The sequence below is a fragment of the Acinetobacter sp. SCLZS86 genome (assembly GCF_021560715.1).
Lineage (GTDB): Bacteria > Pseudomonadota > Gammaproteobacteria > Pseudomonadales > Moraxellaceae > Acinetobacter > Acinetobacter towneri_A.
This window is the reverse complement of record NZ_CP090864.1, coordinates 2,304,973-2,362,643: the sequence shown is the minus strand read 5'-3', so window position 1 is coordinate 2,362,643 and position 57,671 is coordinate 2,304,973. Positions and strand designations below refer to the sequence as shown.

The following is a 57,671-nucleotide window of genomic DNA, read 5'->3' as shown; positions in this document are numbered from 1 at the left end:
TTGAGAATAGGAGGAAGTTTCAAGTCATCCATAGTTGGGATTTTGGTTTCAATCCGACGGAGTACCATGCCCGGCTCATCACGTTGCTGGAATGCGCTGACACGAAAACGTGCTGTTTTTTCACGGTTGGTGATCGCAAAGTTACATTCACGGGTTTCAGCAAATTCCTTGCGCTGTTTTTCACTCATAATTGAGTTAAGCAGCTGACCGACAATTTCACCTGAGAGCTTACTTTTTGCCACAGGTACAATTTGTCCATGAATTTTCATGGAAGGTTCAACATCGGCTGTAATAAACAAGTCTGATGCTTGTTGCTGAATCATTAAATTCAATAAATCATTAAAGTCCATCGCGTATCTCGAATTTTAAACTTATAAGAATGATTCAGGTTGTTTTGCAACCGTTCGAGCCGTTTGTGGGCTAATCACACCGCGCGATACCAAGTTCTTCAAACTCTGGTCGAGGGTAGTCATACCGTAGTTGGCACCTGTCTGAATTGCCGAGTACATTTGAGCTACTTTATTTTCACGAATCAAGTTTCGCACCGCAGGAATACCAATCATGATTTCATGCGCTGCTACACGGCCACCGCCATTTTTCTTGAGCAGGGATTGTGAAATGACGGCTTGTAAAGATTCAGATAACATGGCGCGTACCATGTCTTTTTCTTCGGCAGGGAATACGTCAATTACACGGTCAATGGTTTTTGCTGCAGAGGTGGTATGTAGCGTACCAAATACTAAGTGACCTGTTTCCGCAGCCGTCAGTGCCAACCGAATGGTTTCTAAGTCACGCATCTCACCTACTAGAATAATGTCAGGGTCTTCACGCAGTGCCGAACGTAATGCTTCGTTAAAGCCATGCGTATCACGGTGTACTTCACGTTGGTTGACCAAACATTTTTTAGATTGGTGTACAAATTCGATTGGGTCTTCGACGGTCAGAATATGGTCGTAGCGATTGTCATTAATAAAGTCAATCATCGCGGCAAGTGTGGTCGATTTACCTGAACCCGTTGGGCCTGTCACCAAAACCAAACCGCGTGGATATTCACAAATATCTTTAAAGATTTGTCCCATGCCTAAATCTTCAAGGGTCAAAACTTTTGAAGGAATGGTACGGAATACTGCACCTGCACCGCGGTTTTGGTTAAATGCGTTCACACGGAAACGAGCCACGCCAGGCACTTCAAAAGAAAAGTCCGTTTCTAAATTTTCTTCATAATCACGACGTTGTTTATCATTCATAATGTCGTACACCAATTTGTGTACTTCTTTATGTTCTAATGCAGGTAAGTTAATACGACGAACTTCACCATCCACACGAATCAGTGGTGGCATACCCGCAGATAAGTGTAAATCCGAAGCGCCATTTTTAGCGGAGAACGCCAATAATTCTGTAATATCCATGAAAGTCCCCGAGATCAATTAAATCTTAATTATTTTGATAGAATAATACGGCTTTCCATCAGCTTAACCAACTGTTAGTTGCTGGACAAGCTAAAAAAAGATGAATGAAATGAGAAATGCATCAATGAATAATCTGCAGCTTATGCGCACTCAGGTTTTGCAACAAATTCAACAGGCATGCCATTTGGCGCAGCGCGAGCCATATACGGTGCAATTGTTGGCGGTGTCTAAGACTCATCCGAGTGAAGCCTTGCGTGAAATGTATGCGACAGGGCAGCGCGCTTTTGGCGAAAATTATTTGCAAGAAGCTTTGGATAAAATGCAGGCCTTGAGCGACTTAGAAATTGAATGGCACTTTATTGGGCATGTGCAACGCAATAAAACCAAGCATTTGGCAGAAAAGTTTGCATGGGTGCATGGGGTAGATCGTTTGATTATTGCAGAGCGTTTATCGAATCAGCGCGATGCTCAGCAAGCGCCACTGAATATTTGTTTGCAAGTGAATATTGATGCGCAAGACACGAAGGATGGTTGCCACCCAACTGAAGTTGCAGAATTAGTCCGACAGATCAGTCAACTACCGCATTTAAAACTACGCGGTTTGATGGTGATTCCTGCACCTAATCATCCTCAAGCTTTTCAAGATGCCAAACAATTGTTTGATGCAGTTAAGACACAACATGCACAGCCTGAAGATTGGGATACTTTGAGTATGGGCATGTCGGGCGATTTAAATGCTGCAATTGCAGCAGGTTCAACTATGGTACGGATTGGTACAGCATTGTTTGGCGCACGTGACTATTCCCAGGCTTAATTGCTAGATGAACAAAGAATCTGCCAAGATTTTGCAAAATTATCTTGTACGTTTTGGCTGACACGAAATGCGGAATTTTGCGGCTAGTGCTGAAGGCTGGTTTTTCTTATTATGAACTTATCGGGAAACAAGGAGTTTCCTAAATAAGAAGAATAAGAAATAGAACAACACGGAAGTGCTTGGTACGACAGGAGTTATACCAAAAACTGAATCTAGAAAGCCTCGACAGGATGTCGAGGCTTTTTTAGTTTTGTATGCTGTAAAGTTGTCAAAGTTTTGGCTTGTGTAGATTATTTTTAATGACCTTCACTATTTTTAGAAAGCGCCACTTCCGTCCAGTAAATAGGTGAAGTAGACATTCAAGATTTATTCTCTATCCAGATTCGAATACGTGCTATTAGTAAAAATAACAAAAAACAGAACTGAAAGAAGCCTGTGAAAATGATGGTCCAACCGCTATTTCCAGGTGTTTTTCTTGCATCCAACTCAATGACTAAAGTGCAGACGGTGAGAATGATTTCAAAAATTAAAACCGCTTTAAAAACCCAAGGTTTAGGGAAACGTATTAACCATGTGAGAAAAATAATACTTAAACTGGGCAATACAGCAAAGAGAATAATCGTTTTTATATCCATAAAATTAAGTACTTAAAGTGTGTGTGATTTTAAAATAAATTCAATACAACTTCATGGAAGCCTAAAATCTGAAATCTCACAGTCATCTCAATAATTCTTCAATCGACAAATAATCTTCAGATTTTAGGCAGTATTGGCTTTAACCCACCACATTGACTTCACTTGCCCCTGCACCCACTGGTTTGACTTGAATTTGCACAGGAATTCGTTCGTGCATTTCCTGAATATGCGAAATCAGCACCACTTTACGTCCCTGACTTTGCAGATGGTCTAAGGCATTCATCACCATGTGCAAGGAAGTCGGGTCGAGAGTGCCAAAGCCTTCATCAATAAATAGCGATTCCAGTTTCATTGAGCCAGATGCCATATTGGCAATTGCCAGTGCCAAAGCTAAAGAAACCAAAAAGGTTTCTCCACCTGATAAAGACAGGACAGGGCGAATTTCACTGTTCATATCTAAATCAATAATCGCTAAACCTAAACTGTCTGGAATACGATGCAATTGATAACGCGAACTCAGTGGTAGCAATTGCTGATTGGCGTATTCCACCAAAATATCCAAGTGATGTTCTTGGGCAATTTTCTTAAATTTTGTCCCTTCTTTATGCCCAATTAAATCGTAAATACGTCCCCAACGATATTCTTCAGCTTTGATATTTTCAATTTGAGTCTGGTAGGTAGCAAAAATCCCCTGATTGGTGCGATTCAGGCGTAACTGCGCCTCAATGTCATTATAGTCTTGCTGTTGTTTGGCTTTGTCTGTTTGCAGCGCTGCCAGTTGAGTAGTGACTTCGTCAAAACTCAGTTGCGGCTGTTGTTTTAAGTGCTTTTGATATTGTTCTTCTAACGTTTGCCAAGCCGTTTTGGCACTTTCCAAACTGTTTTGCTGTTGCTGTAGCATCTTGCGTATTTGCTGATGTTCAGCATAAGAAATCTTTAAACAGTCATCAATGACGCTGGCCTGAAAGTGCGTGTGTGCCACTTGCCACGTTGCAATGTGTTGCTGGCATTCAGTGTGTTGCTGCATGCGCTGTTGAATTTTACTGTCCAAACCATGTTTTTGTAGTTGTAAGTCTTTTAACAACTGCTCCGCTTGGTTAAGCACAGTTCGTTGTGTGCTAAGTGCAAGACTGAGTTGCTGTTGTTGCTGATCTAAAGCCTGCCGCCATTCTTGATAGGTCTGATATTCACATCCTGCATGAGTTCTTGTGAGTTGCTTGATTTGATCACGCAGCTCACTTCCTGCAGTTTTAATATGCTGCAGTTGTAGGGTTTTCTCGGCATGTTGCTGTTGTAAAAATAGCAACTTTTCTTGCACTTGCTGCTGTTGTTGAGTCAGTTGTTCTATCGTTTTGCTCAGTTGAACTTGCTGCTGCTGTAAGTGGTGACGTTGCTCTAACTGTTGCAAGGCATGTTGATAGTACTCAATTGGTTGATTGAGCCAAGCGTTTCTTTGCTCTGTATCCAAAAGTGACAAAATAGGCTGCAAACGCTGAGCGAGGTCTTGGCGTTGCTGAATGGCATATTTGAGTTGTTCTGCCTGCTGTGCAGCAATGCGCCATAGTTTTAGGGTGTCGTTTGCCTGTTGAATGCTCTGCTGCAAGTGTTGAGTGGACTGATGTGTTGTTGCCCAATGTTGTTGCACGTGTTCAATTTGCTTTGCAACAGGCAGCGCCGCATCCACATCTAGAGATAAGGATGCTGTAAGCTGTTGTACCAATGTCTGCTGCTGCTCAAGTTGCTGTTGCAGCTCAAGACTACGTTGTTGTTGTTGCTGATAAGTTGCATTGTATTGGCTGCAATCACGCTCCAATTGCTGTAACTGTTTTTGTGCATGCTCAAATTCAGTTTTGGCTTGCTGCAATTGCTGATCCTGCAATTGGTTTAAAGCATCACTGAGTAAGTTTTCATGTTGAATAAACGGATGTTCAAGGCTGCCACACACCATACACGCTTCATTCGGTTTTAATTGGGCGCGTAAATCCTGCACACTTTGATGCTGCAATAAACGCTGTTGTTCAAAAATCTGCTGTAATTGTTGCAAGGCTTGTTCAGCAATTTGCACTTGCTGCTGTTGGGTTTGAATTTGAGTTTGTGTCTGCTGTTGCAGACTTAAAGTTTCTTGCTGACGCAATTGTAACTGCTCAAATAAGGTGGTCTGTTGTTGCCATTGTTCAAGTGCTTGTTGCATGCGCTCTAAAACATGCATACTCTTTAAAGCATGTTGTAATTGCTGTTGCTCTGCCGTGAGTTGTTGCTCAAGTTGTTCAGGGTGTTGATATTGTTTTTCCCAAACTAAAAGTTGTTGTTGTATATGTTGTTGTTGCTCAATTAAAGCATCCAATGCAGATTGGAACAGCGTTGGGTTTTGGTGACGTAGTTGCTGTTCAAGCTGCAAATAATCTTGTAAACGTTGCATCGTAAGGGCTAAGTTTTCATCAAAATTTGCCCATGCAGCAGTCTGTTTGAATTGCTGCTGTAAGTGTTGCTGTTGTTGTTGCTCAGTGGCTAGTTGAGTCGTCAGTTGGTTCAAATTATTTTGTACGGGTTGAATTTGCTGCGCTACAAATAATTTTTGTGCGGCATCCAAAGCGGTATATTGCTGGAGTTTGCTGGAAATTTCATGTTGTATCTGTGCCGCAATTTCAAGTTGTGGTTTCAATTGCTCTACATGGTGCTGCCATGCCTCAAGTTCTTTCTCCGCTTGCTGTTGCTGACTCATCGCTTGCTGTTGTGCGTATTCAGCTTGTTGCAAGTTTGGTTCAAATTTCAAAAGCTGCTGATTCAGGTTTTTTAGCTCGGTATCCGCTTGCTGACGTAACACAAATTGCTCTCGGATGGTTTGAAATTCATCTAAATGTTTGAGCAATTGTTTTTGTGAAGCGAGCTTACGATCAGCATCGACTTGAACATCGTATATTTCTTTTTTTGCTTGAGTGCTGGCATAGAGTTCATGGCAATCTTTGTGCCATTTCACATCATTTTCATACAGTTTTTCGGTTTGGGTCAACAAAGCTAACTGCTGACTCAGCTCATGTTTTTGGCCTTCTAAACCTTTCAGTGTTTCCTCGCTGAGGAGCACCACATGCCCCATGACATTTTCAAGATCTGTCCGTTTTTGTTTAATTTCACTAAATTTAACGGCTGCACGTTTACTGACTTCGGTAAAAATTTGCGAATTGGTTAAATATTCAAGCAAATCTGCCCGTTCATGGTCTTTGGCTTTTAGAAATGCCCCGACTTCCGATTGTGCCAATAATACTGCTCGAGTGAACTGCTCAAAGCTAAGGCCAATTAACTGCTCTACAATTGGCGTAGCTTCAGAAATTCTTTGATTTAAAACCCGTTGCTCATCTAGACAGGTAATGGCACGTTCAACTTTTAAGTTGCCATCCACTTTGTTGTGCGCACGGCGAATTTGCCAACGTGCCGAATAGCGTTTTTGATCGAGCGCGATAAATTCAAGTTCTGCAAAGCCAGAAGTCGTACCACGACGTAAAATATGTTTAGAATCTTTTAAAGAAATTTCTTTACCTGCGGTATCGGTCAGACTGCCTGTAGCACCTCTTAAACGTGGAATTTCATCATAAAGTGCCAAACACATAGCATCCAGCAAAGTCGATTTACCTGCACCCGTTTTGCCCGTAATTGCAATTAAACCTGCCTGTGCTAATGGCTCATCTTCAAAATTGATGACATGCGTGCCTGCCAAAGATGCCAAATTATTTAAACTTAAACGTAAAATTTTCATGGCAAATCCTTAAGCTTTATTCTGATCAAGTTCTTGTTGGGCTTCGGCCAAAAGCTGTAAAAAATCTTGGCTCACTTCTGGGTCAGGTTGATAGCCCATTTTTTCCCATAAATCTAAAAATAATTTTTCAGGCGTAGGCGGCTCTAAATCAATTTTTGATTGTTGCACGTTCGAGTTTTCACTATTTTGAAAGCGTCGTGCAATGCGCAGTAAACGATAGCGGTTGGCAGGCAGTGCTTGTTCAATTTGTTGGCGTAAATCAATGGGTGGCGGGGCATCGCTGATATATTCAATTTCTAAAAAATGCCGTGCGCAAACTTCTGCAATTTCATCTTTTGGCAATTGATGAAGTTTAGTGATTAATTCAGAAAGTTCACAGCGAATCCGAAGCAGCTCTACCGTACGTGGAATAAGCAAGCTTTCATATTGGAAACGCTGTGCATCTGCCTGTAATGGATCAATCCTAACTTCAAGGACTTGGTGTTTATAATTCAGCTCGCTAAATGATAAGGGAATGGGTGAGCCGCTATAGCGAATGTGTGGCTGTCCGACCTGTTGCGGTTTGTGTAAGTGTCCGAGTGCGACATAGTCAATCACCTCATCAAACAGCGCAGTCGATAAGGCTTCTTCATTCCCCACTACAATTGGGCGTTCTGAGTCGGAAGTTTCGCCACCTTGCATGTGTGCATGTGACATTAAAATCAGGGCTTGATCGGGTTGTTTACGGGCTTTGGCTTCTGCAATCAGTTGTTGATGTAAGTAAGCAACCGCAGATTGATTGTCACTGCTATGTTCATTTAAACCTGTAATTTCTGCACTGCGTAAATAGGGCAGGGTCAGACACCATGCCACAATATTTTGCGCAGCGTCATAAATAGGCACTAGGAGTTTATCTAAATCTAATTTTTGCTCGGCTGTTTTACCAATCACGCCCACAGCTTTGGCGTTGAAGCGGTCTAAAAAGGGTTCAACTTGCTCAATGCGATACCCAGAGTCATGATTGCCTGCAATCATTAAGGTTTGCATGTGTGGAGCAAGCACATGCGCATCGGTAAGGAATTGGTAGAGTTGTTTTTGAGCGCTCGAAGCAGGATTAACTACATCAAAAATATCGCCTGCAATGAGCAGGGCATTCGGCTGTTTGCTTTTAATTTGAGTTAAGAGCCAATTCAAAAATTCAGTATGTTCATATTCACGTTCATGGTGATGGAAAAATTGTCCCAAATGCCAATCAGACGTATGTAAAAAATGAACAGCCATGTGTGTTCCAATCTTGATGTTGAATTATGCAATAACTTAACATAACTGAGCGCAACACTGCGGCAAAAAACCAGTTTTCTGCTTTTAAAGCGACAATTTAGGTCGCAGAAATTTTAAAGAGAAGAGAAAATAAAATCTGTCGCGATCTGTATAGAAAAATATAGAGAGTTAAAGTACTGATGCTAGAAAGGCTAAAAAAAGACCTTAAAAAATAAAGACCGACGATTCGAGTGATGATGAAATCGTCGGTCAAAGAAAAACTTGCGATACAGTAAAGCTTGGGCTGCTGCTCAAAGCATGACTGCATGCGATTTATTGCTTTAGTCAGGTCACCGAAAATATTGTGGATGCCATACACATTAACGGTTGTTGTGACCTTGTAGCCTATATAACGTCAGGCTTTTGTATTCGGTTGACAATTTCATGAAAAAAAAACCAATTTTTTTTATACTAGGCTGAATCTTTTGTCTGAGTCATCTTCATGGTATCGCTAAGCCGTTATTTTCTCTGGTTTTTCTTGTATTGCTTTGTGATGACCTGTATTTGTGGCGTATTGGCTGCATTGTTACCTGCGGGTATGGGCGGGATTTTAACTGCAGTGCCTTATTTGGTTGCCATGATTTTAGTGCTGTATAAGTTTTTAAAACAACAACGCCGCGCACCGAATGACAAGGAACGCAAGACATTTACTTTAGGATTTAGCCTGATTTTTTGGGGCTATAACTTGGCATTTTTATTATTAGGTTTGGCCATATTCTCTCGCCAAAACCCAAGCATTTGGCAAGATTTTTTACAGTATTTGCAACAGCCACAATTTATGAGTGTGGTGGTGATAATGTTCTTATTGATTGCAATCCCACTGTATTTGCTGACTTATTGGTTTTATGGCAAACAAGCACAGCGTATGGCAGTGAAAATGTTTGGCTGATAAAAGAAGTTGTTAATATCTGATTTTATTTAAATATACATGATCAGTTATGTGCTGATGATTTGCTCAGACTTGAACATTCAGTCTAAATCACGTATAGCTAAAACTATATTTTTCATCATGCTGAGATTGGAAGATGCATAAACCTTTGGTACTGGTAACAGGGGCAAGTGGTTTTATTGGTTCACAATTGTTGCCATTTTTATTGCAACAGGATTATCGGGTGGTGGGGTTAACCCGACAGCCTAATCGAGTATCCAAACATCCACAATTACGCTGGATTCAGCAGTTGGATGAACTCGACACCGACCAAATTGATTATGTGATTAATTTGGCGGGAGAAAGTATTGGGCAGGGCAGATGGACAGCAGCACGCAAACAAAAATTGCTTGATAGTCGAGTTCAGACCACACTGCACTTATATCAATATCTTGAAAAGCGCCGTATTTTCCCCAAGTGTATTATTTCAGGCTCGGCAGTGGGGTATTACGGAATTGACCCGCAGGAACAATGGTCAGCAGTATGTACCGAGCACAGTGCGGCACAAGATATTTTTATGTCGCAGTTGTGCCAACAATGGGAACAGGCTGCATTAAGCTTCAGTCAGCAAAAAACCAAAATTATGCGCTTGGGCGTGGTGTTTGGACGCGGTGGCGGCATTTTACCGCAAATGTTATTACCAATTCGTTTAAATGCTGTCGGGCGGATTGGGCATGGACGGCAGCCTGTGGCATGGGTGCATATACAAGATGTTTTACAGATCATTCACTGGTTAATGACGCAACCGGTAGACGCCAAAATTCTGAATGTAGTTGCACCTGAAAAAACCAGTCAGCAGGACTTTGCCGAAACTGCAGCTCGGCTTTTAAGACGTCGTCCATTTTTTGTGTTACGTGCTTTTGTCTTACGTTGGCTATTGGGTGAGCAATCACAATTGGTGCTAAATGGGCAATATGTCAAACCCCAAGCCTTAGAACACGCGGGTTATTGTTTTCAATATCCAAAACTTGAACAGGCGCTAGCGGCTTGTTTAGGTGCATCATCCTCTACTTGAATAGAGGATGATGCTGAGTGTTATGCACAGATTGAGGTGGGCTGTAATTGCTTTGGATCATAAGCAGCAGGATCCACAATTGTCTCTTGCCCAAGCATGAGTTGTCTTAATAACTGCGCTGAAGCAGTGCCCATACATAGGCCATTACGGAAGTGTCCGAAATTCACCCAAACATTATTCAAGTTTGGTACTTTGCCAATATACGGCACACCTGTAGGCGAGCCTGGACGTAAACCTGCCCATTGTTTCACAATGGGGAATTGTGCCAATTCAGGCACCATTTCAAAACAGGCCGTTAAAATATCTTGTTGGGTTTGCGGGTTTGGTGTGGTGTCAAAACCAACATGACGCATACTTGAACCGCAAAGCACATGCCCATCTTGACGTGGAATCAAGTACATGACCTTGTTCATGCACATGCTGGGTAACCATTGTGCTGGGGTTTTAAACAATACGATTTGCCCTTGCACAGGCTGTATAGGAATCTGTAAACCCAGTTGTGCCGCCCACTGTTGTGACCATGCGCCTGTTGTAAGCACGATATGATCGGCTTGATGTAAACGGCCATCGGCAGCTTGAATGGCTTGAATACGATTTTCAATGATCTGAAATTGTTGAATTGGACAGTGTTCAAAAAAACGCACGCGCGGATGTTGTTTCAAATACTGCGTGAGCGATTGTAATAAACGTGGATTGCGTACATTGGCAAGCTGTGAAAAATACAGAGCCTGTTTAAATTTGGGATGGATATGCGGGTTAATTTGTTCGAGCTGTTCCCGATTCAGATATTCGGCTTGCTGCATGGGTTCCTGATGACGCTCGGCATAATTTAAACCAATTTCAAAATCATCTTCGTCAAAAATCAGCATGCCTGTTTCATGGATTTCAAAATCAATGCCTGTGATGGGTTTGAGTTTTTCATTCCATGCTTGGTACTGTGGTTTGGCAAATTGAGCTAAGTCATTGACCGCTTGAGGATAACGCCACGGATACATGGGAGAAAGAATTCCACCACCTGCCCATGATGCGGCTTGTGCTGCCTGTTGTTGATCAAAAATACTGATAGAGCAACCTTGCTCTACCAGTTCGAGTGCAGACAACAAACCGCTGATGCCTGCACCAATAATTGCGATGTGCATGAAAGTCGCCTAGTTTATGCCATATCTTTTAGTTTGAGTGCAGCTTCTTCGGCAAAATACGTCCAAATACCATCTGCACCTGCCCGGCGGCAACTCATTAGCGATTCAATAATCACGCTGTCCGACAACCAGCCATTTTGAATCGCTGCAGCAAGCATGGCGTATTCACCACTCACTTGATAAACAAAGGTGGGCACACCAAAGTTATCTTTCACTTCACGTACAATGTCTAAATAAGGCATGCCTGGTTTTACAATCACCATGTCTGCACCTTCTTGAATATCCAGTGCAATTTCATGCAAGGCTTCGGCACGGTTGCCAATATCCATTTGATAATTGTATTTGTTGCCGCCTTTCAGGTTGCTCGAAGAACCAACGGCATCACGGAAAGGACCGTAAAAGCTAGAGGCGTATTTGGCAGAGTAGGCCATGATAGAGGTATAAATATGCCCGTTGCTTTCGAGCGCCTGACGAATCGCTCCAATACGACCATCCATCATATCACTTGGCGCAACGACATCTGCACCCGCTTCGGCATGGCTTAATGCCTGTTTAATTAGACATTCAACGGTTTCATCATTCAGTACATAGCCTGTGTCATCAATAATGCCATCTTGACCATGCGTGGTGTATGGGTCGAGTGCACCATCGGTAATTAAGACCATTTCTGGTAATTCTTTTTTCAGCAGACGTAGCGTGTTTTGCACCAAGCCATCTTCACGCCATGCTGCTTCTGCGTTTAGGCTTTTATCTTCTTGTGGCGTGACTGGAAATAAGGCCAGTTTAGATACACCTAGCTGCATTAAACGCTCGGCTTTTTTGAGTAAAAGGTCTGCCGATAAACGCTGAATGTTCGGCATGCTTGGAATATCTTGGGTTTGATTTTGTCCTGGTAAAACAAATACAGGATAAATCAAGTGATCTGTGCTTAAGTGAGTTTCGCGAACCATGGCGCGTAATTGATCATTTTTACGGATACGACGCATACGAGTGGCAGGAAATGCAGGGCGATTGAACGTATAGGTCATAAAAATCTCACTGATCAGTATTAAACTAGACAACTATTGTAGCCCCTTAAATTTCATTTGGGCATACATTGGGTTTTTTTATTGTTGGTAAATTGAGTTATTTGGACTTTTGGGCACGTTATGAATAATGCAGAGCAAAATTGGACTGGGAATATACATTTAGGCGCGAAAGTCGATATTGATATCGTGCTAAGACAATTGGTCAATGCATTTAATGAATCGCCATTTTTTCAACACAATGGCATGAGCATGCGTGTGGTAGATGGTCAAATTGAAGCATATATTGAGATGCAACCGTATATGATAGGCAATGTGGCTTTCCAAATTTTACATGGTGGCGTTGCTGCAACCATTTTGGATAGTGTGGGCGGTATTGTGGCGATGGGCGAGTTATATAAAAGTACTAAACCTGACGACTTGCCCGACACCATAAAAAAAGTCACCCGTTTGGCTACGGTAGATATGCGGGTGGATTATTTAGCGCCAGGACGTGGCAAGTATTTTATTGCCCGTGCGGAAACTTTACGTTTAGGGCGTAAAGGTTGCACTATGCGTATGACGATGGTGAATGATGAAGATAAACCGATTGCAACGGCAATAGCGTCTTATGCCTATTAAAATCTAAGCTAGGGCGCAAACAATTGTGTTTTGCCTAATTGGATGACTGTTTATTTTTGATTAGTTTATTGTTTTAAACATATAAGGAGTTGAGTGATCATCTCCTTTTTTTGTGTGCATGAAGAGTTTTTTGAATTGTGACAGTTTGTAGCGACTTAAGTTTTCTTTAAGTTTAGATTTCTATCTTGAGCATTGAGTTATTTTCTATCCAATGTGATGCACATGATCAAATTTAATTTTGATGCTCAATCATCCAGTCAAACGCATTTTCTGGATGCGAATTTTCATCAGAAAAAAAATAAAAAACAATTCAACGGGTATGCATCTGTAGCGCAGCCGTATAAACCACAAACGAACCCAAAACAGTTGAACCTAGAACAGCCACATTTAGATGTATTACACAGCTATGCCTCGGTGATTCAAGCACACACAACAGCACAACATTTAAATGTGACAACTGTGACCCAAGATGCTAGCAAACAACGCTTGGCATTAGAGCATTTTATTCGAGATAAATACCAAAAAGTCCATCAGGCATCCATAAATACTTTTTCAGATACCTTGTTTGCAGGCTATGTAAACCACGACATGCAAGTGGTGATTGGCATGCAACCATTGGGCGCAAACCAAGCCTTTTTGGAACAGTATTTAGGTGCACCCATTGAAACCATTTTAACCCAATTGAGCCAAGTGCCTGTAACGCGCGCGCAGATTGTTGAAATTGGCAACTTGGCAGCGCAAGACATGAGCAAAGCCAAATTGATGGTGGCTTTTTTGGTCTTTCACTTATCGCAGAACAATGTGTCGTGGGCAGTTTGCACAGGAACAGCAGCAGTGCGCTATGTGTTACAGCAAATGGGTTTGCATTTTCAGGTACTAGAAAAAGCCAACCCCGAAGCCTTGGGCGATGCACAGCATCAATGGGGCAGTTATTACCAACAGAAGCCTTATGTACTGGCGATTGACGTTGCAGCAGCGTTGGCGGTCACGCAACAGCAATATTGTTTTTATGCCTAAGGTCATGCAGAAAGGCGGAAATTGAAAGATGAATGAGTTATTTGAAAACCTGAATCACTATGCCCAAACAGACCCTGAGCGTGAAGCAATTGTGACGGCACAAACCACACTGAGTTATGCCACATTACAGCAACGGGTTGAGTTGCTCAGTGCAGAATTGGCAACTTATCAAGTACAGCGTTTGGCGTTGTGGGGTGTGAATCAGGCCGATTGGATTGTGGTCGATTTAGCCGCACGTAAAGCTGCAATGACAGTCATTCCTGTGCCTTTATTTTTTACTGCTGCACAAGTGCAACATTTACTGCAAGACAGCCAAGCGGAGTTGCTGTGTATTTTGACGGATACTGCACAAAGCGATACTCCGTCCAATGTTAACTCGGCTATTGGAAATACTGCTATTCCAGAAGCTTTGTTGGAGATGATTGATGCAGTTCAGGCACAGGTTTTGGCACCATCAGATTTATATCAAGGACAGTTGTTTCGTCTAAGCGTTGAAACAGCACAACCGCATTTATCCCCAAATTCTGCTGAGCAGCCTACAAAAATTACTTATACCTCGGGCAGTACGGGTACTCCCAAAGGTGTGTGTTTGGCAGAAGCCACCATCAATTCAATTACGTACTCTTTAAGTCAGGCATTGCAAAGCAGCCAGCTTGGGCGGCATTTGTGTCTAATTCCATTTGCAACATTGCTTGAAAATATCGCAGGCGTGTATGTGCCTTTTCACATGGGCGTGCAGTGGTGGTGGCTGAAGTCAGTCAGTTTGGTTTGCTGTCCAACCATGAGTTTGATGTTTCACGCTTTGTCGATGCCGTGCAGCAATATCGCATTGAAAGCGTGATTTTATTGCCGCAAATGCTCAAAGCGATTGTGGAATATATCCATCAACACGGCGATTTGGGCTTGCGCACTTTGAAGTTTATTGCCGTGGGTGGTGGCAAGGTGTCTGCAGATTTACTCAAGCAGTGTCAGCAATTCAATTTACCTGTTTATGAAGGTTATGGTCTGTCTGAATGTGCATCGGTCGTGAGTTTAAACCTGCCTGAAGCTCGCAGAATTGGCAGTGTTGGCCGCGTATTGCCGCATGTTCAAGTCGAAATTGCTGCCAATCAAGAAGTGGTGGTCAAGGGCAATGCCATGTTGGGATATATGCATGAACTTGGGCGTGAGCAGGATGCGGTATCAGCCGATATTCACACAGGCGATGCAGGTTATTTTGATGAAGATGGCTATTTATATATCACGGGGCGTATCAAGCAAATTATTGTCAGCAGTTTTGGGCGCAATATTTCCACTGAATGGGTTGAAGCTAATAGTCTGAGTGAATCCGAAATTCAGCAGATTGCCATATTTGGCGAAGCACAGCCTTATTTATCTGCGGTGATTTATGCTGCAGCAGAAACTTCAGATGCACAGCTGGCTACCGCTATTCAGCGCGCCAATACGCGTATGCCTGACTATGCCCAAATTCAGCAATGGTGTCGTGCGCCACAAGCCTTTTCTTTAACCAATCACATGCTGACTGATAACGGCAAGCTGCGCAGAGCTGTAATTCAACAACATTTTCAAAGTGCTTTGACTACATCAGCACAGCAGCTTGCCACGGCTTAACCTGAAGTTTCAGCTTGATGAGTGCTATTAAACACAGCAAATACTCAAAATTAGTGAGATAAATTCCATGAATATTGCACAAAAACAGTTGAGCAGTTCCCATCAGCAGATCAAAGCACAATTGGTGGAACACGGTTGGGTTTTACTTAGAAATGAACATTATGATGTGAATGCGTTTAGTGGGCTGATGAGCAATATTTGCCAAAAGCTGACCTATGACCCTGCACGTGAAAATGTGACCCGACAATCGCAAAAAGTAGATGCAGGTACGCAGGCAATGGGGCTGCATATAGAAAATGGTTCAACCCCAATGCCGCCTGATATTATTGCTTTTTTTAGTGAAAAAAGTGCTTCGCGTGGTTCGCAGACCACCTTATGTGATGGACATGAGGTATGGAAAAAACTGCCTGATACACTGAAACAGAAATTTGCTGAACCGATGACCATCAGCCGTTACTTACCTAAAGTAATGTGGCAAAAGTATGTGGCAAAAGTATGTGGCAACTGCACTCAATATTGCCGATGCTGCACAGGTCGGGCAGCGGGAACTCGCTCATTTTATTGCGATGATTCCTAGACAACGGATTCGTCCTGCGCATGATGAAGGTGTGCAGTATGACTTGAACATGCCGATGATTCGCCATGACAATTTAAAAGCTGTGCCTGCCTTTGCCAACACCTTGTTGGGGCCTTCTTATAATTACGAAAAGCCGCGTTTTTACTTTGCCGATGGCAGCGAAATCCAAGCGGAATTATTGGAAGAGTTGGCAGAGCGATGCGAGCGTGAAACCTCAGAAATTGACTGGCAAGATGGTGATGTGGTGCTCATTGATAACAAGCGCTTTATGCATGGCAGACGTGAAATATTGGTGCCATTAGAAGATCGTAAACTCTATATTTGTATGGGCTTGGGACTGAATCCTGCATTTTTATAATTGAGTTGTATCGAATATCTTAAAATTGAGAGTATCTTTTATGTCAAATTTAACTGCGGTGATTTTCGGGGCAACAGGCGGGATTGGTCATGCGATTGCGCATCATTTTGCTAAAAAAGGCTTAAACTTAATTTTGGTTGGGCGTAAGCAAGACACCTTGCAACAACTAGAGCAAAGTCTGGCGCAGCAGTATCCTCAGTTGCAATTACACAGTCTGTGTTGTGATTTAATTGATGCCAGCAGTCGTCATGATTTTATTCAGGCACTTGCCGCATTAAAACAGCCGATTCATTACTATATTAACAATGCAGGCATGAATGATTTTCGTCTGTTTGCGCAGCAATCACAGGATACCATTGAGCAAATGATGTTGGTCAATGTGGCTTATCCGCTGCAACTGATTCAGGATGTGATTCCATATATGTCGGACAGTCAGCCGAGTCAGATCATCAATATTGGCTCGACTTTTGGCAGCATCGGCTATCCTGGCTATGTGAGTTATTGCGCCAGTAAGTTTGCCTTGCGTGGTGCAACTGAAGCGTTGGCGCGAGAGTATTGTCAGACTGCCATTCGTTTTAGATATTTCTCCCCACGCGCGACCAATACCAGTATGAATAATCCCGATGTGATTGAAATGAATATCAAAATGGGTACAAAAGTGGATTCACCTGAATTTGTGGCACAAGAACTGTATCAATTTTTACAAACAGACCGTCAATCCTATCAGGTCGGTTATCCTGAAAAAGTCTTTGTAAAACTTAATCAGTTGATGCCTAGCCGAGTCGCAGCTGCCATTCAAAAAGATTTAGACACCATTTATGAATATGCAGATCAAAGCAAAGCGTCCTTTATTCAGCAAACTTCCGCCTCATAAATGATATTTTTTTCGATAACGCCATAAGGTGGTTCGGCTAATGCCCAAGGCTTGTGCCACCAATTCAGTTTGCCCCTGATATTTTTCCAGTAAATCCTGCAGTGTGTCTTTATCTACTTTATTGTTGGTTTTGATGGGCAGCTCAATAGGTTGTGGCGTTGGGGGAGCTGTGGCGAGTTTCAAACTAGCATGCACAATTTCATCGGGTAAATCGTGTTGATCAATTTCCGTTTTACCTGCTGACATGGTCAATGCATACAGCAAGGTATTTTTTAATTCACGCACGTTGCCCGGCCAGTCGTAATTGATTAATACCTTCAGTGCTTGCTCGGTCAAATGTGGCGTGACCTGAAACTGGGCTTGTTGTTGCAAAATAAATGCTGCAATTTTAGGGATATCTTGTTTACGTTCACGTAGTGGTGGCACAAAAATTGGAATCACCCGTAAACGATAAAGTAAATCTTGGCGAAATCTGCCTAAACGCGCTTCTTCACGTAAAGCGCGATGGGTTGCGGTAATAATTCTGACATTCGATTTAATCGCTTTTTCACCGCCCAAAGGGGTGAATTCGCCCGTTTCTAATACTCGCAATAATTTGGCTTGCAGTTCCAGTGGAATTTCTGCAATTTCATCTAAAAATAAAGTACCACCTGCAGCACGTTCAAACACACCTTTATGCTCACGAATTGCCCCTGTAAATGCACCTTTCACATGCCCAAACAATTCACTTTCTAAAATATTGGCATTTAAAGCCGCGCAGTTAATCGCAATAAAGACTTGTGTATGCCGTTGGCTGCGTGCATGTACTGCTTGCGCCACCAACTCTTTACCACTACCAGATTCACCACGCACCAAAACAGGAAACTCAGTAATCGCTACCCGTTCAATAATGGAATACATATGCTGCATTTGTGGCGAATCACTATGGAAAAACTCCGCCAAACTATTTTGTGCTTGGGCAGATGGGGTGAGTGTTTGTGATGACACTGTTGCAACGCTAGGCTGCAGAAAGAATAAACATCCTGTGAAATCGGCTGTATGGACACGAATATTTAAGCTGTGGTAGTGCCATGCCTTAGCACTATTCGGGAGTTGCAGCAGACCTGTCTGTGGTTGTGATGCTGATTGTGATTGTAGTTTTAATTTCAATAATTGGTTTTTTAATGTTTTACCCGTAGCTGCAGAAACAGAAGCATCTTGTGCATATTCATAAATCCATGTTTGAGCAATGTCGTCATAAACATAGAGCAAACTGTCTGGACAAAGTTGTTGTAAATGAAACAAAAAGCTTTCAAGACTGGCTTGTTGTTCAAAGTCATGTATTGCATTCATGATGTTTCATCTTTTGTTTCATTATTGATTCAATTGAAACACAAAATGCAACAGATGTGAAACATGGAGCATGATCTAAATTAAACAATATCTCTTAATATATTGTATTTTATTAATATATTTAAAAGAGATTAAGTTGGCACTATATTTGCAAAATTAAGAATAACAAAATATAAAACTCAGTATCTATCTCATGATCTTTCATCAATTTTTTGAAGCTGACAGCTCGACCTATACTTACTTATTGGCATCTGAACAAACCCGTGAAGCGGTGCTGATTGACCCTGTAATTTCAGAGGTTGAGCAATATGCTGCTTTTCTAGAACAGCATGATTTGCAATTGGTGTATAGCTTAGATACGCACGTACACGCTGACCATATTACTGCTGCCAACGAACTCAGAACACGTTTTGGTTGTAAAACTGTATTACATCGTAATTCAGGTGTGGTGTGTGGCGATATTTTCATTACCGATGGCAGCGCCATTCGTGTGGGTGAATTATTGATTGAAGCACGTTATACCCCGGGTCATACCAACGCCTGTACCAGCTATGTGGTCAATGGCATGGTATTCACTGGCGATGCGTTGTTAATTGATGGTTGTGGTCGTACTGACTTTCAGGAAGGCAACCCAGCGACTTTATATGACAGCATTCATCTACAAATTTTTAGCTTGCCTGATGACACTTTGGTGTATCCAGGGCATGACTATAAAGGGCGTTTATCTTCTACCGTTGGGCAGGAAAAACGCAATAACTCGCGTTTAGGACAAGGACGTACCAAAGCGGAATTTATTACCCTCATGCAGAATTTAAACCTGCCTTATCCAAAACATATTGATGTGGCTTTGCCTGCCAATAAAGTTTGTGGCAAGTGATGTTTGCACAGCACAACATAGTGATGGAATAGGGGGAAATACGCATGTGGATGTTAATCCTAGAAGGCTTGGCGATTGGTACTTTGCTGGGTTTGACAGGGGCAGGGGGCGGTATTCTTGCCGTTCCTGCTCTTATGGCAAGCCAAGGCTGGACTGTGGCGCAGGCTGCACCCGTGGGTTTATTGGCAGTCACTTTGGCAGCTTTGGTTGGCACAGTTGAAGGCTTGTTCAAACGTATTGTGCGTTATCGTGCTGCATTGTGGATTGCCTTAATCAGTATTCCATCTGCACGTTATGGGGTGCATTTGGCAGGTATTGTGCCGCCCATGTGGTTAACACTGGCGTTCAGTCTGGTCATGTTTATTGTGGCGTATCGTATTTTCTTTAATAAGGTCAACGACCAAACTAATCCACCGTGTAAGGTAAACCAAAACACAGGACGCTTAATTTGGAATGTTAAAACGGCGTCTTTGCTTGGTGGTGTGGGTGTAATTGCAGGCTTATTGACGGGTTTGTTGGGTGTGGGCGGTGGTTTTATTATTGTGCCGTTATTGCGTAAATTTACCGATTTGGATATGCGCAGTATCGTCGCAACCTCTTTGATGATTATTTTTCTGATTGGTGGCGTGAGTATTTCAGCACACGTTTTAGATGGCTTTCAGTACCCAATGGCAGTCACCATCACCTTTGTTCTGGCATGTATTGTCGGGATGTTACTTGGACGTACTTTGGTACATCGCATGAATAGCAATACTGTACAAAAGGTATTTGCTACGACAGTTATTGGTGTTGCGTTCTACCTCATTTATACAGCGATTATGGCTTAAGTCTAATATTTGGATACTATGTTTTTACTTTGAACTGCAGTATTGTGAATAGGTAACGTATTGTTAAGTGTAAGAAAAAGCACTAGACCTAGACCAAATTAAAGATTAGTTTAGCTGTATAAGATGACAAGGAGCCAAGAATGAAAAAACATTTATTTTGTGTGGGTGTCGAGTTCCGCAAAGCATCCGATGAAACAGGCTCTTATGCGTATTTGACCGCATATTTAGGCGCAGATGACTTACATGAAGCGATTGATCGCGTTCAGAAACAACTGGAGCAAGAAGGCAATAAAGTATTGTTCGTTCGTGGTTGCTGGGTTGTCGATGCCGATTGTGATGATGGTTTCTGCCCAACTGAAGAAAGTAATGCTGCCTCTAAAGCAGACCTACTGTTCAACGATGAAATCTATTATGGCAAATTGCAGCAATGGTCAATCAACAATGGCTATGAATACTGAGTAAAATGTTGGCTGAGTAAGATGCCGATGGGTTCAGTTTACTGACCTGTGAATATTTAAAAAACCGCGTTTGAATGATTCAAGCGCGGTTTTTTTATTCTTCATCAACCAAATGAACAAGTACATATTTTTCAAACCAGATCGGAAACTCTCCTTTAAAATCTGGATTAATGATCAATGTATCTCCGTTAGTCACTTCACAGATATAAGAAGCCATATTCTTGGTCGCATTACTTGAGTTATCAAATAAATACGCTCGGTCGGATATTTCAATCGCATCAATCAACATGTGCATAGTGCGGAAATAGCGTTCACGGATTTTAATTTCTTCGACTGGATGACCACCATTTTTCACACGTTGTTTAACTCGGTCCACATTAATATCAGGGTCCTCAGTCGTCACAAAGTATAAATAGGTACGATAGCCTTGCGTTTTAGCATCTCGCAAAAACTCGATTTTACTCTCATGAGACATTACGGTTTCAAATGTAAATCCAACCTTAAGCGTAAGTAACTCTTTACGGATGACATCAAGAATTCGGGCTGCGAGGTAGGAATCAATCGTGTTCCCGCTTAAGTCGATTAAGCTTCCATCAATCACAGGATCTACTGAGAGGAGAGGACTTTTGCTTAGAGTACCATCTGCATTTTTTAGTGGTCGACTTGCTTGAGTAAGATAATCAACCAATATGTTTGCATTAATGCGTATATCAAATTGACTTAGATCAAGAATGGGTGTGGCTTTAAGATCGCGCTCAAGGTTGTCAGCATTCAAAAACAATTTAGATAAACGGCTATCTAAACCATTAATCATCGTACTTTTGCCCGATCCATTTGGACCCGCAAACATTCTGATTCGAGGTGTTTTTGGCAACATAAATTATTCTGCAGTAGCCTCTATGTTACGTTTTCTAATTTTAAAGGTTCTGCGACCATTAAACTGGCGGGCTAGATCAGGGTTCCGACCAGATAACTGTTTGATTAAAACTGGTTTGCCATTCGGGGTTTTGCTGACTAAGGCATCATTTTCCACATAAAGTACTCGATCACTGTGAGCTACTGCAATGAAGCGTTCACGCAAAACGTCAGCTGCAGCTGTAGCGATTTCACTTTCATTGGTTCGGTTTCTAGTTGACATATCTAAAACCTCTAGGTGATTAAGTTTCATGGTTAGCGCGTCAATTCTTGGATTAAGAATAAATTGCTCTATTTAATCAATATATGCGTATTTTGATTAAATTCCAAGAACAGTATGAAGCTAGTAAGTATTATATTTTTGCATTTCTGATGCTATCAGAATACCACATCAACCGTTTTTTGGCATTGTGTCGCATGTAACTTGAAATGCAGATATTTTATTGCTTTTGATATTGAGCTAAAACATCAGTTTCCAGCGCTGAAAACTTTAGAGCCTACTTAAAAGGACGTCCTTCGCCTTGTTCTTCATAAGTCACACCATCTCGAATGTGGTACAAGCGTTTAAAGGTAGGGATGATTTTATCGTCATGTGTGACTACAATAATTGCAGTTTGAAATTTTTCTGCCATTTCGTGTAATAAGCGAATCACGGTCATCGCGCGTACACTATCCAATGGTGCAGTGGGTTCATCGGCTAAAATCACAGGCGGTTGATTAATCAAACCACGTGCAATGGCGACACGCTGTTGTTCACCACCAGACAATTGCCCAGGCATGGCATGTACCCGATGCTGCACATCGAGCGCCGTTAAAATTTCCAATGCGCGGGCGCGGGCAATGTCATTGGCTACGCCTGCTAACATCGGCAGCAGCGCTACATTATCCAAAACATTTAAAAAAGGAATTAAGTACGGGGTTTGGAACATAAAACCAATTTTATCGCGGCGTAAGGCACTTAAGTCTTTGACTAACCAACGTTGATCAAAAATCACCTCATCGCCCAAAGTCATGCGTCCTTCGGTAGGATCAATCACGGCACCTAAACATTTGAGCAAGGTGCTTTTACCCGAACCTGAGGGGCCAATCAGCCCAACCACTTCACCGGATGCAACCTGCATATTGACATCTTTTAAGGCATAAAAGGCATTGTCACCTTGTCCAAAACGCTTTTTTAAACCTTCAATTAAAATGCCGTGTGTCATGTTATCCCCCAATTGCTTCGGCAGGGTCAATGCGCAGTGCCATCCGAATTGCAACCAAACTGGCTAACATGCAAATCAGCATCACCGCAATAAATCCAAAAATAGAATCTTGCGGAACCAATAAGACATATTTCGGGAAATATGGTGCGGCAAAGGTTGAACTGATTTTACCAACAGCAAACCCAATTAATCCAAGCGCGAGTGCTTGTTGCAAGATCATCCAAGCGATTGTGCGATTGCGTGTGCCAATTAATTTTAAGACCGCAATTTCACGAATTTTGTCCATAGTCAGGGTATAAATAATAAATGCCACAATCGCGGCGCTGACCAAGGCCAAAATCACCAAAAACATGGCAATTTGTTTGGCGGATGTGGCAATCATTTTGCTGATTAAAATGTGTTCCATCTGCGGGCGGGTATAGACTGTTAGTTGTTGCCAACGCTGAATATGTGCTGCTGTTTCTTCAGCTGAAGCACCTGCATTTAAACGGACTAAAATAGCATTCACATAACGGTTGCTACTTTGTGCATTGAGTACGCTTTCAAGCAAGTCAGGATAAGCAGGGCGGTTATAAATTGGGTTTACTGCAATTCGTCTACGGTCTTGTAAAATGGCAGCATTGTCCTTTTGGAATTGCGCCTGTTGTGCATCTTTCAGCGGAATAAAAATCATCGGGTCACCACCCGAAGACACCATGCGTCGGGTTAAACCCACCACGGTAAAGGTGTTACGACGGATTTTAATACGATCACCCAACTTTAATCCCGTACTCATGTCGGCTACGGCTTCATAGTGCCCGCGGGTCAATTGACGTCCTGCCAATAAATGTGGCGGCCACCCCAAGTTATTCCACGCATGTTCACCTGTTTGAATCCCGACCACCATCGAGCGAATATCTTTATCTTGATGATGCACTTGCATGGTTAAATAAGTAATATTTGAAGCATGCGCCACCCCAGGGATATTCATCACGCTGCGATATAAATCATCACGCACACTTGAAGGTTCTGCATAAGGGCCAAGTGTATCTTGCTGCACTACCCATAGGTCAGCACCACTGTTATTCAGCAGGGCTTTGGCATCATCTACCATGCCGCGATACACGCCAGCCATAATTAAGGTCACACCAATCAGCAAGCCGAGTCCAAAGCCAGTAAATACAAATTTACCCCATGAATGGAAAATATCACGACCTGCCAGACTAATCATTTAGCTGCTCCTGCAAGTTGCTTGACAACCCGTAAACGGTTTTTGGCATGTAGGGGTTTTTCACTATACAGCACCACTTGATCATTTTCGGATAAGCCTGCGAGCACTTGCACATCGCCCGCTAAATTTGAACGTCCTAATTGAACTTCAACAAATTGCGGCTTTTCGGCCACAACTTTCCACACGCCTACTTGGTTATTGATACGGTGAACTGCCGCATTGGGAATGGTTAAGCTGCGTGCCAATGGTGCGAGGCTGATAGTGACTTCTGCTAACTCACCCAAAGGCGGAAGAGGCGTTGGAGGTTGATTAAAAACCACTTTAGCTAAAATTTCTTCGGTAATGGCATCGGCACGAGGTTCTACCCATAACACATGACCTGCCAAAGCATTATTTTGCCGTGAACGTAAATGAATTTGAGCTGGTAAGTCAGCAGCTAAACCAATCGCACTGGATTGATCGAAACGGGCATTCATCCAAATGGAGTTAGGATCGACAATTTCTAGTACGGTTTGACCTGCTACCACCGTTGAACCCGGTTCTGCATAACGTGCAGTGACGACACCTGCAGCTGTGGCCACTAAATTTAAATTATCACGCTGTGCTTGTAAGGTATTCAGGTCTGCACGTGCTTTATTGAGTTCTTGTTGCATCGCGCTGAGTGCCGCCGTTGCCAAATCGAGCTCTTGTTGTTTAATGGCTAAAGATTCTTGGCTGGTGGCATTGATTTTAGCTAGTTGTTGATAACGATTGACTTGTTGCTGCGCAAAATTTTGACGGATTTGAGTGTCTTGTTGCTGAGCGGTAATTTTTTGGATTATCGCACGTTGAGCCAATAAACGATCTTCCAAATCGACAGGATCCATTTCGCCTAACAGTTGTTCTGCTTGTACGTTATCGCCAATATCTACTTTTAAGTTTTTTAAGCGACCTGCTGCAGTTGGGCCAATTTTATAATTATAACGCGCTTCAACGGTTGCTACGCCAAACAGGCTAGGTTGAATGGATTGATATTTGACTTGCGTGAGGGTGACGTTGACAGGGGCAAATGGGCCTGTGCGTAAGACCACGTAAATTAACAATAAAACCAGAGCTACAATGACCACAATCACGGAAATAGTTCGCTTTCCTAAGGGAAATACCTGCATGTGTACTCCGCATAATTTTTTATCAATTAAGGATAATATAATCTATTTTGTTGTTGTGCGGGGGAGTTATTCGGTTTGGGGAGTGAAAGCGAAAAATGTTTGGAGATGAATAAACCACCCAATAAAAAGGCTCAAACCACTAAAAGTGAATTTGAACCTAGATCGCTTAATAGAAAGCTATCCTGATCATTTTTCGTGAAGTTTTAACTCAACTTGATAGTCGTCTTGAGTGACTTTAATTTTATGGTCTTTATATTTACGTTTGCTTGGCGAGAGTGCAGAGCTAGTCACTGCCTTATGGAAATCACTATCTGACATGAAAAAATAATAAGCCTTATAGCCCAATAATATTTTCTCAATTTTATTGCCTTTAGTCTGAGCATCACTGATCAATGAATTTAGATACTTTAAGCTGATGTTTGCTGACATTCCTGAACCTTAAAATATAAAGTTGAAATTTCTAAGAATTTATAAGCAACAAACATTACAAATTTATGACAAGGGTTGTTTGAGAGATGTACTTCGCTTCAGGTCATTATAGATCTAAAAGTTGTGGGTCAAATTGACGCAATTTTGACCCAATTTATTCAAATTTGGGTCAATTTGTTCTGGATAGCATTGGACGCAAAACCCATAGAAAAAGCCTTAAACACTGATGTTTAAGGCTTTTTTAGTCATATTTAGTTATGTAACTTCATATGAATTTAAGAATTTGGTGGAGGTGGCGGGAGTTGAACCCGCGTCCGCCAACACTACACTCGAGAATACTACATGCTTAGATATCGTCTATTATTTTAACACTCTAAGACCCGACGAACAGGGTTCAAAGTGCGATCCTCTAAGTTTGGTATAAAGTCCCGAGGCTCAACTTTATACGGACTTGTGTGCGTGCGCTTCAGTCGGGTTCACTGACCACAAGTATTCAGTGAAGCGGACAAGCTGCCCTTAGGCAGCTAGAGCGTAAGATTCGTCGTTTGCGACTATTTTAATGCAAATTTGATTTACGAGAGAAAATGCGCTCTCGGCATGCATCTATGAGCTTCATCATCAGCGTCGAAGCCAATAACACCCCCATATCACAGCGCTATCATAGCATAGTTGGCAAAAATTACGATGTATTTTCTGCACAATTAAACATTTCAATGCGCTTAGTTACATAATTGCGCTAATATTTTCTTTTTCAAGTCAAACACAAAAAAATATGGGTTATTTACTAGCACTCGATCAAGGCACAACCTCTAGTCGCGCCATCATCTTCAATGAACACGGACAAGTTCAGGCTACGGCACAACGTGAAACCCAAATTCAGACTCCGCAATCAGGCTGGGTGGAGCAAGATGCCCAAGAAATTTGGTCAAATCAAATTGCAGTGGTGCAACAGGCATTGGCAACTGCAGGTATTTTGGCCAAAGACATTTGCGCAATTGGAGTAACCAATCAACGTGAAACCACAGTAGTGTGGGATAAACGCACAGGCAAACCTCTAGCGCCCGCAATAATTTGGCAAGATCGTCGTGCTGCAGATTGGTGTCATCACTTGATTCAAAATAACCAGATGCAATTGATTCAACAAAAAACAGGTCTGCGTATCGATCCGTATTTTAGTGCAGGCAAGCTGGTGTGGCTGCTGGAGCATGTCGGTGGGTTAAAAGCATTAGCACAGCAGGGGCATGTGGCTTTTGGCACCATCGACAGTTGGCTAATCTGGAATCTGACCCAAGGTGCAGAGCATGTCATTGAAGCGAGTAATGCTTCAAGAACCATGTTGATGAATTTACATCGTCAAACTTGGGATGAAGAATTGCTGGAATTATTTCAAATTCCTGCATCCGTTTTACCTAAAATTATTGCATCCGACAGTTATATAGCAGATACGGCAACAGGTTTATTGGGCGCAAATATCCCAATTACAGGTATTTTAGGCGATCAGCAAGCGGCGTTATTTGGACAATCTTGCTTTGAAGTTGGCACAGCAAAAAACACCTACGGTACAGGCTGTTTTATGTTGTTCAATACAGGCAATCAGGTGCAGTTTAGTAAAAATAAATTACTCACCACTTTGGCGTGGCAATGTCAAAATCAAACCCATTTTGCCCTAGAGGGCAGTGTCTTTATGGCTGGGGCTGTGGTGCAATGGCTACGGGATGGTTTGGGGATTATTCAACAAAGCTGTGATGTTGAACAGCTCGCCAATAGTGTAACTTCTAGCGAAGGTGTGGTGCTAGTTCCGGCTTTTACAGGACTTGGAGCGCCACATTGGGACAGTGAAGCGCGAGCGCTTTTATGTGGAATGTCACGTGGCACCCATAAGGCACATATTGCCCGTGCTGCCTTGGAATCTATTGCATTTCAGGTGTCGGATGTACTTTCTGCGATGCAATCTGATTTAGATCATCCACTGAAAGAACTGCGGGTCGATGGTGGGGCGAGTCAAAATGATATGTTGATGCAATTCCAAGCCGATATTTTAAATGTGCCTGTGTTACGTCCTAAAATGTTGGAATCAACTGCTTGGGGAGCAGCAGCCATGGCAGGTTTAAAGGCGGGTGTATTTTCTGACTTATCTGAAATTTCAGCATCTTGGCAGTTAGATCGGGTATTTGAACCTCAAATGAATGAAGCAGAGCGGGCTGAACATTTAGCGCGTTGGCAACAAGCCTTAAAACGCGCCAAGTCAGATTTATAATGAGCGCTATTTCTTCAATAACGCTAAGTTGAAATAAATCTTTAAACTACAAGCCTCATCAGCAAAACTTTTGAGGCTTGTAGCTGTTTTTTCGTTACTTTGATCTTATAGATCACGCCTTACATTGCCTCACGTTGAGCTTCATCTTCTAAATAACTTTCTAAAGAATCATCTAGTGCATACAGCCATGGTGTGTGATGCGGCTTGGCCATTTTTCCTGTCATCACTGAGCGGTAAACTTTATCTCTAAAGCCCATAATATTTTCTTTTTTATGCTTTTTCCATTGCATGAAAATATCATGTACGGCATCAATATTGAAGGATGGATAGTCAGTCTGCGCAATCAGGCGTTTGATGTAATCCCCTTGGAAACGCGCGGATTGTTCATCATTCATTAAGCGTTGTTCTTTTTCATGCAAGGCTTGGGTATGGCGTTGCATTTCGTCTGTGCTTGGTAACGCAATTTTGCCCAAAATCACATCACGGACAAACCATGCCTGCGCATCGAACATATTGAAAGTGTACCATTGATCTTGCATGCCTAAATAGAACAAACGAGGATTCTTTTCCCACACCACGCCCTGATATAAACCTAGAGGATAAAGACAGTTATGCGTTCTGAGGCGCAAGTTATCTTCAATAAATGGGAAATGGTGTAAATAGCCCGTACATAAAATAATGGCATCAATTTTTGCCGATGTTCCATCGCCAAAATAAGCAGTATTTTCATCTACACGCAGTAATTGTGGTTTTTCAGACCAGTTTTTTGGCCATTTAAAGCCCATGGGTTTAGTGCGATAGCAACTGTAAATTTGTTTGGCGCCGTATTTATAGCATTGTGAGCCAATGTCTTCGGCAGAGTAACTGCTGCCCACCAACAATACTGTTTTACCTTTAAATTCCAGTGCATCACGGAAATCATGTGCATGTAGAATACGACCATGGAATTGATCAAAGCCTTCATAAACAGGTACGCGCGGGGTAGAAAAGTGCCCAGAGGCCACCACGACATAATCAAACTGTTCTGAATAATGACGTTGCTGTGCGTAATCTTCGACATCAACTGTGAATTTTTGCGTCGCATCATCATAATGAATATGTTGAACGGCAGTGTTAAAGCGGACTAAATCTTTCACCTGTGCTTTTTCTGCACGCCCTTGAATATAATCCCACAGTACTGCACGTGGCGGATATGAAGCGATTGGTTTTTTGAAATGTTCATCAAAAGTATAATCGGCAAATTCTAGCGCTTCTTTAGGGCCATTTGACCATAAATAACGGTACATACTGCCGTGGACAGGTTCACCATGTTCATCTATACCTGTGCGCCAAGTATAGTTCCAGAGTCCACCCCAATCATTTTGTTTTTCGAAACATACAATTTCAGGAACTTGTAGACCTTTGGCCTTTGCTGACTGAAACGCTCTTAATTGGGCCATGCCGCTTGGGCCAGCGCCAATAATTGCAATTCGATCCATTGCTATCTCCATTAGTTTTTGAGTTCTTAATTACTTCTCCAATTTTGAGTGACACAATTCAGGATTTTAAATATCCGCATTATTAAAATAAGCAAATACAATCCTAAATTTAGAGGTCAAATAGACCTTGTCAAAATAGGATGTGAATTAAAAAAATAGAAAAAATAAAATACACAAAAGACAGTAAAAATTGCTTAAGCAACTCATCTTTATAAAAAAATGTATTTTACAAGAAGCATGATCTTATCATAATTTCTGATTGATTTTGGCTTTACTTAGTTGTAAAAGTGAATTTAAAGTCATTGCTGTTGTTGTTTGGGTTTGATCAATTGGTATATTTTATTGATTTTTATAGAGAAAATAAGATGAAAATTTAAAGCTAATTTTTATCTCATTTTGCCCAATATAAAGGTGATTTTGATGAGATTGTTGCAAAATCTACAATGATATACAGAGGATTGAAAACTGAATCTTAGGCAACATTTTCAGAGAGCCATACCCGAAGTGGACTTCTGAAAAATTAAAAGGATGCTGTGATTGATAGGTGTAATGAAAGTTTAGTTTTTATAAGCCATGAAAGCAGTAGCGTATTTATCAAGCTTTATCTAATGATTGAATGTGCTTTGCGTACATTCAATCATTAAAGTTTGTGGCGACTCAGTAATTAAAGTTTACGCCACACCTTATTTTCATCTTCTAAAGCGACAGTAAAGTTAAACTCGTCGTCTACGGTAACCAAGTAGGAGTTAGGATTAACCAATAAAACTTTTAAAATTGTACCTTGCTCAAATTCAATTGGTGCGCAGTTTTCTTTACGTAGAACAATAGGTTCAAGTAGCTCAATAGCAATGTTTTCTGTTGGAGATTCCATACCGCACCCTAAATGAGTTATTTTTAATCAACTGTATTATATAGTAAATTGATGAATAATCTACACAAAATCGTAAATTTGTGTCGGGTTTAAACATTTGGTATTTAAATGGTTGGTCAAAAAAACGCAATAAATATGCCCAATACTGCATAATTTGACACTTTAAAAATATAAGAAATTGCAATTTCATTTAATTTTTTAGATGAATGGCAAATGAACAGCGCAGTAAAATATAGCCGATTGATGAAATTTACAGTTTTCAGTATAAAAATAAAATTATTGCTGAAAAAACAGCGTATAAAGTATAAAAGTTAAAGTATCCATCCACGCTTTTTTAAGTGGTGAAGGCACTGGGTTTTACATTCCAATTTAAAAAATAAAGGCTTTTTGTCTGCATGTTTAAGTCATTTTTTCCAAATCCAAAGTGGTTTTTTATTTCATTGCTTTTTTGGTTCGCGATCAATCTAGCTTTGTGGTATTCAGGCGGTAGCGCATGGGGTAGTTGGATTGGCTTTCCGCAAGGTTATGCTGAAGCAACATTACCCATCGATGTCAGCCGTTTTTGGTCACCTGCATTTTTATGGTTTTATCTGTGGTTTTTTGTGGCAACGACGCTGTTTGCCATTTTCTGGAAACTTAAAGCAAATCACCCATGGCATCGCTGGTCGGTATGGGGATCGGCATTCATCCTGTTTAATATTTGGTTTGGGGTACAAGTCAATGTTGTGGTGAATGCTTGGTACAACCCATTTTATGACCTGATTCAAAAAATGCTCAGTAGTGGCGGTGGAGATGTCAATGAACTCTATGCAGGTGTGCTGACCTTTTTATACATTGCCATGGTGGCAGTGACCTTAATGGTTTTGAATTTATTTTTTGTTAGTCACTATGTTTTTCGTTGGCGTACGGCAATGAATAATTATTACACCGCACATTGGGAAAAACTGAGACATATTGAAGGTGCATCGCAGCGTATTCAAGAAGATACCATGCGCTTTGCAAAAACCATGGAAACTTTAGGGGTAAATTTAGTCGAAGCCCTAATGACTTTGTTGGCATTTTTACCTGTGCTGTTTAGTTTGTCTGTCCATGTCAAAGCCCTGCCTATAATAGGAGAAATTCCATATGCTTTAGTTTGGGCTGCAGTGGGTTGGGCAGTATTTGGTACAGTGGTGTTAATTGTGGTGGGTGCGAAGTTACCAGGTCTGGAATTTAATAACCAAAAAGTTGAGGCGGCTTATCGTAAAGAATTGGTTTATGGTGAAGATCACGCTGAACGTGCTGATCCGCTGAGTTTAAAAGAACTGTTTAGCAAAGTACGTTTGAACTATTTCCGTTTATATTTCCACTATGCCTATTTTAACTTGGTACGCATTTGGTACATGCAATTGGACAATATTTATGGTTTATTTGTGTTGTTCCCAAGTATTGCCGCAGGGGCTATTACATTGGGTTTGATGATGCAAATTGCCAACGTATTTGGCAAAGTCCGTGAATCTTTTCAGTATCTGATTGCATCTTGGCCAACCATTATTGAGCTCTTGTCTATCTATAAGCGTTTAAAAGCATTTGAATCGACATTGGATCAATAGTTGTGGTGGCGACATCCATGATTTGTTGTGGATGTCGCGTTCACATGTTCAGAGCCATGATTGCTAAATATAAATTGATCTGAACAGTTGTATAAAATAATATGAGTGTTAGTGTTCAAAATCATAAAAAACTGTGATGAATTGGATTGTTTTATAAAAATATCAAACTCGATTCAAATAAGGCGATGATTATTTAATTATAAAATCAAGGTGTTAGATTTGTTATTTTCCGCCAATTCATATATTTTCATTCCTATAAAAACAATTGAGAATTGAAACGTGACCTGCAAAAAAATACTTTTAATGGGGGGGATGGGCAGCCTATTATTTGGTTGTGCAACAGTCGATCAATATAGCCCAAATTCGGTGAAGCATTTTGCATCTCCACAAGAACTGATTGTTCAAAAAAAATTAAATCAGCCGAGTGGTGCCGCTAAAGAATATGTCTATTATTGGGGGCCACAGCGTAAAGAACAACCTGCTGAATCTATGATTCCACGTAAATATATGGGCAGCTATTGTCAGTCACAAAATGGACGCCTCACGCTTGCCTATAAAAGCTCAATGAGTTTAGTCAAAATTGCATGGTCTAAAAAATTACTCAATACTTATCGAGATGTAAAACAGGGGATTGGGGCATACCGTTGTGTAGGTAATCAGGGTGATAGCTGGATTGTATCTATTGAGCCTGTGGCAGAGCGCCAGTTGGAACACCGTGGTGAAGCGCGAGTGGTGAGTTTGGTCACTAAAATAATGTCTGAAGATGAAGCACGACGCTTTTACCGCACGGCTTCTGCACCTACAAAGGCAGGACCTAAAGCAACTCCAAGTAATCCCAAAACAACTAATAAAACCAAAGTTGCGGAAGTGAAAGAAAAACCTGAAGAGAAAAAAGAGCCTGTAGTTGCGCCAGTAAAAACAGCTCCACCACGTGTGGTTGAAACAGCGCAACAGCAACAGACACGTTTATATGTCGCGGCACGTCGCGATTTAAACAATGGGCGTAATCAAATTAATGCCTGTAATAATGCGCAACGTGCTTATAACTATGGCAAGTTACAAGGCGCAGAGGGTACACGTATTTATACAGAGTCTGGCATGTTGGTGGCTCGTTGTTTAACGGGTGTTTCGAATTATCGGAGTCGTTTCCCAAATTCCGATGCGCAGGCAAAACGTATTTTGCAGAATTTAGCCAACAATTATAATCATGCAGGGGCTAAGAATATGTTAAGAGGCATGAAGTGAGGAGCGCATAATTTCTGATCTGCTCTTCATTTTAAAATTTAAATATTTATCTCTCCCTTGCACCACAGTGCAGTTTATCACTAGTGCTTGTTTTAAAGACCTTTTCAATATTCTATATTAAATTTTTGATGGCATTTAATGGGTAATGGAAGCTCCTTCTCCTACTTGGATGAGTAGTACTGCTGCGCAAGGGGGAGGATAATTTAAAAGGTAAAACTAAATAAGATCAGGATAAAACTGCTCAAATTCTTGATTCACCGCTTCCCCACGTAATAAATAGCCTTTGGGTTGGATATAACTATAAATTTCCCGTGTTGGCTGTTCATGCCAACCAATATTAAAAGCACACAGTTTTGGGAAAAACTGTAGATGGTTGTAATTCAAGTTATTATGAATCCAATAGGCGAGTTGTTGCCAATTGGCCTGATCTTTTTCATATAGCTCTAAAAATGATGGAATGACAATACACGCCGTTGCTGCATATTCCTGTATAAACATACCGCCTATTCTTGTTCCCACCATACCAGTCATTCCTGTTCGTGCTATACCACTTTAATTAAACGAATAAAGGGTGGAGCTAAACACCAATATTGACTATTAAATTAAATATTTTCTACACTAATCCGAATATCTATTAAAAAGACTAAAGCATTTGATCACTAACAATACGACCATTGTTTAAAGCAATAATACGATCAACCGATGAAATCGTCTCTGGGCGATGAGCAATAATGATTCGGGTGATATTGAGTGACTTAATCATATCGTTAATTTCTTTCTCTTTTATGATGTCTAGATGACTTGTTGCCTCATCTAAAAATAGAATCTTAGGCTTTCTATACAATGCTCTTGCCAATAATATTCTTTGCTTTTGTCCTCCAGACAAAATATTGCCCATATCACCGACTAATGTCTGATATCCCATAGGCATCGCCATAATTTCATCGTGTACTGATGCCATTTTTGCACATTGTTCTACCCAATCTTGCTGAACACCATCATCAAAGAAACTAATATTTTCTAGAATAGAGCCCGCAAATAAAACATCATCTTGGGCAACATAGGCAATAAAATGTCTGAGTTTATTAGCACCAAGGTTCTTTATGCTTTGCCCACCAATTTTGATTTCACCATGCTCAGGAGTTAAATTACCTAAGAGCAAATTCATAAGTGTGGTTTTACCACAACCTGTAGGGCCTACAATGGCTACAGATTGTCCTTCTGGAATATTAAAGTTAATGCCATGAATGATCCAAGACTCATCTTCTGAATACCTGAATTTGAGCGATTTAACATCTATCTCTGTTTTTTGTAGTTCTGACGATTCAGGTACAAATAAATAGCTATCTGTTTTTTCTTGATCGGTAAGGACGATGTCCGCTAGACGTTCACCATGTAGACTGAGCATCTTTACTTCAACATACTTATCAATTAAAGAGCTAACTCGACCACCGAATTGGTTTTTATAGGCAAGAAAGGCCATTAATATACCAACAGTAAACTCGCCCTCAATGACTAGAGTTGCACCCAGCCATACAATGATAATATTCTGTAATCCAAACAGTAATGTATTTACAAACCCAAACATGATGTTAAGTTTTTGTGTCGTCAATCCTGCATTAATTTGGTTTACGAATAGCGTTAGCCACGTGGCTTGACGATAGTCCTGTTTTTCGAATTGTTTAATGGTCTTTATGCCACGCATAGTTTCCATAAAATGAGTGCTTTGCTTTGCAGCATGGACAATCTGATCTTCCGTTGCTCGCCTTAAAGGGTAATACCAGATCCAACGAATGACTGCATACAACAGCATGGTGATCACTGCGATCCATGCCAATTTTGCACTATATACGAACATTAAAATTAATGTGAAAATCGTCATTAAACCATCGAGAATGGCTGTAATAAATGATGTTGTTAATGTTCTTTGAATTGCATCAATCGAACCAAATCTGGAAATAATATCGCCTAAATGACGTTTCTGAAAAAAATTGGTCGGTAAGTTAACCAGATGATGAAAAATATTGGCTTTCCATTGTACATTCAATGTAGTTGCCATATGCATGACCACCCATGCTTGTAACAAGCTAATTAAGCTACTCAACAACATCAACAGACCAAAACCAAGTGCCAAGGTCGTGAGCAAGTTTAGATCAGCGGAAACAATCGCATGGTCAATCACCCATTGCATAAAGAATGGACTGACGAGAGAGAATACTTCTAGGACTAAAGCAAGAATAAGAATTTGCCCTAAAGATTTCCATAAGCCTCTAATTTCACCAAATAATTTAAAAATACGAATACTTGTTTTATCTTTTTTTTCTTCAAAATTAGAATCAGGCCATAATTCTAAAGCAATGCCTGTAAAATGGGATGAAGCCTGATCGTAGGTGAAGACTCTTTCTCCGAAAGCTGGATCAACAATCGTTATTTTTGTTGCCGATACATTCTTGAGAACCACAAAGTGGTTTAAATCCCAATGTAAAATGCATGGCAGTCTTAATTGATTTAATTCATCCAATTCAAGTTTTAAAGGGCGGGTCGTGAGGTGCAGCTTATTGGCAATCTTAACCAAAGTTGTAAGCGTTGCCCCTTTTTGGGATATAGGATGCTTCTGTCTTAATGTTAAAAGATCTGATTCATAACCATAATAGCCTGCAATTATTGCAAGGCACGCTAGTCCACATTCTGACGATTCTGTTTGTAATATTACAGGAACTTTTCGACCAAGACCTAAAGATAAACGATCAAGATAACGCATGGACTATAGTTTTCCTGTAATACTAAATAATGGTTCTAAAACCCACTCATACAATTTACGCTTTTCATGCATGATATCGCCTTCAAGGGTCATTCCCACCTGTAAAGGCATATCCTTGCCATAAGCTTTCACCATCTGTTTATCGAGTTTTGCTCTTACCAAATAGACAGGTTCATTATTAAGCTGTTCTTGTGGTGAGATAATTCCGATCGTTTGTAAATCCTGACTTGCCAATGCCGTTTTTGCTACAGATAAAACTTGTGCTTTTGCATGACCAAATTTTTGATAGGGGTATGCTTGATAACGTAGTAAAACCTGATCCCCCTCTTTAACAAAACCAATGGCACGACTAGGTACATAAAGCTGTGCAATCAATGCTGTGTTTTCAGGAAGAACCGTCAATAAAGGCTTAGATAAATCAACAAACTGTCCAACTTCAGCATTAATGGTACCTATAACGCCTGATGAATTCGCCTGTATGGCAATATGCTGCCTAGATTGCATTTCGATTAATTCTTGCGTATTGGTCGATAACAACCGCTCCAACTGCTCAATTTGGTTATTTTGTCTATTTTCTAATCCTGACAAGCTAATTTGCTGCTCTGTGAGCTGTTTTTCTAATGATACTTTTTCACGTTGTAATGACTCATATTGAGCCAACTGATCCAGATAATCTATTTTTCTTGCTTCAAACTCTTCATGAGAAATTGCATTTTCATGAAGTATATTGCCATACCGCTGTTGATTTTTTTTAGCTAGATTGACACGTTCCCGCTGATTAGCAATTAAATTTTCAACCTTAATCAAAGTCCCATTCAGCAAACCAATCTGATTATTGATTGTTCGCTTCTCATCTTGGTGAATAAAGCGCATTCGAGTGATTTCATTTCGTATGGATTGCTCTTTTAATTGCGTTTGCTTCGCTAAAGCATCGGCAATACTACCTTGTTCACCATAACTGGCGGTTGAAATTGTAAAAAGAACATCGCCTTTTTTAACTGTTTGTCCTTCGTGCACATTCTTTTTAAGAACCGTACCTGACTGTGTTGTATAAACCTGTATCAGCCCTGATTGCGGAATCAATTGTCCTTGGACTGTACTACGTTTGGTATAGCTCCCCCATATTGCAAAAGCGATAATCACTAAAGCAATGCATAAGGCACAGATTGTTAAATAGGTAAAACTAAACGGACGGGATAGAATGATAGTTCCCGTCCATTTAACCTGTTTGGCATCAAGTGCTTCTTTTCGAAATAAATTAGAGCTCATTTATAATTTTACATTACCAGCTCAATTACATTTTCTACGGATAATTGAAAAAGAAGTTTGTTTATTTTTTCTGGAGGATGTTCTAAAAAGTTACTCAAAATATCTTCTACGCGCGAATAGGGGTGATTAAATAAATATTGAATTAAGCTTAAACTCGTACCATCGACATTAATTTTATTGCCATTAATGATAACAAAGCCTTCATCAAAGTAATGCAATAAGTTGGCATTCAAATATAGCTTTTGGTTGCTATCCAATTGACTTACTTTACCATTACCCAATACATCTAGTGATAACATGGATGGTACTGATTGCTCTGCTAGGTGGTGCATCATAAAACTTTGATAACAGTTTTTGTCTTTGATAATTTCCATAACTTGCTGACTAAGACTGTTGATCATCTCTGCATCATTTTGAAAATTAGTAAAATTCTTACGGCAGTCTAGAATACCTGGCATAACATTCTGCAACCAGCGCATATACTCAAATCCTGTCGGTGCAAATGTTGCAACAGCTAAATGAAAGGTTTCTTCATCTAAAGGTAATGGATCATGCCACCAGCCACGAGGTATATATAAAATATCTCCAGCTTCTAAAATTACATCCATGTAGATTTCTTCTGGTTCTTTTATATCTGGAAAATTCTTGGTTTGTTGCATATATAAAGGAAATTCAAAATTAGGCTTTCTTAATATCCAACGTTTCCGACCTAATAATTGAACAGCATAAACATCTCTAGTATCCCAATGACTTTTATAGGATGATTTAGAACTAAATGCCGCATAACTACCTGTAAGTGTACGAGCCTCTGCGAAGCTACCAATTTGCTTACTAATCTGATCAACGAAGGGTTCATTTTTAATCCGATTACGGACTAGGGTTGCACCATTTCTAAGATACTCATAGAAGACTGAAGTAATACAGCGGTATTCTGTTACCCCCAAAAAGTCATATGATTCTACATATTCTTTTTTAGGCACTTCATAGCCATTCATTAATTTAAAGTCACGATGTGAAATATCACCACGACTATAAAGCTCATTAACTTCTTTCCAAGAAAATTTGGTGGAATCAATTGCATTTTTAAATAGAAAAGGTTTTTGGTATAAAAAATCGTTTTTAAAAGTGTCTTTATCAAGAGAAAAATTTAGCAGCATAACAACCTAGCTATAAATAAAATTGGCTGATTATATCAGCCAATTAAATAAATTTGTAGAATATCAAATTTTTAATAATCGCTACCGTCTTCACAGTAGTCATTACCACTTTTATCGCCTGTGACACTCTCTTTTAAGGCACCCGCAGCCGCACCAAAATTTGCGGCGTGTGCTGTATTTGCAGCGGTAGCTCCAGCTCTAATTGCTTTAATGCTATTTCCTGCAATTCCACCTAAAGCACCAGCAGCAGTATTAATTGCCAACTCTCCCCAAGAAAACTCTTTTCCCCCTATAACCTCTCCCGCATATGTGGCTGCACCAACAATAGCTCCAGCTACATGTAAAGGAACGGTCGCACCTGACACTATTTCCATTTCCTCTAAAGTAATTTCTCTCAAGGTAATCTCCTCTCACTATTCCATTTAATAAATTTCATCAAAAGGAATACCAGTATAAATACTGATACTCCTCTAAAAATATATGAGTAAATACTGTTTTCTAAATCATATCTAATAGCGAACTTTGAAAAAATATAATTCATGAATACGTAGATAAATAAAATAATTAACAATATCATTGCTTTAATTAAATATTTTTTTAGCAAAATCTTCACCAAACGATTGATAATTGCGAAAATAAATTTACCAATACAACTATATACTGTCAACACCTTTTCAACAGTTACTATTTTAAAGAACAATTTAAAAAGCACTTAAATTTATTATTTTTACCTATCAAGATTACGGATTCGTATCTTTAACTCCTTCACTGGCAACATGAACAGTAGACAACCAATCAGACCATAGACCTTCATATAATTGTATAGTATGGGTACTTGGCTGTTTTCTCCAAATTTCCTCCCACCAGTAAGATGGTTGGGTGTGGCGAAGAATAGCTAAAGGGTGCATGTATAATTTACGAAGTTCGTTAAATTTTTCTTTCTTCATTAAATAACTATGTACTGAATTACGATGAGGACTATTGTAAAGATGAGCCCATAAACTCGCAAAATTTTGCAGCATTGTTCGTCCGCCATCACCAATTTCCGTAGAAATATGAGCTCGAGTTTCTAGCACATCAACTTTCTCATCTTTATATTCTCGGATAATTACTAACTCGCCTTCAGGGGAGATATTCCTTACAAAGTGAATCTTTTTAACTTTACTCATAAAAATTTCATGGTCAGAGATTCCTTCCGTTTGAAATAGCTCTGGAATATCTTGCTCTGGTAAACCTGAAGCGTCAAATGAAGAATGTGGTGTTGGATAACCATCTCCATGCACCAACCAATCTTGCTCAACCCCTAAGAATTCAGCAATTTTTCTGAGCTCAATAAATGTAGGTTCCTGTTTACCTTGTACCCAATCCAAAAATATTTCTGCTGTTTCATACTCAAGCTGTTCTGCGATATGAGAATATTTTAACTCTCGAAAGTTATTGAAATTTGCCCATTGAATAGAATGAACTAATCTATCTGATAATTCTTTTTTACGATCTAAAAGTTGGTAAGGGCTTAATGCCATACTCCCATTTTCTGTGTCCAACTTTTTAAAATTAAAGCTATTTTCAAGACGTGCTACGATTTCTGAATTCATTGACCGCTTAGCATCTTGTGCCTCAGCTTCGATTCTTTGTTTCAATTCAGTTGGTAATCTTAGTTTTACTTGAGAATCACTTAATAGACTCATAGAACATGGACCTTACATATTGATATATAAACCACATTGGTTTAATATAATTAAACCAATGTGGTCCAAAGAGGTTTCTATGAACCCCAATACTCATGAACTCGCCCAACTTAAAATTCGTATTCCTGCCAATTTAAGAAAGCAATTGCAGGAAGAATCTATTGCTCAACAAAGGTCCATGAATGCTCAAATTAACTTTATTTTAAAGCAATTTTTGCAAATTCCTAGCAATGTACAACAGATGAAAGATAACTAATACGGCAGAAATAATAGAGACTCATGCGGGTACATGAGTCTCTAAAGTTGTCTTAATTTTGCGGTCAAGACAACTTCATTGTATTGAACATCGATTGATTTATCAATGTTCAAGCGGTTCTTTCTGCCTCTTTTAAACCAAAGAGGTCCAATCCTATGCGTATTGAAACAGATAAAATTAGGCAAATTGTTCGGCTCCTTAATCTTGGGCATAGCCAAAGATCAACAGCAATACAGGTTCAGGCTAACCGCAGTTCTGTAAAAACCATTTTCGATAAATTAAAACTTTTCCCTATTGATAATAGTGAACTTAATTTATTCACCAATTTAGAATTGTTGGATTATTTTGAGATTTCCCGTATTTGCTCTTACCCAACACGGAAAATCTACCCTGATTTTGAATATATCAATCAAGAACTCAAAAAACGGGATATGACTCTGGAATTGCTTTGGCAAGAGTATATTGCTCAATTTAAAGAAGGCCTTTCATATTCTCGTTTTTGCCATGTATTTAATCGTTTTCGCAATAAAAAACATGCTTCAATGCGCCAAACGTTTAAAAGTGGTGAAGCGTTGCTTGTTGATTTCTGTGGTAGGACTATGGAGATTACATCTCCAGTAGATGGATCAAAAAGTTATGCTCAAGTATTTGTGGGTGTTCTAGGGGCCTCTGCGTATACATTTGCTTATGCTGTGCCAAGTCAAAGGGTGGAACATTGGCTTGAATGTTTTATCAAAACTTTTGATCATATTGGTGGTGTTCCTGCAACCGTGATCACAGACAATCTCAAATCAGCAGTCATTAAAAACAATAAGTCAGGTTTGATATTCCAAAAGGATTTTGAAGACTTTGCGGCACATTATGACTTTGCAATTATTCCAACTCGTCCTCGTCATCCTAAAGATAAAGGTCTAGCTGAAGTGAGTGTTCAAATTGTACAACGTGCAGTACTTGCTTCATTACGAAATCAAAAATTCTTTTCTATTGAAGAATTAAACGAAGCCATTAAGGAAAAAATGGATATTATCAATCGAAAAACAACTCGGCGTTTTACGATTAGTCGTTATGAGCAGTTTTTGGCGTTGGATAGCAAAGATATTTCACCATTACCACTTTATCCTTATGAGCTTTGTTCATGGAAAAGGCATGTACGGGTGAGTGAATTCTATCGAGTTGAATATGATGGGAATCAATATTCAGTTCCTTATACCCATATACATTTGCATGTCGATCTCAAAGTTACCCAATCAGCAATACATGTTTTTTATGAACGTGAAAAAATTGCGGAACATGCAATTAGTCACGGTATTCGTCAAGATATATGTCTTGATGAACATATGTCACCTGCGCATCGTACCCAAAAAGGCTTATCAAAAGATGAAATTATTTATTGGGCAAATCGGGCTGGTCCAAATACTTCACAGTATGTATGCCATATTTTAAATCAAAAAGGAGATCTAGCTAGAAATATTAAATCATTGAACAAACTGAGAAAGTGGGTAGTTGATAATCAAAAGTCCCATTGTCTTGAAGATGCTTGTGATTTTGCATCACAACGACAAATTTATGCCGTGGATCGACTACAACGAATCATTGCAAACAGTGCTTATCAAATCCAGCAACAACCTGTATCAGACGCATTAAGTCATATACCCACACCACACCATAATATTCGTGGTGCAGATTACTATTTCCGCAATTCTGGAGCTGCTCATGCTTAAACAATCCGTGAAAGATAAATTAGAGCAACTTAAACTCAAAGGTTTCTTACGTACAGCAGAGACTTCTTTGGATCAAATGCTTACTCGAGGCACAAGTTTCGAAGAGTTTTTGGACTTCTGCCTAGAAGCCGAATTAAATGATCGGACAAACAGACGAATCGAAAGACTTTTTTCGATTGCAAAATTTCGTTATCCCACTGCACGATTAGAGCATATTGACTATGCTTCTGAGCGAGAAATTAAAAAGGCTGATATTGCTCGCTATGCGAATTGTGAGTGGATTAGTGATTGCAGAGGGCTAATTATCTCTGGGGCGACAGGCGTAGGAAAGTCATGGTTAGCCTGTGCCTTGGGTGCGGAAGCTTGCCATCGTAGCTATAGTGCTATGTATTTTAATGCAATAAGCCTATTCGATGAAATTAGCAGTGCAATAACATTAGGTGAAATCAAAGATTTTAAGAAAAAGGTATGTTCTGCAAAACTACTTATTATTGATGACTTTGGATTGGGTGGTTTTACTCAGTCCTTAGCACCCTCATTTTTAGAAATTATTGATAAGCAATCACAGAATGGTGGGTTACTCATTACTAGCCAAGTTCCTAAGAGGTTGTGGTTTGAGCAATTTCAAGATCCGACGATTGCAGATGCAGTTATGGATCGCATTTTACATCGTTCATACGAGTTAGAAATTTCAGGTCGATCTTATCGGGAAAAAATCTACGCTCAATAATGGTAACTTTATTCAGTTAAGGGAGTAATGGCCTACACCATTCTCCCTATTATTTTAATTATAGTGGTATGGCACGAACAGGAGTGACTGGTATGATACGAACAGGAATGGGTGGTCGTTTTATCCAGTATTTTGCACCGTTGCCCCATAGCCTTTAGCATCGGGGTAGTCCCAAATATGACTGGCAAAATTTTTCTCGTTGCTTGCGCAGTTATGACCTTTTTCATTGCCGAGTTGGTTGACGCTTGGTGAGCGATAGGCTGAACGAATAGCGATACGCCCAAACTTTTCTTGTAGTGGTTCGAGTAATTGTTGGCAGAGTTCTTTTCCTGTGCGAATGGCAATCTCAGGATGGTCTGGAAAGTTAGGGATACCGTACCAGTTAGCGATTTCGCTATAGAGAAAGTCACGCATAAAGAAAGACTTCGATAGCTGAATGCGTCCTAAGTCTTCGAGTTTGGTGATCGAGGATACTTTTTTGATAGTCATGTTGTTTTTAGTCTGAAGTGTTTGGATTGATTGTATTTTAAAAATTTTGAAAATTAAATATTTACCTCTCCCTAACCCTCTCCTAAAAGGAGAGGGAACATTCAATATTATATTGATACGGTCATGCATTTATCAGTTGAGTAGCAAAATTGGTGGCTATTCAGTTTTCTATATTTATTTGAGCTTTACATATAAATGCTTATGGCCATTATCTAAGGTACGTTCATCCCATTGGAAAATCTTTGGATAACCTTTTACTAAATCATTAAGTTTTTTGAATCCGTATGTTCTAGGGTCAAAATCAGTTTTCATTAATTTAAGTTGTGATCCTAATGATGCAACAGTTATCCATTCAGCATCTTGGTTATCGAAAACTTGTTTAATAATATGTAATGGTAAAGTAGATATAGTTTCCGTTTTTATTTCTTGAATTGGAACTTCATTAACATTTTTTTCTATTTTGACTTCTTTAATTTCATTAACTACTTCTTTAATTAAAGGATCTTCATAGTTACTTAAGTTTTCTACATAAGTGAAATGTGAGCATGCATTTCTAAAGGCTTCGGGTGTTTGTTTTTTGCCAAAACCGTAAACCGTAGCTCCTTGTTCTTTAATTCGAATTGCAAGTGCAGTGAAATCACTATCACTAGAAACTAAACAAAAACCATCAAATCGCCCTGTATAGAGTAAATCCATTGCATCAATAATCATGAAACCATCAGTCGCATTTTTGCCTGTTGTATAAGCAAATTGTTGCATTGGTTTGATTGCTAAACTATTAATAGCTTGTTTCCAATTACCATTTTGACTTACGAAATTACCGTAAATCCTCTTAACAGTAGCTTCTCCATACTTTGTAAGCTCATTTAAAATATTTTCAATATCTTTTGCTGAAGCATTGTCTGCATCAATCAACACTGCTAATTTTGCGGTTTTTTCTTCTGAAACATTAAAAATCGTTTTTAAAGCCATTATTCTCTCTAAAAATAAAAACCCTACACAGGGTAGGGTTTTATCGCATAAAGTAATTTAATTAGTCAATTAATCAACCAATCAATTTCTTCATTAATTCATTTACTTGAGCAGGGTTGGCTTTACCCTTAGACGCTTTCATCACTTGACCGACTAAACCGTTGAAGGCTTTGTCTTTACCAGACTTATATTCTTCAACCATTTTTTCATTGGCAGCAAGCACTTCCTTAATAATTGCTTCAATTGCGCCTGTATCAGTTTCCTGTTTCAAGCCTTTTTCAGCAATGATTTCGTCCGCAGATTTGCCTTCTTCCCACATAAAGCCGAATACTTGCTTCGCGATCTTACCGTTAATTGTGTTGTCCACAATACGCGCGATCATACCGCCAAGTTTTTCCGCAGATACAGGCGAGTCAGCCAAATCTAGGCCAGCTTTGTTTAGAGCACCTGAGAATTCGCCCATTACCCAGTTTGCAGCAATCTTACCTTGTGCAGCACCGCCAGCAGCTTTCACCACTTCTTCATAAAATTCTGACATTTCACGAGTCAATGTAAGTACGTGCGCATCGTACTCAGTTACACCAAAGTCCGCCACGAAACGTGCACGACGTGCAGCAGGAAGCTCAGGCATAGTTGCTTTAATGGCTTCAATTTGCGCATCAGGAATAATCACAGGCAACAAGTCTGGATCAGGGAAGTAGCGGTAATCGTTGGCTTCTTCCTTAGAACGCATTGAACGCGTTTCCATCTTCACAGGGTCGAACAAACGTGTTTCTTGGTCAATGGTACCATCCCATTCCAAAATTTCCATTTGACGTTCAATTTCAACATTGATCGCTTGTTCAATGAAACGGAATGAGTTCAAGTTTTTAAGCTCACAACGTGTACCGAATGGCTGACCCGGACGACGTAACGACACGTTACAGTCCGCACGGAATGAGCCTTCTGCCATGTTGCCGTCAGAAATACCCAACCAACGTACCAGAGTGTGAATTGCTTTAATATAAGCAACCGCTTCTTCAACTGAACGCATATCTGGTTCAGATACGATTTCCAATAAAGGCGTGCCTGCACGGTTGAGGTCAATGCCTGACATGCCTTCAAATTGATCGTGAATTGACTTGCCAGCATCTTCTTCAAGGTGTGCACGAGTTACGCCAATGCGTTTGGTTGTGCCATCTTCAAGTTGAATGTCGATATGACCCAAGCCCACAATCGGGTTATCCATCTGGCTAATTTGGTAGCCTTTAGGAGAATCAGGGTAGAAGTAGTTTTTGCGCGCAAACACAGAAGCTTGGTCAATGTAAGCATCAATGCCCAAACCAAAACGGATTGCCAAATCCACCACTTCTTTATTCAATACAGGCAGTACGCCCGGCATAGCTAAATCAACAAGGCTGGCTTGCGTATTTGGGTCTTGACCAAACTCGGTGGATGAACCTGAGAAAATTTTAGAATGGGTTGCAAGCTGAGTGTGAATCTCAATACCAATCACGACTTCCCAACCATCAATCAGGTTTGATTTTGGTTTAGCAGTATTCTTCGCCATTACGCGTTCTCCTCAGCAATTGCAGCGCGTTGAGTATGCCAATCGGTCGCTTGTTGATACTGATGTACCACAGATAGCAGTTGTGATTCAGACCAGTAATTGCCAATTAATTGTAAACCCACAGGCAAGTGATCTTGGTCAAAACCAACAGGCGCACTAATTGCTGGTAAGCCCGCTAAGTTCACTGCGATGGTGTAAATATCACCCAAATACATTTCAACAGGGTCTAAAGACGCGCCAATTTTGTAGGCAGTTGTTGGTGCAGTTGGTGCTGCAATTACATCTACCTGTTCAAAAGCTTTTAAGAAGTCTTGCTGAATTAAACGACGCACTTTTTGCGCTTTCACATAGTAAGCGTCGTAATAACCCGCAGAAAGAGCATAAGTACCAATCAAGATACGACGTTGCACTTCTGCACCAAAACCTTCAGAACGTGAGCGTTTGTAAAGGTCTAAAATATCTTGAGGATTTTCTGCGCGGTAGCCATAACGCACACCATCATAACGAGAAAGGTTAGACGAAGCTTCTGCAGGGGCAATCAGATAGTAAGTTGGCACGTAGCTTTCAGTCATGTTGAGATCAATCTCAACCAATACTGCGCCCAATTCTTCTAATTTTTTTAGTGATTCTTCAACACGTGCTTTCACCGCAGCATCTAAACCAGCCACATTGAAGTATTGTTTCGGAATACCAATGCGTAAGCCTTTGAGCGTTGTTGCATTCAGGTTCGCCACATAATCTTCAACCGCTTTATCCATAGAGGTTGAGTCTTTGGAATCATGACCTGCCATTACATTCATTAAATATGCGCAGTCTTCTGCAGAGCGTGCCATTGGACCTGCCTGATCTAAAGATGATGCATAAGCGATGATGCCGTAACGTGAAACACGTCCGTAAGTTGGTTTGAGACCAGTCAAACCACAGAAAGACGCAGGCTGACGGATTGAACCACCTGTATCTGTACCTGTAGCAAATGGTGCAAGGTCAGCCGCCACGACAGCAGCAGAACCACCTGACGAACCACCCGGTACATGGTCAAGTGCCCATGGGTTTTTGGTCGCGCCATAGAACGAACTTTCAGAGGTTGAACCCATTGCGAATTCGTCCATGTTCACTTTACCCAAAGTGACCAAACCTGCATTTTTACCTTGTGCCACCACAGTTGCGTCATAAGGCGAGATAAAATTGTCCAGCATTTTTGAACCCGCAGAGGTTTTAATGCCTTGAGTACAAAAAATATCTTTATGCGCAACAGGAATACCTGTCAGTGCTGTCGCTTGACCTGCCTGACGCAACGCGTCGGCTGCATCTGCCTGAGCAAGTGCAACCTCATTGGTTACGGTGACATAAGAGCGTACTTGCGGATCAATTTTGGCAATACGTTTTAAATAATGTTCTGTTAGTTCGCGAGAGGAGAATTTGGCTGCTGCTAAACCCTCAGAGATTTCACGAATCGATAAGCGATGTAAATCTGTCATGAGAAAAATTCTTTTACCTTTTTATGAAGTCAATATGTAACAGCCGAATAAATTATTCAATCACACGTGGAACTAGGTACAAGCCATCCTGAACTGCAGGGGCAACAGCTTGATATTGCTCACGATGATTCTGTTCGGTTACGACGTCTTCACGTAATGGTTGCGGGTGGTCAAATGGGCTTTTTAAAGGCTCAACGTCATCGGTATTTATGCCTTTTAAGCTTTCCATCATGCCTAAAATTTTATTTAGACTTTGAGCATACTCAGCAGATTGCGTATCATTGAGTTTAAGACGAGCAAGATGGGCAATTGCTGAAACTGTTTGTGCATTTAAATCTGCAGAATGCTGAGCATCCGAGGTAGACATAACATCACCTAAAATCAGTATTAATAAAAAATTTCAAAATATCGTGCGTTATAATAAGCGATTGACTTGTTCAACGCACCACATTTAGTTAAAGTTGCCAACTTGCGTCCACATAAAGTTTAATCGAGAACGACTCCGTGATTCTAAAACGACTAATTGGCTTGTTTTCGCCAGACCTAGCCATTGATTTAGGTACAGCAAATACACTTATTTATGCGCCAGGACGAGGCATTATATTAAATGAACCGACGGTTGTGGCAATTCGTCACAGCGGTTCACAGAAAATTGTTGCCGCAGTCGGTCTTGATGCCAAACAAATGTTGGGTCGTACCCCTGCAAACATTTCTGCAATTCGCCCAATGAAAGATGGTGTCATCGCTGATTTTGAAGTGACTGAAACCATGCTGAACCAATTTATAGGCAAAGTGCATGAAAAGCGTTTATTTCCACCTGCACCGCGTGTAGTGGTGTGTGTACCATGCAAATCGACTTTGGTCGAGCGCCGTGCAATTCGTGAAGCCGTATTTAATGCAGGTGCACGTGATGTACGTTTAATTGAAGAACCCATGGCAGCAGCAATTGGTGCAGGTATGCCAGTCGAGCAAGCTTGTGGTTCAATGGTGGTAGATGTTGGTGGGGGCACGACAGAAATCGCGATCATTTCATTACAAGGTTGTGTTTATTCAGATTCATTGCGTATTGGGGGCGATGTGTTTGATGAGCAAATCATTAACTACGTGCGCAAGGCACATGGTTGTGTGATTGGTGAAACCACAGCAGAAACCATTAAGAAAGAAGTCGGTATGGCTTTGCCAGATGAAGGTGCTAAACCACTGGAAATTGAAGTGCGTGGCCGTAACTTGGCAGAAGGTGTGCCACGTGCCATTACGGTAACTTCTGATGAAATTACCCAAGCTATTTCTGATCCATTACAAAGTATTGTATCGGCAGTAAAATCTGCACTTGAGCAAACTCCACCTGAACTTTCTTCAGATATTGCAGAGCGTGGAATTGTGCTGACTGGTGGTGGTGCGTTATTGCGTAACCTAGACAAGCTTTTGGCACAAGAAACAGGCTTACCTGTGGTGGTTGCTGAAGAACCATTAACTTGCGTGACCCGTGGTGGCGGTAAGGTCTTGGAATTCTTTGATAATCCAAACCACGATATGTTATTTGTTGGCTAATACATAGGATTCGGCGGTGCAAACAAATCTGTTTTCCAGACAACCGCCATCTTTTCGCTCTTTTATCATTGCGGTCATTACTTGTTTGGTCATCCTGTTTTTTAACTGGCGTGTTCCTCATGTAATTCAACCTGCACGTGATGTCTTGTATGCGGCATATAATCCAATTTATGCCCTTGCAAGCTATCCTGTATTGTCGCGAGAATGGCTAAGTCAACAAAGCAAGTCTGAGGCTCAATTGCGTCGTGAAAATACCGCGATGCAGGCAGAGCTATTACAGGCTCAAGTCCGTTTGCAAAAATTATCTGAACTCTCTGCAGAAAATACCCGCCTGCGTGGTCTACTCGATACTCCTCTAATCATTGATGGACGCATGGAAATTGCCGAAGTGATTGGCACAGATGCCGATCCTTTGCGTCACATTATTGTGATTAACCGTGGTTCACAAAATCAGCTCAAAGTCGGGCAAACCGTTTTGGATGATAAAGGCATTATGGGGCAGATCATTGCGGTGTATCCACACAGTAGCCGTGTCATGTTGCTTTCTGATAAGGAACATTCGCTTTCGGTGCGTTTAGAGCATACAGGCATGCGTGCGATTGTGTCAGGTACTGGCGATTTGGGACGTTTAAAAATGGAATATGTGCCGACCAGTGCCAATATTCAAGTTGGAGAAAAGGTTTATAGCTCAGGCTTGGGCGAGCATTTTCCCGCAGGATATTTGGTTGGCAGCATTACCAAAATCAGCCGACATAATTCTGGTGAGTTTGCACAAATTGATGTGATGCCTGCAGCACAATTGGCGGGTGGTCATCATGTAGTGGTGCTTTTCTCAGAATCTTTAGCGAAGGAGCAGCCAAATGCCAATCGCTAAAATTGGACAAACTCGACTTGGGCAAAACAAGAATAAAGATCCACTGTTTCCGATTATTTTTTCTGTCATAGCTGCATCCGTACTTATGGTGTATCCATTGTCTTATACAGGCTCGGGTTGGCGACCATTGTTTATGTTGATGGTGACCTTGTTTTGGGTGCTTGGGCAGCCAACGTGGTGTGGCATCTGGTTTGCCTTTGGTACAGGCTTGTTTGCAGACTTACTCCTTGATGCTCCTTTGGGGATGAATGCCCTGAGTTTTGTGGTGATTACTTTTGTGGCGCGTTTCCTGACTCGTGAACGCCGTATTATGACGTTTGCGAATTTATGGGTCATCAGTGCAATCGCAATTTTGGCACACCTCGCTTTGATTTGGGTGATGCAAGTCATGGGTGGGATTCAGTTCCCATTTGCGCGTCATTGGCAACCTTTACTAAGTAGTATTTTACTCTGGCCTGTGCTGTATTATTTCTTGCGAAAATGGCGCATTTAATTCTCGCTTCAAGTTCACCGCGTCGTCGTGAACTCCTACAACAGCTCGGACTGGAATTTGAAATTTACAGTCCAGATATTGATGAATCTATTTTAGCGGGCGAAGATGTTGCCACATATGTTGAGCGTTTGGCGTGTGCCAAAGCCGATGCCGTTTTGCAGCTATTTCCTGATGCTATGGTGATTGCTGCCGATACCAGTTTGGGCGTAGATGGGCAGATTTTGGGAAAGCCGGAATCCAAAGTACATGCCTTTGCCATTTGGTCACAACTTTCTGGTCGAAAACATGATGTTTTTTCAGGCGTTTGTGTGCGTACAAAACAGAAAAAATCCAGTATAGTGGTACGTACACAGGTTGAATTTCAATCGCTTAGCCTAGATGATATGGAAAGTTACTGGGCAACAGGTGAGCCGATTGGAAAAGCGGGTGCTTATGCAATTCAAGGCATCGCAGCACGTTATATTCCGCGTATAGAAGGGAGTTATAGTAATGTGGTGGGCTTACCTTTGCATGAAACCGTACAGTTATTACAGACAGTTAAGGCACTAAATTAACTGCTGCACAAAAATTTTTATAATGTTTTGAGTTTTATTATGTCTGACGAGTTGTTGATTAATGTCACACCGATGGAGTGTCGGGTGGCGTTAATTCAAAACGGCACGGTCAATGAATTATTCGTTGAGCGTACCGCCAAGCGTGGTTTGGTGGGTAATATTTATAAAGGCAAAGTCGTGCGCGTGCTGCCAGGTATGCAAGCCGCTTTTGTCGATATTGGCTTATCACGTACTGCTTTTTTGCATATCAATGACATGATTTGGCCGCGCAGCCAACCTACACCGAATGTCTTTGAATTATTGCAGCCTGGGCAAATTCTGACCGTTCAAGTGATGAAAGATATGCTTGGTACTAAAGGTGCACGACTAAGCACTGATCTTTCTATTCCTTCACGTTATTTGGTGTTAATGCCCTATGGTAGCCATATTGGCGTATCACAACGTATTGAATCGAGTGAAGAGCGTGAGCGTCTACGCGGGATCATTGAAACCATTCAGGCCGAGCATAAACTGCCAGGTTCAGTGATTGTACGCACAGCAGCCGAAGGCGTCGATGAGGCCGCCTTAATGCAAGATATGTGTTACTTGGCCAAACTCTGGGAATACATTCAGCGTAAACAAAAAAGTATTGCTGTGCCTTCTTTGATTTTTGAAGAATTACCATTGCCACAACGCGTAATCCGTGATTTAGCGAATGATAACACCGCTAAAATTTATGTCGATTCACGTGAAATTCACGCCAAGTTAAAAGAATTTGTGGATGAGTTTGTGCCCAATATGCACAATCGCCTGATTCATTACCCAGGTGAGCGCCCACTGTTCGATTTATACAATGTCGAAGAAGATATTCAAAAAGCATTGCAAACCCGTGTGGCATTAAAGTCGGGTGGTTATTTGATGATTGATCAAACCGAAGCCATGACTACTATTGATGTAAATACGGGTTCTTATGTCGGTGGTCGCACTTTAGAAGACACTGTATTTAAAACCAATATGGAAGCCACACAGGTCATTGCTCGCCAATTACGTTTGCGTAATTTGGGCGGTATTATCATTATTGACTTCATTGATATGCAAGAAGTGCAGCATCGGGATGAAGTTTTGAGTCAGTTTGAGCGTATGCTTGAACGAGATCATGCCAAGACCAAAATTACCCAAGTGTCTGAGCTAGGCTTGGTCGAGATGACCCGTAAACGTACCCGTGAATCTTTAGAACATTTACTTTGTGAAGCCTGCCCAACTTGTCAGGGGCGGGGATATGTTAAAACAGCAGAGACAGTGTGTTACGAAATTTTTCGAGAAATTTTGAGATATGCACGTGCATTTGAATCACAACGTGGCTTTACTGTCGTTGCGCATCCATCAGTGATTGACCGTTTGTTAACTGCAGAAGCGCCAGCAGTGGCAGATTTAGAGCACTTTATTAGCCGTGTAATTAAATTTCAGGTGGAAAATTTATATACGCAAGAGCAATACGATATCATTCTGAGTTGAAATTGTAACAGGATATCGCTAAACAGTTGTTACATCTGAAATTTTACTTTTTTGAGCGAATTCTCAATACTAAGGATACAGCGTAGCCAAAGCCGAATATCTCCTTCGGTTTAGCAAATGAGGTATGTCATGGGTATGAGTGAAGTAGTAATTCAAAAGAGTTTTAAAGTGTTAGATCGTAAAGTGACACATAACGGTTATATTGTGGATGAGCAAGGTAAAGAAACTCAAATTACCACTGCAATGATTAGCGCAGTTTGTCAGCAATTATTAAAACAGTGTCGTACTATTCAAAAATAAGGGGCAGCAATTGCCCCTTAATTGTTTTGATGGATTGGCCTATCAATCCACGATTTTATTGACCCCTTCAGGTGCATCAATAATCTGTTCAAAACGCTGAATTTCATCTTCCAAGTGCTGCAATAAGTTTTGCATTTTGGGTAAGGCTTGACGACAAGCGGTTAAACCAACTTCCAATTTGTCTAAATAGCTAGTCATGGTAATGTTTAAAGCTTGCCCATCTAACACAATTGAAGCAGGATAAAGCGCATCTAGTTTTGCACCATTCCAATACAAAGGTTCACGCGGACCAGGTACATTAGAAATCACCAAGTTAAAGGCCTGACGCTTTGGCATAATACCTGACAAAATATTTAAACCTGCAGCGCCGTAAACAAAAGCACTATAGTTCATAATCTGATTAGGATTCATGCGCTTAAAACGCTGCTTAGAATTTTGCACACTGCGGCGCACAATTCTTAAACGCTCAAGCGGATCTTCTTTGTGTGTACCTAAGTTGGCTAAAATCATGGTGATTCGATTGGATACTTCAGAATCGTCATCACGAATAGAGGCAGGCACCATCGCAATGAGCGGTTTTTTAGGTAAGGCATATTGGCTGAGTAAATACTCACGTAATGCGCCTGAGCAAATTGCCAGCACCACATCATTAATGGTTACGCCTAAAGCTTTGGCAATACGGTGCAAACGTGCAAACTCAAAAGATTGAGCGGCAAAACGACGTGAGGCGCTCACACGTTGGTTTAAGATGGTGCTTGGTGCTTGGAAGCTGGAGACATAATCAGGGTTACGTCCCATATCTTTGGCAACAGTTTGTGATACTTCATAAACTGCGCGAGGGGTTGCTTCAAACTGACCTTTAAGTCCACCAAAAATTTTCTTTAAACGGCTGACTTTCGGTTCTTTTAGACGTTTAGCACGTGGGCCTTCTACACACCAAGGTGGTACAATTCTTTTTGCATTTTCGTCGTGCGAAAGGGATTTTTCCACCAAACGCATGCCAGCAATACCATCTACCATGGCATGATGAATTTTAAAGAACATCGCAAAACGATTATCTTCAATACCTTCAATAATATGGCAAGTCCAGAGTGGTTTGGCGCGATCAATCAACGAGCTGTGTTCTTGTGAAATATAAGTTAATAATTCACGAATACGGCCTGGCTTTGGCAAGGCGATATGACGGAAGTGATGATCGAGATCGAACTCTTCATCTTCATCCCAAAATAGACCATTGAGCTTATTGTTAAATGGTGCAATAGGCATTGACTTTGAATTGCGAATATCGGCAACCAAGTCTTGAATAAAAGTGTCTGGCGCATGTTCTGGAATTTGGAATAGGAATAATCCACCCACATGCATGGGCTGTTGACGTTTTTCGAGTGACAGGAAAATAAAATCAATAGGGTGTAATGGTCGCATATTCTGGATTGCCTCACTGCAATTTCTACGCCTGTTCTTTGCTGAATAGGCTTTTAGAGTTATATAAGATTTAATTTCAGTATATCTTTTTTATCAAACAAATATAGTGGTTTTTGCGCCATCATCCGTCAATAAAAATCACAGTAGGTGGGTGATTTTTATTGACCTTAATAGGGTAATAGGGTGGAGATTATTTGAGATTTCCTGCATGCAGACCACATTCTTTGTGCGTTGCTTCTTCCCACCACCAACGACCTTCGCGTTCATGTTGGTTTGGGAGCACAGGGCGGGTGCAAGGTTCACAGCCAATCGAAATAAAACCTTTTTCATGCAAACGATTGTATGGAATTTCCATCATGCGAATGTAGTTCCACACGTCACTGCTTGACCAGTTTGCCAGTGGATTGTATTTAATTAGTTGTTTATTTGGACCAGCAAAACCTGCATCGGCTTGTACCACTGGAATATCTTGACGTGTACCTGGGCTTTGATCTTTACGTTGCCCTGTAATCCAGCCATCTAGTGTTGCCAGTTTTTTTCGTAAAGGTTGAACTTTACGAATTCCGCAACATTCCTGATGTCCATCTTCAAAAAAGCTAAACAAGCCTTTTTCTTGTACCAATTGTTGGACTGCTTCGGTTTCAGGAAAGCAAATTTCGATCTCAATATTATAATATTTGCGTACAGTTTCTAAAAATTGATAGGTTTCAGGATGCAAACGTCCTGTATCTAAACTAAATACACGAAATGGCAAACCTAAATTAGACGCCATATCAATCAGTACCACATCTTCTGCACCAGAAAAAGAAATTGCAACTTCACCCTGCTGGTTCAAAGCAAGTTTTAAAATCTCGCTAGGCGATTTGTCAGCATATTCAGTCGCGAGTGCATCAACAATGTCTATGGTGGGAATGGTGTGCATAAGTCTTCCTGCAGTCGGCTTGAGGGCTAATCTTTGTTCTTGAGCGGATTATTTTAATGGAATTCCTAAAAAGGTCTTATCACTAAAAAATAAATGCTTATGAACTAAATAGATTTAAAAAAGAACAAGGCAAAAACCGAATCTTCGGCTATGATAGGGAAAAATTTTTAATGGTATTTTGGGAGAACCCATGGAAATCGTATGTCTTGATCTTGAAGGTGTGTTAGTTCCAGAAATTTGGATTAACTTTGCTAAAAAAACTGGCATTAAAGAACTTGAAGCAACTACACGTGATATTCCTGACTACGATGTGTTGATGACTCAGCGTTTAAATATTCTAAAACAGCATGGCTTGGGCTTAAATGATATTCAAGCGGTGATTGCAGACATGGGGCCATTCCCGGGCGCGAAAGAGTTTGTAGAGTGGGTGAGCACACACTTCCAATTGATTATTCTTTCAGACACGTTCTATGAGTTTGCACATCCGTTGATGAAGCAATTGGGCTGGCCAACCATTTTCTGTCATAAGCTAGAATCAGATGAAAATGGCATGATCACTGCGTATAAATTACGTCAACCAGATCAAAAACGTCAGGCAGTTAAAGCCTTACATGGTTTAAATTTCCGTGTGATTGCTGCGGGTGACTCGTATAACGACACCACGATGCTTGGTGAAGCAGATCATGGTTTCTTGTTTGATGCACCAGACAATGTAATTGCAGAATTCCCGCAATTCCCGGCCATTCATGGTTATGAAGCATTGAAAGAGGCGATTCGTGGTGCTTCGGTACGAGATATTCCTGCTTAATCTGAAGCTGAATACAATAAAGGGCATCATTTGATGCCCTTTGTTTTTTTATGCGATATTAACAGTGAATTGATTTAGAAGCGGTAGCCGATTTTTAGACCATAACCCAATGCATAGTTGTCTTCAAATTCACCAACGTTTTTTGTACCCGTACGTGCAGTGGCATCACCCAACCAGAAGTATTTTACGCCAGCTTGAATAAAGTAGTTTTCTGCAGGGCTGTATTGACTACCTAAGCCAACGCTCCAATAACCCTCAGTCGGACCTAAAGTGGTGACAGGGTTGCCTGCACCAGAGTCATAACCTACAGAAGCAGAACCAGACCAATGACTGTTAAACTTGCGACCCACCCCTACGGTTGCAGACCATTGATCATCTGAATAGTCAATAAGGTTATTGCCAGAAGCTGCATTTAAAAACTTTGGTGTGACCGCAAATTGATCCCAATGTGCCCAACGGATATTGGCAAAAGCTAAAGTGTTGGCTGCAACACCTGTTTGGAAATCAATATTTACTGATTGTGGGGTTATGACATCAAGTTGTGATTCTACATTTAACATTGGCATTAACTTGTGTGTCTCTACCGATTTAGCTTTATGCTTGATTTCGGAGCGATAAGTTACTGATGTTTTAAGTGCGATTTCAGGGATTTGATAAGCAAAGCCTGCGAGCCAACCAAAAGCCTCTTCTTCATGTATTTTAATGTCATAGCCACTTAAAACTTTAGTTGGGTCTTTAGGTGATATATAGGCTTGACCACGTAGGGAGATATCTGCTTCAACAGTTTGCCAAACAGGACCTGCGTAGAAATTCCAGTTTTCTGTAGGTTGGTAACCAATTAAAGCCGTGAGATTGTGTGTTTCTACTTCAACTTTTGTAGCTTCAATTCCATTAGTAAACATGCTCTGTTCTAGGTTATACATCGCATCTGCACCAAATGGTTGGTCATATAAAAGACCTATAGAAATGTGTTCTGTTGCTTGTACTTTAATCGCAGCAGAAGGGAAATAATAATCTTCTGCCATATCGCTGACGTTATTTTTTATAAGATCTTTTCCTTTAACTGTTGGATCTAAAATTGAAATACCAGCTTCTGCATAATTACCCGGTTGTAAAAATGCAGCAATAGATTGACCAGAACGGTCTAAACCAGCAGCAAGCGCAGGTGTAAGTGGGAGAGTACTAAGTAAAATAGCCGAATAGATTTTATTGAGCTTCATGGTCGTTCCCTGATGCTTTATGTAACAAAAAGTGCAGGAAAAGTAACATATTTAAAAAAAGAGTAAATGCTCAACTTTGCAGAATAAATGAACTGAATAAGTTATAAATTGTACTTGATTAGAGTAAATGTACTATTTTTAGGTCTTAAATAAATGAATTTTATTAAATAATTTTTTTAGGGTGATGTTAGGGTAAATATGAGTTTAATTGCTTTAAGTTTGAACATTTGGTTAGCACTTGTATAAAACTGGAAGTTAAAGTGTTTAAAAAACCACCCCGAAGGGTGGTTTTTAAAGATTTGGTAATAATTAATTAGAAGCGGTAGCCCATTTTTAGACCGTAGCCCCAAGCATCATTATCTTCAAAAGTACCAACATTATTAACAGCAGCAGTTTTAGCAGTAGCATCGCCTAGCATAAAATATTTTACACCGCCGGCAATAAAGTAATTAGTTGCTGGACTAAATTGTAGACCTAAACCAACATTCCAATAACCTTCAGTTGGCCCTAAAGTTGTTACTGGATCACCGGCACCGGAATCCCAGCCTACAGATACATTACCAGCCCATTTTTCATTAAATTTACGACCAACACCCAAGGTTGCTGAAATCTGATCATCAGAATAATCAACAAGATTTGCACCCACTAAACCACGTGCATCTGCAGCTTGACCAAAATAATTTGGACGAATTGAAAAATCTTCCCAATTTACCCATCGTACATTAGCAAATGCTACTGTATCAGCCATTACACCTGTTTGAAAATCAAGGTTAACAGACTGTGGGGTAGTTACCGATGTTTTACCTGGAGTAAATAATGGGTTTGATGCAAGATTAAATTGTCCATAGCGAACAGTTTCAGTGGCCTGAAGCTCATGTTCAACTTCTGAGCGATAAGTTAGGGATGCTTTAAGAGCAATTTCTGGAATTTGGTAAGCTAAACCTGCAATCCAGCCTAACTCAGTATCTTTTTTCAATGTTGCATCATAAGATCCAAATGCAGTAGGACCGCCGTAGGCTAAACCACGTAATGAAACTTCACCTTCA

At 40.6% G+C, this 57,671-nt stretch carries 56 protein-coding genes and 1 other RNA gene (2 of these 57 only partly in view); 26 read left to right on the top strand and 31 right to left on the bottom strand.

Going from position 1 to position 57,671, the window contains the following annotated elements; translation table 11 throughout:
- Positions 1–350 carry the 5' portion of a PilT/PilU family type 4a pilus ATPase gene (locus tag LZP46_RS11335; protein WP_236093883.1) on the bottom strand. The gene continues 769 nt to the left of window position 1, outside the view, so only the first 350 of its 1,119 coding nucleotides appear in the window; it begins with the start codon at positions 348–350; its stop codon lies beyond the left edge, outside the window.
- 21 nt (positions 351–371) lie between these two features.
- A complete protein-coding gene (locus LZP46_RS11330) occupies positions 372–1,409 on the bottom strand; it encodes a type IV pilus twitching motility protein PilT (protein ID WP_019838292.1) in 1,038 nt (345 codons plus the stop codon).
- Between the two features lie 124 nt (positions 1,410–1,533).
- On the opposite strand from LZP46_RS11330, the gene LZP46_RS11325 reads away from it, so the two are divergent.
- Positions 1,534–2,223 (top strand): YggS family pyridoxal phosphate-dependent enzyme, encoded by a 690-nt coding sequence (locus LZP46_RS11325; protein ID WP_236093882.1) that lies wholly within the window; start codon positions 1,534–1,536, stop codon positions 2,221–2,223.
- 774 nt (positions 2,224–2,997) lie between these two features.
- On the opposite strand, the gene LZP46_RS11320 is transcribed toward LZP46_RS11325, so the two are convergent.
- Together LZP46_RS11320 and LZP46_RS11315 are read right to left on the bottom strand one after the other, a co-directional pair.
- A complete protein-coding gene (locus LZP46_RS11320; protein ID WP_236093881.1) occupies positions 2,998–6,609 on the bottom strand; it encodes an AAA family ATPase in 3,612 nt (1,203 codons plus the stop codon).
- 9 nt (positions 6,610–6,618) lie between these two features.
- A complete protein-coding gene (locus LZP46_RS11315; RefSeq protein ID WP_236093880.1) occupies positions 6,619–7,869 on the bottom strand; it encodes an exonuclease SbcCD subunit D in 1,251 nt (416 codons plus the stop codon).
- Positions 7,870–8,350: 481 nt separating this feature from the next.
- Here LZP46_RS11315 and LZP46_RS11310 point away from each other — a divergent pair, with 481 nt between their 5' ends.
- Together LZP46_RS11310 and LZP46_RS11305 are read left to right on the top strand one after the other, a co-directional pair.
- On the top strand, positions 8,351–8,797 hold the full coding sequence (locus LZP46_RS11310) for an ABZJ_00895 family protein (protein WP_236093879.1): 447 nt from the start codon (positions 8,351–8,353) through the stop codon (positions 8,795–8,797).
- Between the two features lie 136 nt (positions 8,798–8,933).
- Positions 8,934–9,851: a TIGR01777 family oxidoreductase gene (locus LZP46_RS11305; RefSeq protein WP_236093878.1), complete on the top strand. Its 918-nt coding sequence runs from the start codon at positions 8,934–8,936 to the stop codon at positions 9,849–9,851.
- Positions 9,852–9,871: 20 nt separating this feature from the next.
- Here the strand turns inward: LZP46_RS11305 and thiO are convergent, their stop codons facing one another.
- Both thiO and hemB read right to left on the bottom strand, forming a co-directional pair.
- The gene (thiO, locus tag LZP46_RS11300) at positions 9,872–10,990 is read right to left on the bottom strand and encodes a glycine oxidase ThiO (protein WP_236093877.1); all 1,119 of its coding nucleotides are present in this window, start codon (positions 10,988–10,990) and stop codon (positions 9,872–9,874) included.
- 14 nt (positions 10,991–11,004) lie between these two features.
- Entirely contained in the window at positions 11,005–12,018 is a 1,014-nt protein-coding gene (gene hemB / locus LZP46_RS11295; RefSeq protein ID WP_236093876.1) for a porphobilinogen synthase, read from the bottom strand.
- Between the two features lie 120 nt (positions 12,019–12,138).
- Here hemB and LZP46_RS11290 point away from each other — a divergent pair, with 120 nt between their 5' ends.
- The 7 genes from LZP46_RS11290 (at position 12,139) to LZP46_RS11265 (ending at position 17,073) form a co-directional block, all read left to right on the top strand.
- Complete coding sequence (locus tag LZP46_RS11290) at positions 12,139–12,636, top strand: thioesterase family protein (RefSeq protein ID WP_236093875.1); 498 nt, start codon at positions 12,139–12,141, stop codon at positions 12,634–12,636.
- Positions 12,637–12,858: 222 nt separating this feature from the next.
- The gene (locus LZP46_RS11285) at positions 12,859–13,653 is read left to right on the top strand and encodes a thermostable hemolysin (protein WP_178318241.1); all 795 of its coding nucleotides are present in this window, start codon (positions 12,859–12,861) and stop codon (positions 13,651–13,653) included.
- Positions 13,654–13,681: 28 nt separating this feature from the next.
- Positions 13,682–14,494, top strand: a complete 813-nt coding sequence (locus LZP46_RS11280) for an AMP-binding protein (protein WP_236093874.1) — start codon at positions 13,682–13,684, stop codon at positions 14,492–14,494.
- A complete protein-coding gene (locus tag LZP46_RS11275; RefSeq protein ID WP_236093873.1) occupies positions 14,398–15,264 on the top strand; it encodes an AMP-binding protein in 867 nt (288 codons plus the stop codon). The genes LZP46_RS11280 and LZP46_RS11275 overlap by 97 nt, the downstream gene beginning before the upstream one ends.
- 67 nt (positions 15,265–15,331) lie before the next feature.
- Complete coding sequence (locus LZP46_RS16430; RefSeq protein ID WP_442863510.1) at positions 15,332–15,841, top strand: TauD/TfdA family dioxygenase; 510 nt, start codon at positions 15,332–15,334, stop codon at positions 15,839–15,841.
- Positions 15,762–16,199 carry a TauD/TfdA family dioxygenase gene (locus tag LZP46_RS16425; protein ID WP_442863509.1) on the top strand — a complete coding sequence of 146 codons (438 nt, stop codon included), beginning with the start codon at positions 15,762–15,764 and terminating at the stop codon, positions 16,197–16,199. Before LZP46_RS16430 ends, LZP46_RS16425 begins: the two co-directional genes overlap by 80 nt.
- A gap of 40 nt (positions 16,200–16,239) precedes the next feature.
- Positions 16,240–17,073: an SDR family oxidoreductase gene (locus LZP46_RS11265; RefSeq protein WP_236093872.1), complete on the top strand. Its 834-nt coding sequence runs from the start codon at positions 16,240–16,242 to the stop codon at positions 17,071–17,073.
- Here LZP46_RS11265 and LZP46_RS11260 read toward each other — a convergent pair.
- Positions 17,068–18,405: a sigma-54 interaction domain-containing protein gene (locus tag LZP46_RS11260; protein WP_236093871.1), complete on the bottom strand. Its 1,338-nt coding sequence runs from the start codon at positions 18,403–18,405 to the stop codon at positions 17,068–17,070. The two genes, LZP46_RS11265 and LZP46_RS11260, sit on opposite strands and share 6 nt — an antisense overlap.
- Positions 18,406–18,598: 193 nt before the next feature.
- Here LZP46_RS11260 and LZP46_RS11255 point away from each other — a divergent pair, with 193 nt between their 5' ends.
- The 3 genes from LZP46_RS11255 (at position 18,599) to LZP46_RS11245 (ending at position 20,567) form a co-directional block, all read left to right on the top strand.
- Complete coding sequence (locus tag LZP46_RS11255) at positions 18,599–19,282, top strand: MBL fold metallo-hydrolase (RefSeq protein WP_004975362.1); 684 nt, start codon at positions 18,599–18,601, stop codon at positions 19,280–19,282.
- A 44-nt stretch (positions 19,283–19,326) separates the two neighbouring features.
- Positions 19,327–20,109, top strand: coding sequence for a sulfite exporter TauE/SafE family protein (locus LZP46_RS11250; RefSeq protein WP_104852390.1), 783 nt, complete (start codon positions 19,327–19,329; stop codon positions 20,107–20,109).
- A 140-nt stretch (positions 20,110–20,249) separates the two neighbouring features.
- Positions 20,250–20,567, top strand: a complete 318-nt coding sequence (locus tag LZP46_RS11245) for a hypothetical protein (protein ID WP_004975369.1) — start codon at positions 20,250–20,252, stop codon at positions 20,565–20,567.
- Between the two features lie 94 nt (positions 20,568–20,661).
- Here LZP46_RS11245 and LZP46_RS11240 read toward each other — a convergent pair whose 3' ends face one another.
- From LZP46_RS11240 to ssrA, 7 genes are all read right to left on the bottom strand, one after another.
- The gene (locus LZP46_RS11240; RefSeq protein ID WP_236093870.1) at positions 20,662–21,444 is read right to left on the bottom strand and encodes a hypothetical protein; all 783 of its coding nucleotides are present in this window, start codon (positions 21,442–21,444) and stop codon (positions 20,662–20,664) included.
- Between the two features lie 3 nt (positions 21,445–21,447).
- Positions 21,448–21,705, bottom strand: a complete 258-nt coding sequence (locus LZP46_RS11235; RefSeq protein ID WP_004975373.1) for a hypothetical protein — start codon at positions 21,703–21,705, stop codon at positions 21,448–21,450.
- A 274-nt stretch (positions 21,706–21,979) separates the two neighbouring features.
- Entirely contained in the window at positions 21,980–22,687 is a 708-nt protein-coding gene (locus LZP46_RS11230) for an ABC transporter ATP-binding protein (RefSeq protein WP_178318236.1), read from the bottom strand.
- Between the two features lies 1 nt (position 22,688).
- Complete coding sequence (locus tag LZP46_RS11225) at positions 22,689–23,897, bottom strand: ABC transporter permease (protein ID WP_178318235.1); 1,209 nt, start codon at positions 23,895–23,897, stop codon at positions 22,689–22,691.
- On the bottom strand, positions 23,894–25,045 hold the full coding sequence (locus LZP46_RS11220; protein ID WP_004975381.1) for an efflux RND transporter periplasmic adaptor subunit: 1,152 nt from the start codon (positions 25,043–25,045) through the stop codon (positions 23,894–23,896). Before LZP46_RS11220 ends, LZP46_RS11225 begins: the two co-directional genes overlap by 4 nt.
- A 186-nt stretch (positions 25,046–25,231) precedes the next feature.
- Entirely contained in the window at positions 25,232–25,474 is a 243-nt protein-coding gene (locus tag LZP46_RS11215) for a hypothetical protein (RefSeq protein WP_178318234.1), read from the bottom strand.
- A 284-nt stretch (positions 25,475–25,758) separates the two neighbouring features.
- Positions 25,759–26,118, bottom strand: a transfer-messenger RNA (tmRNA) gene (gene ssrA / locus LZP46_RS11210).
- Positions 26,119–26,246: 128 nt separating this feature from the next.
- On the opposite strand from ssrA, the gene glpK reads away from it, so the two are divergent.
- Positions 26,247–27,731, top strand: a complete 1,485-nt coding sequence (glpK, locus tag LZP46_RS11205) for a glycerol kinase GlpK (protein WP_236093869.1) — start codon at positions 26,247–26,249, stop codon at positions 27,729–27,731.
- Positions 27,732–27,850: 119 nt separating this feature from the next.
- Here glpK and LZP46_RS11200 read toward each other — a convergent pair whose 3' ends face one another.
- Both LZP46_RS11200 and LZP46_RS11195 read right to left on the bottom strand, forming a co-directional pair.
- Positions 27,851–29,209, bottom strand: coding sequence for an NAD(P)-binding domain-containing protein (locus tag LZP46_RS11200; protein ID WP_019838357.1), 1,359 nt, complete (start codon positions 29,207–29,209; stop codon positions 27,851–27,853).
- Positions 29,210–29,873: 664 nt separating this feature from the next.
- Complete coding sequence (locus tag LZP46_RS11195) at positions 29,874–30,080, bottom strand: hypothetical protein (RefSeq protein WP_180061213.1); 207 nt, start codon at positions 30,078–30,080, stop codon at positions 29,874–29,876.
- A gap of 395 nt (positions 30,081–30,475) precedes the next feature.
- On the opposite strand from LZP46_RS11195, the gene sbmA reads away from it, so the two are divergent.
- Both sbmA and LZP46_RS11185 read left to right on the top strand, forming a co-directional pair.
- Positions 30,476–31,672, top strand: a complete 1,197-nt coding sequence (sbmA, locus tag LZP46_RS11190; protein WP_236093868.1) for a peptide antibiotic transporter SbmA — start codon at positions 30,476–30,478, stop codon at positions 31,670–31,672.
- Between the two features lie 312 nt (positions 31,673–31,984).
- A complete protein-coding gene (locus tag LZP46_RS11185; RefSeq protein WP_236093867.1) occupies positions 31,985–32,917 on the top strand; it encodes a hypothetical protein in 933 nt (310 codons plus the stop codon).
- A 216-nt stretch (positions 32,918–33,133) separates the two neighbouring features.
- On the opposite strand, the gene LZP46_RS11180 is transcribed toward LZP46_RS11185, so the two are convergent.
- The 6 genes from LZP46_RS11180 to LZP46_RS11155 form a co-directional block, all read right to left on the bottom strand.
- On the bottom strand, positions 33,134–33,439 hold the full coding sequence (locus LZP46_RS11180; RefSeq protein WP_236093866.1) for a hypothetical protein: 306 nt from the start codon (positions 33,437–33,439) through the stop codon (positions 33,134–33,136).
- 121 nt (positions 33,440–33,560) lie between these two features.
- Positions 33,561–35,678, bottom strand: a complete 2,118-nt coding sequence (locus LZP46_RS11175) for a peptidase domain-containing ABC transporter (RefSeq protein WP_236093865.1) — start codon at positions 35,676–35,678, stop codon at positions 33,561–33,563.
- 3 nt (positions 35,679–35,681) lie between these two features.
- On the bottom strand, positions 35,682–36,947 hold the full coding sequence (locus tag LZP46_RS11170; RefSeq protein WP_178867100.1) for an HlyD family secretion protein: 1,266 nt from the start codon (positions 36,945–36,947) through the stop codon (positions 35,682–35,684).
- A gap of 8 nt (positions 36,948–36,955) precedes the next feature.
- Positions 36,956–38,104: a JmjC domain-containing protein gene (locus LZP46_RS11165; RefSeq protein WP_236093864.1), complete on the bottom strand. Its 1,149-nt coding sequence runs from the start codon at positions 38,102–38,104 to the stop codon at positions 36,956–36,958.
- 71 nt (positions 38,105–38,175) lie between these two features.
- The gene (locus LZP46_RS11160; protein WP_178867096.1) at positions 38,176–38,502 is read right to left on the bottom strand and encodes a hypothetical protein; all 327 of its coding nucleotides are present in this window, start codon (positions 38,500–38,502) and stop codon (positions 38,176–38,178) included.
- A gap of 342 nt (positions 38,503–38,844) precedes the next feature.
- The gene (locus LZP46_RS11155) at positions 38,845–39,792 is read right to left on the bottom strand and encodes an Arc family DNA-binding protein (protein WP_236093863.1); all 948 of its coding nucleotides are present in this window, start codon (positions 39,790–39,792) and stop codon (positions 38,845–38,847) included.
- Positions 39,793–39,871: 79 nt separating this feature from the next.
- Here LZP46_RS11155 and LZP46_RS11150 point away from each other — a divergent pair, with 79 nt between their 5' ends.
- The 3 genes from LZP46_RS11150 (at position 39,872) to istB (ending at position 42,499) form a co-directional block, all read left to right on the top strand.
- Positions 39,872–40,048: an Arc family DNA-binding protein gene (locus tag LZP46_RS11150; RefSeq protein ID WP_178867092.1), complete on the top strand. Its 177-nt coding sequence runs from the start codon at positions 39,872–39,874 to the stop codon at positions 40,046–40,048.
- A 155-nt stretch (positions 40,049–40,203) separates the two neighbouring features.
- Positions 40,204–41,769: an IS21 family transposase gene (istA, locus tag LZP46_RS11145; RefSeq protein ID WP_236093862.1), complete on the top strand. Its 1,566-nt coding sequence runs from the start codon at positions 40,204–40,206 to the stop codon at positions 41,767–41,769.
- Complete coding sequence (gene istB / locus LZP46_RS11140) at positions 41,762–42,499, top strand: IS21-like element helper ATPase IstB (protein WP_236093861.1); 738 nt, start codon at positions 41,762–41,764, stop codon at positions 42,497–42,499. Before istA ends, istB begins: the two co-directional genes overlap by 8 nt.
- 120 nt (positions 42,500–42,619) lie before the next feature.
- Here istB and LZP46_RS11135 read toward each other — a convergent pair whose 3' ends face one another.
- The 5 genes from LZP46_RS11135 to gatC all read right to left on the bottom strand — a co-directional run bounded on the left by LZP46_RS11135 (position 42,620) and on the right by gatC (position 47,354).
- Positions 42,620–42,988 (bottom strand): hypothetical protein, encoded by a 369-nt coding sequence (locus tag LZP46_RS11135; protein WP_236093860.1) that lies wholly within the window; start codon positions 42,986–42,988, stop codon positions 42,620–42,622.
- A gap of 174 nt (positions 42,989–43,162) precedes the next feature.
- The gene (locus tag LZP46_RS11130) at positions 43,163–43,960 is read right to left on the bottom strand and encodes an NYN domain-containing protein (RefSeq protein ID WP_236093859.1); all 798 of its coding nucleotides are present in this window, start codon (positions 43,958–43,960) and stop codon (positions 43,163–43,165) included.
- Between the two features lie 73 nt (positions 43,961–44,033).
- On the bottom strand, positions 44,034–45,509 hold the full coding sequence (gene gatB / locus LZP46_RS11125; RefSeq protein WP_236093858.1) for an Asp-tRNA(Asn)/Glu-tRNA(Gln) amidotransferase subunit GatB: 1,476 nt from the start codon (positions 45,507–45,509) through the stop codon (positions 44,034–44,036).
- Positions 45,509–46,987, bottom strand: coding sequence for an Asp-tRNA(Asn)/Glu-tRNA(Gln) amidotransferase subunit GatA (gene gatA, locus LZP46_RS11120; protein ID WP_179989362.1), 1,479 nt, complete (start codon positions 46,985–46,987; stop codon positions 45,509–45,511). Before gatA ends, gatB begins: the two co-directional genes overlap by 1 nt.
- A 52-nt stretch (positions 46,988–47,039) precedes the next feature.
- A complete protein-coding gene (gene gatC, locus LZP46_RS11115) occupies positions 47,040–47,354 on the bottom strand; it encodes an Asp-tRNA(Asn)/Glu-tRNA(Gln) amidotransferase subunit GatC (RefSeq protein ID WP_004975405.1) in 315 nt (104 codons plus the stop codon).
- A 137-nt stretch (positions 47,355–47,491) separates the two neighbouring features.
- Here gatC and LZP46_RS11110 point away from each other — a divergent pair, with 137 nt between their 5' ends.
- The 6 genes from LZP46_RS11110 to LZP46_RS11085 all read left to right on the top strand — a co-directional run bounded on the left by LZP46_RS11110 (position 47,492) and on the right by LZP46_RS11085 (position 52,253).
- Positions 47,492–48,538: a rod shape-determining protein gene (locus LZP46_RS11110; protein ID WP_004975408.1), complete on the top strand. Its 1,047-nt coding sequence runs from the start codon at positions 47,492–47,494 to the stop codon at positions 48,536–48,538.
- A gap of 16 nt (positions 48,539–48,554) precedes the next feature.
- Positions 48,555–49,412, top strand: a complete 858-nt coding sequence (mreC, locus tag LZP46_RS11105) for a rod shape-determining protein MreC (RefSeq protein WP_019838366.1) — start codon at positions 48,555–48,557, stop codon at positions 49,410–49,412.
- The gene (gene mreD / locus LZP46_RS11100; RefSeq protein WP_178318225.1) at positions 49,399–49,905 is read left to right on the top strand and encodes a rod shape-determining protein MreD; all 507 of its coding nucleotides are present in this window, start codon (positions 49,399–49,401) and stop codon (positions 49,903–49,905) included. Before mreC ends, mreD begins: the two co-directional genes overlap by 14 nt.
- Positions 49,893–50,459, top strand: coding sequence for a Maf-like protein (locus LZP46_RS11095; RefSeq protein ID WP_236093857.1), 567 nt, complete (start codon positions 49,893–49,895; stop codon positions 50,457–50,459). Before mreD ends, LZP46_RS11095 begins: the two co-directional genes overlap by 13 nt.
- 39 nt (positions 50,460–50,498) lie before the next feature.
- Positions 50,499–51,953: a ribonuclease G gene (gene rng / locus LZP46_RS11090; protein ID WP_070155092.1), complete on the top strand. Its 1,455-nt coding sequence runs from the start codon at positions 50,499–50,501 to the stop codon at positions 51,951–51,953.
- A 129-nt stretch (positions 51,954–52,082) separates the two neighbouring features.
- Positions 52,083–52,253, top strand: a complete 171-nt coding sequence (locus LZP46_RS11085) for a PA1571 family protein (protein ID WP_329608957.1) — start codon at positions 52,083–52,085, stop codon at positions 52,251–52,253.
- Between the two features lie 42 nt (positions 52,254–52,295).
- Here LZP46_RS11085 and LZP46_RS11080 read toward each other — a convergent pair whose 3' ends face one another.
- Positions 52,296–53,675: a WS/DGAT/MGAT family O-acyltransferase gene (locus LZP46_RS11080; protein WP_070155090.1), complete on the bottom strand. Its 1,380-nt coding sequence runs from the start codon at positions 53,673–53,675 to the stop codon at positions 52,296–52,298.
- A 190-nt stretch (positions 53,676–53,865) separates the two neighbouring features.
- Complete coding sequence (locus tag LZP46_RS11075; protein ID WP_104852374.1) at positions 53,866–54,597, bottom strand: phosphoadenylyl-sulfate reductase; 732 nt, start codon at positions 54,595–54,597, stop codon at positions 53,866–53,868.
- A gap of 190 nt (positions 54,598–54,787) precedes the next feature.
- Between LZP46_RS11075 and thrH the strand changes: the two genes are divergently transcribed.
- On the top strand, positions 54,788–55,405 hold the full coding sequence (gene thrH / locus LZP46_RS11070; protein ID WP_236093856.1) for a bifunctional phosphoserine phosphatase/homoserine phosphotransferase ThrH: 618 nt from the start codon (positions 54,788–54,790) through the stop codon (positions 55,403–55,405).
- Between the two features lie 74 nt (positions 55,406–55,479).
- Here the strand turns inward: thrH and LZP46_RS11065 are convergent, their stop codons facing one another.
- Both LZP46_RS11065 and LZP46_RS11060 read right to left on the bottom strand, forming a co-directional pair.
- The gene (locus LZP46_RS11065; protein WP_236093855.1) at positions 55,480–56,625 is read right to left on the bottom strand and encodes an OmpP1/FadL family transporter; all 1,146 of its coding nucleotides are present in this window, start codon (positions 56,623–56,625) and stop codon (positions 55,480–55,482) included.
- A 313-nt stretch (positions 56,626–56,938) separates the two neighbouring features.
- A protein-coding gene (locus LZP46_RS11060; RefSeq protein ID WP_236093854.1) for an OmpP1/FadL family transporter crosses the window boundary here: on the bottom strand, positions 56,939–57,671 show its 3' portion. It continues 458 nt past the right edge of the window; only the last 733 of its 1,191 coding nucleotides appear in the window; the start codon falls outside the window, past its right edge; the stop codon is at positions 56,939–56,941.

Bases quoted from the DNA above. Each gene is read 5' to 3' on its own strand.
- mreD (WP_178318225.1), top strand. From the start codon at position 49,399: ATGCCAATCGCTAAAATTGGACAAACTCGACTTGGGCAAAACAAGAAT.
- sbmA (WP_236093868.1), top strand. From the start codon at position 30,476: ATGTTTAAGTCATTTTTTCCAAATCCAAAGTGGTTTTTTATTTCATTG.
- LZP46_RS11200 (WP_019838357.1), bottom strand. From the start codon at position 29,209: ATGGATCGAATTGCAATTATTGGCGCTGGCCCAAGCGGCATGGCCCAA.
- LZP46_RS11255 (WP_004975362.1), top strand. From the start codon at position 18,599: ATGATCTTTCATCAATTTTTTGAAGCTGACAGCTCGACCTATACTTAC.
- LZP46_RS11330 (WP_019838292.1), bottom strand. From the start codon at position 1,409: ATGGATATTACAGAATTATTGGCGTTCTCCGCTAAAAATGGCGCTTCG.
- LZP46_RS11150 (WP_178867092.1), top strand. From the start codon at position 39,872: ATGAACCCCAATACTCATGAACTCGCCCAACTTAAAATTCGTATTCCT.
- LZP46_RS11230 (WP_178318236.1), bottom strand. From the start codon at position 22,687: ATGACACACGGCATTTTAATTGAAGGTTTAAAAAAGCGTTTTGGACAA.
- thiO (WP_236093877.1), bottom strand. From the start codon at position 10,990: ATGCACATCGCAATTATTGGTGCAGGCATCAGCGGTTTGTTGTCTGCA.
- LZP46_RS11095 (WP_236093857.1), top strand. From the start codon at position 49,893: ATGGCGCATTTAATTCTCGCTTCAAGTTCACCGCGTCGTCGTGAACTC.
- gatA (WP_179989362.1), bottom strand. From the start codon at position 46,987: ATGACAGATTTACATCGCTTATCGATTCGTGAAATCTCTGAGGGTTTA.
- LZP46_RS11175 (WP_236093865.1), bottom strand. From the start codon at position 35,678: ATGCGTTATCTTGATCGTTTATCTTTAGGTCTTGGTCGAAAAGTTCCT.
- LZP46_RS11250 (WP_104852390.1), top strand. From the start codon at position 19,327: ATGTGGATGTTAATCCTAGAAGGCTTGGCGATTGGTACTTTGCTGGGT.
- LZP46_RS11225 (WP_178318235.1), bottom strand. From the start codon at position 23,897: ATGATTAGTCTGGCAGGTCGTGATATTTTCCATTCATGGGGTAAATTT.
- LZP46_RS11315 (WP_236093880.1), bottom strand. From the start codon at position 7,869: ATGGCTGTTCATTTTTTACATACGTCTGATTGGCATTTGGGACAATTT.
- LZP46_RS11155 (WP_236093863.1), bottom strand. From the start codon at position 39,792: ATGAGTCTATTAAGTGATTCTCAAGTAAAACTAAGATTACCAACTGAA.
- glpK (WP_236093869.1), top strand. From the start codon at position 26,247: ATGGGTTATTTACTAGCACTCGATCAAGGCACAACCTCTAGTCGCGCC.
- LZP46_RS11180 (WP_236093866.1), bottom strand. From the start codon at position 33,439: ATGGTGGGAACAAGAATAGGCGGTATGTTTATACAGGAATATGCAGCA.
- LZP46_RS11240 (WP_236093870.1), bottom strand. From the start codon at position 21,444: ATGTTGCCAAAAACACCTCGAATCAGAATGTTTGCGGGTCCAAATGGA.
- LZP46_RS11065 (WP_236093855.1), bottom strand. From the start codon at position 56,625: ATGAAGCTCAATAAAATCTATTCGGCTATTTTACTTAGTACTCTCCCA.
- gatC (WP_004975405.1), bottom strand. From the start codon at position 47,354: ATGTCTACCTCGGATGCTCAGCATTCTGCAGATTTAAATGCACAAACA.
- hemB (WP_236093876.1), bottom strand. From the start codon at position 12,018: ATGACCTATACGTTCAATCGCCCTGCATTTCCTGCCACTCGTATGCGT.
- LZP46_RS11185 (WP_236093867.1), top strand. From the start codon at position 31,985: ATGGGCAGCCTATTATTTGGTTGTGCAACAGTCGATCAATATAGCCCA.
- thrH (WP_236093856.1), top strand. From the start codon at position 54,788: ATGGAAATCGTATGTCTTGATCTTGAAGGTGTGTTAGTTCCAGAAATT.
- LZP46_RS11085 (WP_329608957.1), top strand. From the start codon at position 52,083: ATGGGTATGAGTGAAGTAGTAATTCAAAAGAGTTTTAAAGTGTTAGAT.
- istA (WP_236093862.1), top strand. From the start codon at position 40,204: ATGCGTATTGAAACAGATAAAATTAGGCAAATTGTTCGGCTCCTTAAT.
- LZP46_RS11235 (WP_004975373.1), bottom strand. From the start codon at position 21,705: ATGTCAACTAGAAACCGAACCAATGAAAGTGAAATCGCTACAGCTGCA.
- LZP46_RS11285 (WP_178318241.1), top strand. From the start codon at position 12,859: ATGATCAAATTTAATTTTGATGCTCAATCATCCAGTCAAACGCATTTT.
- LZP46_RS11320 (WP_236093881.1), bottom strand. From the start codon at position 6,609: ATGAAAATTTTACGTTTAAGTTTAAATAATTTGGCATCTTTGGCAGGC.
- LZP46_RS11325 (WP_236093882.1), top strand. From the start codon at position 1,534: ATGAATAATCTGCAGCTTATGCGCACTCAGGTTTTGCAACAAATTCAA.
- LZP46_RS11290 (WP_236093875.1), top strand. From the start codon at position 12,139: ATGAATAATGCAGAGCAAAATTGGACTGGGAATATACATTTAGGCGCG.
- LZP46_RS11310 (WP_236093879.1), top strand. From the start codon at position 8,351: ATGGTATCGCTAAGCCGTTATTTTCTCTGGTTTTTCTTGTATTGCTTT.
- LZP46_RS11265 (WP_236093872.1), top strand. From the start codon at position 16,240: ATGTCAAATTTAACTGCGGTGATTTTCGGGGCAACAGGCGGGATTGGT.
- LZP46_RS11135 (WP_236093860.1), bottom strand. From the start codon at position 42,988: ATGACTATCAAAAAAGTATCCTCGATCACCAAACTCGAAGACTTAGGA.
- LZP46_RS11220 (WP_004975381.1), bottom strand. From the start codon at position 25,045: ATGCAGGTATTTCCCTTAGGAAAGCGAACTATTTCCGTGATTGTGGTC.
- LZP46_RS11080 (WP_070155090.1), bottom strand. From the start codon at position 53,675: ATGCGACCATTACACCCTATTGATTTTATTTTCCTGTCACTCGAAAAA.
- LZP46_RS11305 (WP_236093878.1), top strand. From the start codon at position 8,934: ATGCATAAACCTTTGGTACTGGTAACAGGGGCAAGTGGTTTTATTGGT.
- LZP46_RS11245 (WP_004975369.1), top strand. From the start codon at position 20,250: ATGAAAAAACATTTATTTTGTGTGGGTGTCGAGTTCCGCAAAGCATCC.
- LZP46_RS11130 (WP_236093859.1), bottom strand. From the start codon at position 43,960: ATGGCTTTAAAAACGATTTTTAATGTTTCAGAAGAAAAAACCGCAAAA.
- LZP46_RS11195 (WP_180061213.1), bottom strand. From the start codon at position 30,080: ATGGAATCTCCAACAGAAAACATTGCTATTGAGCTACTTGAACCTATT.
- LZP46_RS11260 (WP_236093871.1), bottom strand. From the start codon at position 18,405: ATGAATGCAATACATGACTTTGAACAACAAGCCAGTCTTGAAAGCTTT.
- LZP46_RS11165 (WP_236093864.1), bottom strand. From the start codon at position 38,104: ATGCTGCTAAATTTTTCTCTTGATAAAGACACTTTTAAAAACGATTTT.
- gatB (WP_236093858.1), bottom strand. From the start codon at position 45,509: ATGGCGAAGAATACTGCTAAACCAAAATCAAACCTGATTGATGGTTGG.
- LZP46_RS11170 (WP_178867100.1), bottom strand. From the start codon at position 36,947: ATGAGCTCTAATTTATTTCGAAAAGAAGCACTTGATGCCAAACAGGTT.
- LZP46_RS16430 (WP_442863510.1), top strand. From the start codon at position 15,332: ATGAATATTGCACAAAAACAGTTGAGCAGTTCCCATCAGCAGATCAAA.
- LZP46_RS11075 (WP_104852374.1), bottom strand. From the start codon at position 54,597: ATGCACACCATTCCCACCATAGACATTGTTGATGCACTCGCGACTGAA.
- LZP46_RS11280 (WP_236093874.1), top strand. From the start codon at position 13,682: ATGAATGAGTTATTTGAAAACCTGAATCACTATGCCCAAACAGACCCT.
- rng (WP_070155092.1), top strand. From the start codon at position 50,499: ATGTCTGACGAGTTGTTGATTAATGTCACACCGATGGAGTGTCGGGTG.
- LZP46_RS11215 (WP_178318234.1), bottom strand. From the start codon at position 25,474: ATGTCAGCAAACATCAGCTTAAAGTATCTAAATTCATTGATCAGTGAT.
- istB (WP_236093861.1), top strand. From the start codon at position 41,762: ATGCTTAAACAATCCGTGAAAGATAAATTAGAGCAACTTAAACTCAAA.